The sequence below is a fragment of the Ramlibacter sp. 2FC genome (genome assembly GCF_005503345.1).
Taxonomy (GTDB): domain Bacteria; phylum Pseudomonadota; class Gammaproteobacteria; order Burkholderiales; family Burkholderiaceae_C; genus SCMQ01.
In genome coordinates this window covers 1-55,404 of the sequence record NZ_SCMM01000031.1, presented here as the reverse complement: position 1 = coordinate 55,404, position 55,404 = coordinate 1, and the positions used below count along the sequence as shown (strand labels likewise).

General features: G+C 68.7%; 49 protein-coding genes and 2 tRNA genes (1 of these 51 only partly in view). 20 read left to right on the top strand and 31 right to left on the bottom strand.

The features are described from left to right. Nucleotides 1–529, top strand: partial view of a vWA domain-containing protein gene (locus FFS10_RS14355; RefSeq protein WP_137895151.1) — the end only. The gene continues 659 nt to the left of window position 1, outside the view; 529 of the gene's 1,188 nt are visible here — the last part of the coding sequence; its start codon lies beyond the left edge, outside the window; its stop codon occupies nucleotides 527–529. 20 nt (nucleotides 530–549) lie between these two features. On the opposite strand, the gene FFS10_RS14350 is transcribed toward FFS10_RS14355, so the two are convergent. Next, nucleotides 550–1,098 carry a hemerythrin domain-containing protein gene (locus FFS10_RS14350; protein ID WP_249931306.1) on the bottom strand — a complete coding sequence of 183 codons (549 nt, stop codon included), beginning with the start codon at nucleotides 1,096–1,098 and terminating at the stop codon, nucleotides 550–552. Nucleotides 1,099–1,193: 95 nt separating this feature from the next. Here FFS10_RS14350 and FFS10_RS14345 point away from each other — a divergent pair. From FFS10_RS14345 to FFS10_RS14320, 6 genes are all read left to right on the top strand, one after another. Continuing rightward, a tRNA-Arg gene (locus tag FFS10_RS14345) sits at nucleotides 1,194–1,268 on the top strand. Nucleotides 1,269–1,490: 222 nt separating this feature from the next. Further along, nucleotides 1,491–3,890, top strand: coding sequence for a type I restriction-modification system subunit M (locus FFS10_RS14340; RefSeq protein WP_137895150.1), 2,400 nt, complete (start codon nucleotides 1,491–1,493; stop codon nucleotides 3,888–3,890). Further along, nucleotides 3,881–5,131 (top strand): restriction endonuclease subunit S, encoded by a 1,251-nt coding sequence (locus FFS10_RS14335; protein WP_137895149.1) that lies wholly within the window; start codon nucleotides 3,881–3,883, stop codon nucleotides 5,129–5,131. The genes FFS10_RS14340 and FFS10_RS14335 overlap by 10 nt, the downstream gene beginning before the upstream one ends. Before the next feature lie 217 nt (nucleotides 5,132–5,348). Beyond that, nucleotides 5,349–6,536, top strand: a complete 1,188-nt coding sequence (locus FFS10_RS14330; RefSeq protein WP_137895148.1) for a Fic family protein — start codon at nucleotides 5,349–5,351, stop codon at nucleotides 6,534–6,536. Next, entirely contained in the window at nucleotides 6,533–8,236 is a 1,704-nt protein-coding gene (locus FFS10_RS14325; RefSeq protein WP_137895147.1) for a type I restriction endonuclease subunit R, read from the top strand. The genes FFS10_RS14330 and FFS10_RS14325 overlap by 4 nt, the downstream gene beginning before the upstream one ends. Then, nucleotides 8,226–8,951: a M48 family metallopeptidase gene (locus FFS10_RS14320; protein WP_137895146.1), complete on the top strand. Its 726-nt coding sequence runs from the start codon at nucleotides 8,226–8,228 to the stop codon at nucleotides 8,949–8,951. Before FFS10_RS14325 ends, FFS10_RS14320 begins: the two co-directional genes overlap by 11 nt. A gap of 87 nt (nucleotides 8,952–9,038) precedes the next feature. Here the strand turns inward: FFS10_RS14320 and FFS10_RS14315 are convergent, their stop codons facing one another. The 3 genes from FFS10_RS14315 to FFS10_RS14305 form a co-directional block, all read right to left on the bottom strand. Next, entirely contained in the window at nucleotides 9,039–9,284 is a 246-nt protein-coding gene (locus FFS10_RS14315) for a hypothetical protein (RefSeq protein WP_137895145.1), read from the bottom strand. A 137-nt stretch (nucleotides 9,285–9,421) separates the two neighbouring features. Further along, nucleotides 9,422–9,703 (bottom strand): hypothetical protein, encoded by a 282-nt coding sequence (locus FFS10_RS14310; RefSeq protein ID WP_212744136.1) that lies wholly within the window; start codon nucleotides 9,701–9,703, stop codon nucleotides 9,422–9,424. Nucleotides 9,704–9,845: 142 nt separating this feature from the next. Continuing rightward, the gene (locus tag FFS10_RS14305; RefSeq protein WP_249931305.1) at nucleotides 9,846–11,426 is read right to left on the bottom strand and encodes an ABC transporter permease; all 1,581 of its coding nucleotides are present in this window, start codon (nucleotides 11,424–11,426) and stop codon (nucleotides 9,846–9,848) included. 100 nt (nucleotides 11,427–11,526) lie between these two features. Between FFS10_RS14305 and FFS10_RS14300 the strand changes: the two genes are divergently transcribed. Further along, nucleotides 11,527–12,672, top strand: a complete 1,146-nt coding sequence (locus FFS10_RS14300; RefSeq protein ID WP_137895143.1) for an ABC transporter ATP-binding protein — start codon at nucleotides 11,527–11,529, stop codon at nucleotides 12,670–12,672. Here the strand turns inward: FFS10_RS14300 and FFS10_RS14295 are convergent. From FFS10_RS14295 to FFS10_RS14270, 6 genes are all read right to left on the bottom strand, one after another. Beyond that, entirely contained in the window at nucleotides 12,669–13,421 is a 753-nt protein-coding gene (locus tag FFS10_RS14295) for a lysophospholipid acyltransferase family protein (protein ID WP_137895142.1), read from the bottom strand. The two genes, FFS10_RS14300 and FFS10_RS14295, sit on opposite strands and share 4 nt — an antisense overlap. 16 nt (nucleotides 13,422–13,437) lie before the next feature. Then, complete coding sequence (locus tag FFS10_RS14290; protein ID WP_137895141.1) at nucleotides 13,438–14,730, bottom strand: dihydroorotase; 1,293 nt, start codon at nucleotides 14,728–14,730, stop codon at nucleotides 13,438–13,440. A 14-nt stretch (nucleotides 14,731–14,744) separates the two neighbouring features. Beyond that, nucleotides 14,745–15,707 carry an aspartate carbamoyltransferase catalytic subunit gene (locus FFS10_RS14285; protein ID WP_137895140.1) on the bottom strand — a complete coding sequence of 321 codons (963 nt, stop codon included), beginning with the start codon at nucleotides 15,705–15,707 and terminating at the stop codon, nucleotides 14,745–14,747. Nucleotides 15,708–15,798: 91 nt separating this feature from the next. Beyond that, complete coding sequence (gene pyrR, locus FFS10_RS14280; RefSeq protein WP_249931307.1) at nucleotides 15,799–16,296, bottom strand: bifunctional pyr operon transcriptional regulator/uracil phosphoribosyltransferase PyrR; 498 nt, start codon at nucleotides 16,294–16,296, stop codon at nucleotides 15,799–15,801. An 80-nt stretch (nucleotides 16,297–16,376) separates the two neighbouring features. Further along, a complete protein-coding gene (ruvX, locus tag FFS10_RS14275; RefSeq protein WP_137895139.1) occupies nucleotides 16,377–16,796 on the bottom strand; it encodes a Holliday junction resolvase RuvX in 420 nt (139 codons plus the stop codon). Further along, complete coding sequence (locus FFS10_RS14270; RefSeq protein ID WP_137895138.1) at nucleotides 16,793–17,398, bottom strand: YqgE/AlgH family protein; 606 nt, start codon at nucleotides 17,396–17,398, stop codon at nucleotides 16,793–16,795. Before FFS10_RS14270 ends, ruvX begins: the two co-directional genes overlap by 4 nt. A 21-nt stretch (nucleotides 17,399–17,419) precedes the next feature. On the opposite strand from FFS10_RS14270, the gene FFS10_RS14265 reads away from it, so the two are divergent. Beyond that, the gene (locus FFS10_RS14265; RefSeq protein ID WP_137895137.1) at nucleotides 17,420–18,901 is read left to right on the top strand and encodes a cryptochrome/photolyase family protein; all 1,482 of its coding nucleotides are present in this window, start codon (nucleotides 17,420–17,422) and stop codon (nucleotides 18,899–18,901) included. On the opposite strand, the gene FFS10_RS14260 is transcribed toward FFS10_RS14265, so the two are convergent. The 6 genes from FFS10_RS14260 to FFS10_RS14235 form a co-directional block, all read right to left on the bottom strand. Further along, nucleotides 18,862–24,540, bottom strand: coding sequence for a hybrid sensor histidine kinase/response regulator (locus tag FFS10_RS14260; protein ID WP_137895136.1), 5,679 nt, complete (start codon nucleotides 24,538–24,540; stop codon nucleotides 18,862–18,864). The two genes, FFS10_RS14265 and FFS10_RS14260, sit on opposite strands and share 40 nt — an antisense overlap. Before the next feature lie 29 nt (nucleotides 24,541–24,569). Further along, entirely contained in the window at nucleotides 24,570–26,831 is a 2,262-nt protein-coding gene (locus FFS10_RS14255) for a methyl-accepting chemotaxis protein (RefSeq protein WP_137895135.1), read from the bottom strand. A gap of 21 nt (nucleotides 26,832–26,852) precedes the next feature. Continuing rightward, entirely contained in the window at nucleotides 26,853–27,383 is a 531-nt protein-coding gene (locus FFS10_RS14250) for a chemotaxis protein CheW (RefSeq protein WP_137895134.1), read from the bottom strand. Nucleotides 27,384–27,393: 10 nt separating this feature from the next. Beyond that, the gene (locus FFS10_RS14245) at nucleotides 27,394–27,759 is read right to left on the bottom strand and encodes a response regulator (RefSeq protein ID WP_137895133.1); all 366 of its coding nucleotides are present in this window, start codon (nucleotides 27,757–27,759) and stop codon (nucleotides 27,394–27,396) included. Next, complete coding sequence (locus tag FFS10_RS14240; protein WP_137895132.1) at nucleotides 27,759–28,166, bottom strand: response regulator; 408 nt, start codon at nucleotides 28,164–28,166, stop codon at nucleotides 27,759–27,761. Before FFS10_RS14240 ends, FFS10_RS14245 begins: the two co-directional genes overlap by 1 nt. A gap of 86 nt (nucleotides 28,167–28,252) precedes the next feature. After that, nucleotides 28,253–28,426 (bottom strand): rubredoxin, encoded by a 174-nt coding sequence (locus FFS10_RS14235; RefSeq protein ID WP_137895131.1) that lies wholly within the window; start codon nucleotides 28,424–28,426, stop codon nucleotides 28,253–28,255. A gap of 146 nt (nucleotides 28,427–28,572) precedes the next feature. On the opposite strand from FFS10_RS14235, the gene thiD reads away from it, so the two are divergent. From thiD to FFS10_RS14220, 3 genes are all read left to right on the top strand, one after another. Beyond that, nucleotides 28,573–29,508, top strand: a complete 936-nt coding sequence (gene thiD / locus FFS10_RS14230) for a bifunctional hydroxymethylpyrimidine kinase/phosphomethylpyrimidine kinase (RefSeq protein ID WP_137895130.1) — start codon at nucleotides 28,573–28,575, stop codon at nucleotides 29,506–29,508. After that, a complete protein-coding gene (gene hemL / locus FFS10_RS14225) occupies nucleotides 29,492–30,802 on the top strand; it encodes a glutamate-1-semialdehyde 2,1-aminomutase (protein ID WP_137895129.1) in 1,311 nt (436 codons plus the stop codon). The genes thiD and hemL overlap by 17 nt, the downstream gene beginning before the upstream one ends. Nucleotides 30,803–30,904: 102 nt before the next feature. Further along, a complete protein-coding gene (locus FFS10_RS14220) occupies nucleotides 30,905–33,511 on the top strand; it encodes an EAL domain-containing protein (protein WP_171016168.1) in 2,607 nt (868 codons plus the stop codon). Between the two features lie 15 nt (nucleotides 33,512–33,526). Here FFS10_RS14220 and purH read toward each other — a convergent pair whose 3' ends face one another. Genes purH through dusB form a run of 3 tightly spaced genes read right to left on the bottom strand, consistent with a single transcriptional unit; the run spans nucleotide 33,527 to nucleotide 36,502 of the window. Beyond that, nucleotides 33,527–35,203 carry a bifunctional phosphoribosylaminoimidazolecarboxamide formyltransferase/IMP cyclohydrolase gene (purH, locus tag FFS10_RS14215; RefSeq protein WP_137895127.1) on the bottom strand — a complete coding sequence of 559 codons (1,677 nt, stop codon included), beginning with the start codon at nucleotides 35,201–35,203 and terminating at the stop codon, nucleotides 33,527–33,529. 22 nt (nucleotides 35,204–35,225) lie between these two features. Further along, nucleotides 35,226–35,462: a Fis family transcriptional regulator gene (locus FFS10_RS14210; protein ID WP_137895126.1), complete on the bottom strand. Its 237-nt coding sequence runs from the start codon at nucleotides 35,460–35,462 to the stop codon at nucleotides 35,226–35,228. Continuing rightward, complete coding sequence (gene dusB / locus FFS10_RS14205; RefSeq protein ID WP_137895125.1) at nucleotides 35,459–36,502, bottom strand: tRNA dihydrouridine synthase DusB; 1,044 nt, start codon at nucleotides 36,500–36,502, stop codon at nucleotides 35,459–35,461. Before dusB ends, FFS10_RS14210 begins: the two co-directional genes overlap by 4 nt. A 199-nt stretch (nucleotides 36,503–36,701) precedes the next feature. On the opposite strand from dusB, the gene FFS10_RS14200 reads away from it, so the two are divergent. Next, a complete protein-coding gene (locus tag FFS10_RS14200) occupies nucleotides 36,702–37,190 on the top strand; it encodes a YqaA family protein (RefSeq protein WP_137895124.1) in 489 nt (162 codons plus the stop codon). A 7-nt stretch (nucleotides 37,191–37,197) separates the two neighbouring features. On the opposite strand, the gene FFS10_RS14195 is transcribed toward FFS10_RS14200, so the two are convergent. From FFS10_RS14195 to FFS10_RS14180, 4 genes are all read right to left on the bottom strand, one after another. Continuing rightward, the gene (locus FFS10_RS14195; protein WP_137895123.1) at nucleotides 37,198–38,796 is read right to left on the bottom strand and encodes a bifunctional aminoglycoside phosphotransferase/ATP-binding protein; all 1,599 of its coding nucleotides are present in this window, start codon (nucleotides 38,794–38,796) and stop codon (nucleotides 37,198–37,200) included. Between the two features lie 27 nt (nucleotides 38,797–38,823). Beyond that, complete coding sequence (locus FFS10_RS14190) at nucleotides 38,824–40,008, bottom strand: ATP-binding protein (RefSeq protein ID WP_137895122.1); 1,185 nt, start codon at nucleotides 40,006–40,008, stop codon at nucleotides 38,824–38,826. A gap of 145 nt (nucleotides 40,009–40,153) precedes the next feature. Beyond that, entirely contained in the window at nucleotides 40,154–41,248 is a 1,095-nt protein-coding gene (gene ychF / locus FFS10_RS14185) for a redox-regulated ATPase YchF (protein WP_137895121.1), read from the bottom strand. Nucleotides 41,249–41,316: 68 nt separating this feature from the next. Continuing rightward, nucleotides 41,317–42,195, bottom strand: a complete 879-nt coding sequence (locus FFS10_RS14180; RefSeq protein WP_249931304.1) for an MOSC domain-containing protein — start codon at nucleotides 42,193–42,195, stop codon at nucleotides 41,317–41,319. Between the two features lie 100 nt (nucleotides 42,196–42,295). On the opposite strand from FFS10_RS14180, the gene FFS10_RS14175 reads away from it, so the two are divergent. The 4 genes from FFS10_RS14175 to FFS10_RS14160 are packed head-to-tail and all read left to right on the top strand — an operon-like array spanning nucleotide 42,296 to nucleotide 46,444. Beyond that, nucleotides 42,296–43,420, top strand: coding sequence for an FAD-dependent monooxygenase (locus FFS10_RS14175; RefSeq protein WP_137895119.1), 1,125 nt, complete (start codon nucleotides 42,296–42,298; stop codon nucleotides 43,418–43,420). 23 nt (nucleotides 43,421–43,443) lie between these two features. After that, a complete protein-coding gene (locus FFS10_RS14170; RefSeq protein WP_137895118.1) occupies nucleotides 43,444–44,157 on the top strand; it encodes a DsbC family protein in 714 nt (237 codons plus the stop codon). After that, the gene (locus FFS10_RS14165) at nucleotides 44,154–44,627 is read left to right on the top strand and encodes a DUF3429 domain-containing protein (RefSeq protein ID WP_137895117.1); all 474 of its coding nucleotides are present in this window, start codon (nucleotides 44,154–44,156) and stop codon (nucleotides 44,625–44,627) included. Before FFS10_RS14170 ends, FFS10_RS14165 begins: the two co-directional genes overlap by 4 nt. Nucleotides 44,628–44,665: 38 nt before the next feature. Continuing rightward, complete coding sequence (locus FFS10_RS14160) at nucleotides 44,666–46,444, top strand: M61 family metallopeptidase (RefSeq protein WP_137895116.1); 1,779 nt, start codon at nucleotides 44,666–44,668, stop codon at nucleotides 46,442–46,444. A 6-nt stretch (nucleotides 46,445–46,450) separates the two neighbouring features. On the opposite strand, the gene paaK is transcribed toward FFS10_RS14160, so the two are convergent. From paaK to FFS10_RS14145, 3 genes are all read right to left on the bottom strand, one after another. Beyond that, a complete protein-coding gene (gene paaK / locus FFS10_RS14155) occupies nucleotides 46,451–47,749 on the bottom strand; it encodes a phenylacetate--CoA ligase PaaK (RefSeq protein WP_137895115.1) in 1,299 nt (432 codons plus the stop codon). A 61-nt stretch (nucleotides 47,750–47,810) separates the two neighbouring features. Then, a complete protein-coding gene (paaI, locus tag FFS10_RS14150) occupies nucleotides 47,811–48,272 on the bottom strand; it encodes a hydroxyphenylacetyl-CoA thioesterase PaaI (RefSeq protein ID WP_137895114.1) in 462 nt (153 codons plus the stop codon). Beyond that, nucleotides 48,269–49,063, bottom strand: coding sequence for an enoyl-CoA hydratase-related protein (locus FFS10_RS14145; protein WP_137895113.1), 795 nt, complete (start codon nucleotides 49,061–49,063; stop codon nucleotides 48,269–48,271). Before FFS10_RS14145 ends, paaI begins: the two co-directional genes overlap by 4 nt. Nucleotides 49,064–49,185: 122 nt before the next feature. On the opposite strand from FFS10_RS14145, the gene FFS10_RS14140 reads away from it, so the two are divergent. The 3 genes from FFS10_RS14140 (at nucleotide 49,186) to FFS10_RS14130 (ending at nucleotide 51,120) form a co-directional block, all read left to right on the top strand. After that, on the top strand, nucleotides 49,186–49,965 hold the full coding sequence (locus FFS10_RS14140; protein ID WP_137895112.1) for an enoyl-CoA hydratase: 780 nt from the start codon (nucleotides 49,186–49,188) through the stop codon (nucleotides 49,963–49,965). A 37-nt stretch (nucleotides 49,966–50,002) separates the two neighbouring features. After that, nucleotides 50,003–50,079 (top strand) — tRNA-Met (locus tag FFS10_RS14135). Nucleotides 50,080–50,754: 675 nt separating this feature from the next. Continuing rightward, complete coding sequence (locus FFS10_RS14130) at nucleotides 50,755–51,120, top strand: HU family DNA-binding protein (RefSeq protein WP_137895111.1); 366 nt, start codon at nucleotides 50,755–50,757, stop codon at nucleotides 51,118–51,120. Nucleotides 51,121–51,180: 60 nt separating this feature from the next. On the opposite strand, the gene FFS10_RS23785 is transcribed toward FFS10_RS14130, so the two are convergent. From FFS10_RS23785 to FFS10_RS14105, 5 genes are all read right to left on the bottom strand, one after another. After that, nucleotides 51,181–51,597, bottom strand: a complete 417-nt coding sequence (locus FFS10_RS23785; protein ID WP_349654588.1) for a helix-turn-helix domain-containing protein — start codon at nucleotides 51,595–51,597, stop codon at nucleotides 51,181–51,183. Between the two features lie 107 nt (nucleotides 51,598–51,704). Continuing rightward, nucleotides 51,705–51,887, bottom strand: a complete 183-nt coding sequence (locus FFS10_RS14120) for a hypothetical protein (protein WP_137895110.1) — start codon at nucleotides 51,885–51,887, stop codon at nucleotides 51,705–51,707. Nucleotides 51,888–52,055: 168 nt separating this feature from the next. Further along, nucleotides 52,056–52,616, bottom strand: coding sequence for a DUF6036 family nucleotidyltransferase (locus tag FFS10_RS14115; protein WP_137895109.1), 561 nt, complete (start codon nucleotides 52,614–52,616; stop codon nucleotides 52,056–52,058). Further along, nucleotides 52,613–53,305, bottom strand: coding sequence for a helix-turn-helix transcriptional regulator (locus FFS10_RS14110; protein ID WP_137895108.1), 693 nt, complete (start codon nucleotides 53,303–53,305; stop codon nucleotides 52,613–52,615). The genes FFS10_RS14115 and FFS10_RS14110 overlap by 4 nt, the downstream gene beginning before the upstream one ends. A gap of 508 nt (nucleotides 53,306–53,813) precedes the next feature. Next, nucleotides 53,814–54,380, bottom strand: coding sequence for a hypothetical protein (locus FFS10_RS14105; RefSeq protein ID WP_212744135.1), 567 nt, complete (start codon nucleotides 54,378–54,380; stop codon nucleotides 53,814–53,816). Between the last annotated feature and the right edge of the window lie 1,024 nt (nucleotides 54,381–55,404).

Here is a 55,404-nt window from a genome sequence, read left to right as displayed (position 1 = left end):
CGGCTACCTGGACATCAAGATGGTGCCCGAGCGGCACAACAACGTGAAGGTGCTGCTGCTGATGGACGTGGGCGGCACCATGGACGAGCATGTGCAGCGCGTGGAGGAGCTGTTCTCGGCAGTGAAGAACGAGTTCAAGCACCTGGAGTTCTACTACTTCCACAACTGCGTCTACGACTTCATGTGGAAGCACAACCGCCGCCGCTACGCGGAGAAATTCCCGACCTGGGACATCATCCGCAAGTACAACAAGGACTACAAGCTGGTCTTCATCGGCGACGCGACCATGAGTCCGTACGAGATCCTGCAGCCCGGCGGCAGCGTGGAATACAACAACGAGGAGGCCGGCGCCGAATGGCTGCAGCGCCTGACTCACGCCTTCCCGCGCTTCGCCTGGATCAACCCCGAGCCGCCCGGCATCTGGCAGTACCGCCAGAGCATCGCCATCGTCCAGCAGCTGATGGGCCAGCGCATGTACCCGCTCACGCTCAGGGGGCTGGAAGAAGCCATGCGCATGCTGAGCAAGTAGGCGCCGAAGAGGCCGGGCGTTCAGCCGCCGCGCCGGCGCGCCTGCATCTCGGCGCCTATGCGCGCCAGGCCCGCGGCGTCGTAGCGCAGCCGGGCCGCGGGATAGACGCGCTGCTCCTCGGTCGCGATGTGGGCGTCGTAGCAGGCCATGAATTCACGCGCCAGGGCGCGCGCGGCCGCATCGATGGCCGGCGGCTGCGCCGCATCGCGCCACTGCAGCAGCACTTCGCGCAGGCGTTGCCAGAGCGCCGCCATGCGCTCGTGATCGCGCTGCAGCGTCGCAATCGCCGCCAGCAGGTCCTCGTCGGTGCTGTCCCACAAGGCCGGGAACACATGCTTCTCCTCGTCCTCGTGGTGCAGCGGCGCGGCGATATCGAAATAGCGCAGCACGTCGGCCGCGGCCGAGCGCGACGCGCCGTCATGCCCCTGGGCCTCGATGTGCGCCATCAGGCGCTCGAGCAGTCCCAGGCTGCGCTGCACCCGCTCGTGGCAAGCCTGCAGCATCTCGAACGGCTGCTCGAACCCGACCGCCGGCGCCTCGAAGCCCGGCAACGACGCTGAAGATCCCATGTTCATCCTCGAAAAGCCCCATTGTGCGGCGCGCCGCAAGACGCTTGCTTGATCCAGGAAAAGGAAAGCGGCGCGGCCATTACAATCCAGGGCACGCCGCCATAGTTCAATGGATAGAACGAGCGCCTCCTAAGCGCTAGATGCAGGTTCGATTCCTGCTGGGGGCGCCACAGACTCGCATCCTCCAGTCTCATGGCATATCAGAAACCCGCACGTTTCCCGGCGTGGCGGGTTTTTTTGTGGTCTGGCGCCGTGCCCTCGTCCCATGAGCTGCCGCCAAACAGCCGCGCCATGGACCGGTACCCAGCCATGCGTGCCGCTGGCCAGGTGGAGGGACTTCCAGGGCGGGCCGTACCCACGAAATTCGACCGACCGGCGCACTGAAATCACCGATGGCCCTCAAGAAATCCGAACTCTATTCCTCCCTCTGGAAGTCCTGCGACGAGCTGCGCGGCGGCATGGACGCCAGCCAGTACAAGGACTACGTACTGGTCCTGCTGTTCGTCAAATACGTCTCCGACAAGTACGCCGGCGACCCGAATGCCCTGATCGAGGTGCCGCCCGGCGGCAGCTTTGCCGACATGGTGAAGCTCAAGAACGACAAGGAGATCGGCGACAGGATCAACAAGCTGATCGGCCGGCTGGCCGATGCCAACGAGTCGCTCAAGGGCGCCATCAACGTGGCCGACTTCAACGACGAGGAAAAGCTCGGCAAAGGCAAGGAGATGGTGGACCGGCTCACCCGACTGGTCGCCATCTTCGAAAGCCTGGACTTCGGCCGCAACCGCGCGGAGGGCGACGACCTGCTGGGCGACGCGTACGAATACCTGATGCGCCACTTCGCCACCGAGTCCGGCAAGAGCAAGGGCCAGTTCTACACCCCGGCCGAAGTCTCGCGGGTCATGGCGCAGGTCATCGGCCTGGGCCAGGCTCACCACGCCAGCCAGAGCATTTACGACCCGACATGCGGGTCGGGCTCGCTGCTGCTCAAGGCGCACGACGAAGCGAAAAGCCGCACCGGCCTGGACCTGGCCCTGTATGGCCAGGAAATGGACAACGCCACCAGCGCCCTGGCACGCATGAACATGGTGCTGCACGACTGCCCCACCGCCGAGATCTGGCAGGCCAACACCCTGTCCAGCCCGCACTTCCTCCACATGGGCGCGCTGCAGACGTTCGACTACGTGGTCGCCAACCCGCCGTTCTCCACCAAGGCCTGGAGCAACGGCATCGACCCGGTCAACGACCTGTTCAGCCGCTTCGAGTACGGCGTGCCGCCGGCCAAGAACGGCGACTACGCCTTCCTGCTGCACATCCTCAAGAGCCTCAAGAGCACAGGCAAGGGCGCGGTCATCCTGCCGCATGGCGTGCTGTTCCGCGGCGGCGCCGAGGGCGGCATACGCCGCAACATCGTCCAGCGCGGCTTCATCCAGGCCATCATCGGCCTGCCGGCCAACCTGTTCTACGGCACCGGCATCCCGGCCTGCATCGTCGTGCTCGACAAGGAAGGCGCCGCCGGCCGCAAGGGCATCTTCATGATCGATGCCAGCCGGGGCTTCATCAAGGACGGCAACAAGAACCGCCTGCGCGCGCAGGACATCCACAAGATCGTCGACACCTTCACACGGCAGCTGGACGACGACCCGCGCTACGCGCGCCTGGTGCCGCTGGCCGAGATCGAGGCCAACGACTTCAACCTCAACCTGCCGCGCTACATCGACAGCAGCGAACCCGAGGACCTGCAGGACATAGCGGCCCACCTGAAAGGCGGCATCCCCCACCGCGATCTGGACGGCCTCGCCGCCTACTGGCAGGTGCTGCCCTCGGTGCGCGCCGCCCTTTTCGCCGACGCCGACCGCCCCGGCTACAGCCGCCTGCGCGTCGAGCCCGGCCAGATCAAGGCCGGCATCTTCGGCCATCCCGAGTTCACTGCCTTCCAGCAGCAGGCCCGCCAGCGCTTCGATGCCTGGAAGCAGCAGCATCGCCCGCTGCTGGCCGGCATCCAGACCGGCGACCGGCCCAAGGTCCTGATCGAGACCCTGTCCGAGCGCCTGCTCGCCGCCTTCCAGGCCGCCCCGCTGATCGACGCCTACGACGTCTACCAGCACCTGATGGACTACTGGGCCGACACGATGCAGGACGACGCCTGGCAGATCGCGCTGGACGGCTGGCGCGCCGTGGACGACAAGGGCCAGCCCAACACCGACTTGATCCCGCCGCGCCTGATCGTGGCGCGCTACTTCAGCGCCGAACAGCAGGCCATCGAAACGCTGGAGGCCGCCCGCGACGCCCTCGCCCGCCAGATCGAGGAGCTGGACGAGGAACACAGCGGTGAGGACAGCCTGCTGTTTGAGGCGAGAACCGAGAAGGGCAAACTCACGAAAGCCAGCGTCAAGACACGCCTTCAGGCTGCTGAAGAAGGTGGCATCGACGTTGCAGAGCCTGGTGAGATCGCTTTGCTACGGCAATGTCTGACCCTGATCGACCAGGAAGCCGCCGCCGGCCGAAAGGTGAAGGACGCGCAGAAGGCGCTCGACGCCCGGGTGGCCGTGCGCTACGCCGAGCTCACCCCCACAGAGATCCAGACCCTGGTGGTGGACGACAAATGGCTGGCCGCCCTCACCGCCGCCGTGCAAGGCGAGCTGGACCGCGTGAGCCAGGCGCTGACCGCGCGCATCCGCCAGCTGGCCGAGCGCTACGCCACGCCGCTGCCGGCGCTGCTGGACGAGGTGGAGACGCTGGCGGCGCGGGTGGACGAGCACCTGAAGAGCATGGGGTTCGCATGGAACTGAGGCCTGCCTACAAGAAAACCGATGTGGGCGTGATTCCGGAGGATTGGGAGATCAAAGCCGTCGGCGACCTTGGTCAAATCAGAACAGGCCCATTCGGCACGTTGCTCAAAGCAGAGGAATATTCGGGATCGAATGGGGTCCCGCTCATCTCCGTGGGAGAGATTGGACACGGCACATTTCGGATCACGAACAAGACGCCACTCGTCCCCGAGGTTGTCGTGAACCGGCTCCCGCAATATGTGCTGCGAGTCGGCGACATAGTTTTTGGAAGAAAAGGGGCAGTTGATCGGTCGGTCTTGGTCGACGCCCCTCAAGACGGCTGGTTTCTCGGCTCTGACGGGATCAGTCTGCGCCCCAGCCAATCATGTCACGCCCCCTACTTGGCCTGGCAATTCCGCCGACATCAGGTGCAGTCATGGCTTCTTCAAAATGCTGTTGGAACTACGATGGCATCGCTTAATCAGGCTGTTCTGAGCGGTGTCAGAGTTCCTATCGCGCCAGAACCCGAACAACGCGCCATCGCCTCCGCACTTTCGGACGTGGACGCCCTGCTCGCCAAGCTCGACCAACTCATCGCCAAGAAGCGCGACCTCAAGCAGGCCGCCATGCAGCAACTTCTCACCGGCCAGACCCGGCTGCCGGGGTTTGATGAGCCATGGGAATCGAAGTGCATCGGAGAGTTCACAGATTGCACAGCGGGCGGAACACCGAGCACGACCGTCGCGGCATACTGGGGCGGCTCCATTCGCTGGATGAGCTCCGGTGAGTTGAACATGAAGCGTGTAAATGATGTTGCAGGACGAATTTCGGAGCAGGGACTGAAAAACTCAAGCACGAAAATTATCCCATCGTACTGCGTCTTGGTCGGTTTAGCCGGCCAAGGAAAGACGAGAGGAACAGTGGCGATTAACTACGTCGAGCTTTGCACCAATCAGTCGATTGCAGCCATATTTCCGAATGCGTCATTCGACCCAACTTATCTTTATTACAACCTGGACGCCCGATACGACGAGTTGCGGTCTTTGTCTACAGGCGACGGTGGTCGAGGCGGACTGAATCTAAGAATAATTAGATCAATATCAGTACCCTTTCCGCCAATTGCAGAACAAACCGCCATCGCCACCGTCCTGTCCGACATGGACGCCGAGATCGCCGCCCTCGAAGCCCGCCGCGACAAGACCCACGCGCTCAAGCAGGGCATGATGCAGGCGCTGCTGACCGGCCGCATCCGGCTGGTCTGAGCGCGGAACGCGCCGGGCGCCCCCAGCCGGCGATCGGCCGGGCGACGGGTGCCCGATGCGGCACTGCCTGCAGATGCACGGGCCGGTGCTTGCAGATCGGCAAACCGCATGATTCCAGTTGTCATCGGCGACTGGCGTCCGCAAGCCATTGTTCTTGTTTGCATTTTTCATGGCGATTGAACTTCGCCAGGACAGAGTTTCAAGATATCCTGTCCGCATGGCTGCATTTGTCCACTTCGATCTGAAGCTGCTGAACCCGGCGTTCGACTCGCCGCTGGTGGACGTGCTGACCGAACTGGAACACCTGCGCCGCCTGCAGCTGGCGGGCACCACGCCGGCGCCGGTGTTCTATCAGCTCAAGCATGTCTTCCACATGCTGGAGAGCCTGGGCTCGGCCCGCATCGAGGGCAACCACACCACGCTGGCCGACTATGTGGAGAGTGCCGTGGGCGGCGGCGGCCCGGGCGCCGACCCGCTGCGCGAGATCGCCAACATCGAGCAGGCCATGGCCTACGTGGAAGAGGCCATGCAGCCCGGCGCCACCTTGTCTGAGCACTTCATCCGCGAGCTGCACGCGATGACGGTGAACGACCTGCAACGCGAAGGCGACAAGACCCCCGGCGCCTACCGCAGAGGTGCCGTGTCGATCGCCCAGTCGGACCACCAGCCGCCCGAGGCGGTGCAGGTGCCCGCCTACATGCAGGAGCTGGTGGCCTTCATCAACCAGGATGACGCGCCGAAATACGACCTGATCAAGGTGGCACTGGCCCACCACCGCTTTGGCTGGGTTCACCCCTTTGGCAATGGCAACGGGCGCGTGGTGCGGTTGCTGACCTATGCGCTGCTGATCAAGTACGGCTTCAAGGTGACGGCCGGCGGCCGGGTGCTGAACCCCACGGCGGTGTTCTGCAACGACCGGGAAAAGTACTACGAGATGCTGTCCTGCGCCGACAGCGGCCGGCCCGACCAACTGGAACGCTGGTGCACCTACGTGCTGCAGGGGGTGCTGGTGGAACTGAAGAAGGTGGACCAGCTCACCCGCTACGACTACCTGAGCGGCAGGATTCTGGTGCCGGCCCTGGCTTACGCCCGCGCGCGCGGCCTGATCACGCCGCAGGAAGAGGCCGTGCTGAAGGCCACCGTGGACGCTGGCGTGGCCAAAGCAGGCGACTTGGCGCCGGCCATGCCCGGCCTCAACGCGACGCAGCGCACCTACCAGCTGCGCAAGCTGGTCGAGCGCAGGATGCTGCAGCCGGTACAGCCGAACGCGCGGCAGTACACGCTAGGCTTTGACAACAACTACCTGATGCGCGGCGTGATACACGCGCTGTCGCGCGAGGGCTTTATTTCCGCGCCGCTGGCGGGCGCGGCGCCCCCGCACCAGGCACCCCAGGGAGAAGCATGAGCGGCGTTGGACAGATCGAAAAGACAACCCAGGCCCGCGTGCTGGCCCTGCTGCGCGAGCGGCTGGGCTACCGCCCGCTCGGCAACTGGCTCGACCGCCCGGACAACCGGAACATCGAAGCTAATGTGCTGCGGCCCTGGCTGCACCAGCGCGGCGTGCCGGACGGCCTGATCAAGCGCGCCCTGCACGAGCTGCAGAAGACGGCGGAAGACATGAGCAAGAGCCTGTACGACCGCAACAAGGCGGTCTACACGCTGCTGCGCTATGGGGTGAAGCTGCGGCCCGAGATCGGCGAGAACACCGTCACCGTCTGGCTGATCGACTGGCAGCACCCCGCGGCGAACGACTTCGCGGTGGCCGAGGAGGTGACCGTCAAGGGTGCCGATGCCAAGGCGGCCGGCAAGCGGCCGGACGTCGTGCTCTACGTGAACGGCATCGCGCTGGGCGTGCTGGAGCTCAAGCGTTCCACGGTGTCCGTGTCGGAGGGCATCCGCCAGAACCTGGACAATCAGAAGAAAGAATTCATCCAGCCGTTCTTCTCGACCCTGCAATGGGTGATGGCCGGCAATGACAGCGAGGGCCTTCGCTACGGCACCATCGAAACCCCGGAAAAGTACTACCTGCAGTGGGTCGAGGACACCGGGCCCGATGCAGCCGAGGCGAACCTGCTGGACCGCCACCTGCTGCAGGTCTGCCGCCCGGCCCGGCTGCTGGAACTGATCCACAACTTCGTGGTGTTCGACGCGGGCACCAAGAAGGTTTGCCGGCAGAACCAGTATTTCGGCGTCAAGGCGGCGCAGGACTTCATTCGCCGGCGCGAGGGCGGTATCCTCTGGCACACCCAGGGCAGCGGCAAGAGCCTGACCATGGTCTGGCTGGCCAAGTGGATCCTGGCCAACCGCACCGGGTCGCGGGTGCTGATCATCACCGACCGCACGGAGCTGGACGAGCAGATCGAGAAGGTCTTCGTCGGCGTCCAGGAAAGCATCTACCGCACCAGGAGCGGCGCAGACCTGATCGAAAAGCTGAACCACGCGGACATCTCCCTGCTCTGCTCGCTGGTGCACAAGTTCGGCGGCAAGGGTGGGGACGAGGATGACAACGGGGAAGGCACCCGGGAATTCATCCAGTCCCTGCGGAACCTGCCACCGGACTTCTCGCCCAAGGGCGATCTGTACGTGTTCGTGGACGAATGCCACCGTACCCAGAGCGGCGATCTGCACAAGGCGATGAAGGCGCTGATGCCGAACGCCCTACTGATCGGCTTCACGGGCACGCCGCTGCTCAAGGCCGACAAGCAAAAGAGCATCGAGGTCTTCGGCCGCTACATCCACACCTACAAGTTCGACCAGGCGGTGCGCGAGGGTGTGGTGCTCGACCTGCGTTACGAGGCGCGCGACATCGACCAGTCGATCACCTCCCAGAAGAAGATCGACGAATGGTTTGACGCCAAGACCAAGGGCCTGAACGACCTGGCCAAGGCCCAGCTCAAGCAGAAGTGGGGCACGATGCAGCGGGTGCTGTCGAGCCAGGACCGGCTGAAGAAGATCGTGGCGGACATCCGCTTCGTGCTGGCCAAGGCGATCCCTGAAGACCGCGGCCTGGCGGCGCAGGAAACAGGGGCCGCAGCAGCACCGGCCGGGCTGGAGTCCGAGACCGACCGCATCCTGGACTTGGTGAAGAACCAGAATGACTACTAGCCAGCGGCACCTGAGCGTCAGCGGCATTGCGGTGGAGGTGGTGCGCAAGGACATCAAGAACCTGCACCTGGGTGTTTATCCGCCCAACGGACGCGTGCGCGTGGCGGCGCCCTTGGTGGTGAGCGACGAGGCGGTTCGGCTGGCCGTGATCGACAAGCTGTCATGGATCAAGCGCCAGCGCGCCCGGTTCGCCGCGCAGCCGCGCCAATCCGAGCGCGAGATGGTCAACGGAGAAAGTCACTACTTCCTTGGCCGGCGCTATCGCCTGCGCGTGCACGAGCAGGAGGCGCCGGCCCGGGTGGCGCTGCGCGGCGTGGCCAGTCTCGATCTGTTCGTGCGCCCCGGCAGCCCGACCGAAGCACGGGAAACCGTGCTACTGAACTGGTACCGGGAGCAACTCAAGGCACTCATTCCGCCGCTATTGGACAAGTGGCAGGCAGTCGTCGGCGTTCGGGTGAGCGCCTGGGGCGTGAAGAAGATGAAGACCAAGTGGGGAAGCTGTACCCCATCGGCCGGTCGGATCTGGCTGAACCTGGAGCTCGCCAAGAAGCCCGCGCCATGCCTGGAGTACATCGTCGTGCATGAGCTGGTGCACCTGCTGGAGCGCCATCACTCGGAACGGTTCACGGCGCTGATGGATCGGCATCTGCCGGACTGGCGAAGCCGCCGGGACAGGCTGAATGCCGGCACCCTGGGACATGAGCGTTGGGAATAGCGGTGCCCGGCTGAACAAAACCGCAAAGACGACTTATGCGGAGCTCAGGCTGATCGTCGCAGCCAGCCGGCCGGCTCGAATCGCCTGTCAAGCCTTCTTCAGGCCCGCCGGGCCCGCGGCCCCTGGCGACTTCATGCAGGAGCGGCCTGGATAGGCAACCCCGGATCCACCCGCGAACAAGAGGCTCTTGACCCGCCGAGCGTTGAAATGCGTCTGCAAGGGACAGGGATCGTCGCTGAAGCACTGGTTTTCGATGATGCAGCGCGTCAGGGACTGGTCGGCGCGGACCTCGATGTCCAGCACACCACAGTGCAATCGATTGGAATCGCTCATTTGATGCTCCAGGACGGACGGGCTGCCGCTGGTTCACTGTAGGCGAGAGCTTGCACTGGCGAGTTGATGCACATCATCCAAATCGCTCTCACGGACTCGGCGGAGACCAGCGCGCTGCCCGCGCGCGGCCGGCCCGCTCAGCTGCGCGCCGCCCGGGCCGCAGGCACCGGAAACAGCGCCGGCTCGGCGCTCGCGCGCGCTTCTTCCGGGGGGCGTGGCGCGTTGAACGGCAGGGGCTGCAGGGCGTTGCTGATTTCGACCTCCAGGCGCGCCACCCGTTCGGAGTACATGCGCGCCAGCGCCAGGTGGTGCTCGGCCGCGACCTGGTGCTCGATGCGCGCCAGATGGGCCTCGTTCAGGTACTCGCGTGCCTTGCGGATGTGCGCGTCGCTGCGCGGTTCGAACAGCTGAAATTTCATGACATCCCTCCTCGGACGACGAACGGCCAAAAACTGTTAACCAAAGTTTTTATTTTTTCCCATTCAGCTTGCGAACATCATCCTCCCGAATCTCCGCGGATGTCAACAAATGTAAGAACGGCCGCGCGCAGGCGGCGGCGCCTCAGCGCGGGCTGGCGCGCAGCGTGCGGCTGAGCAAAATCACCGGCACCAGGCCCACCAGCACCAGGGCCAGCGAGGGCAGCGCCGCTTCGCCCAGGCGCTCGTCGCGCGCCAGCTGGTAGGCCACCACCGCCAGGGTGTCGGTATCGAAGGGGCGCAACACCATGGTGGCGGGCAACTCCTTCATCACGTCGACGAACACCAGCAGGGCCGCCGCCGCGGTGGAGCGCCTGAGCAGCGGCCAGTGCACGCCCCACATCAGGCGCCAGCCGCCCGCGCCCAGCATGCGCGCAGAGTCGTCGAGGCTGGGCGGGATGCGCGCATAGCCGCTTTGCACCGACTGCAGGGCCACGGCGCAAAAACGGACCAGGTAGGCCCAGACCAAGCCGAGCACCGTGGCCGTCACCAGATAGCCCACGCGCGTCTGCGGCGCCAGCGCCTGCAGCCAGCCCACGGGCAGCAGCAGGCCGACCACGATCACGGCACCCGGGATCGCATAGCCCAGGCCCGTGAGCTGGACCACGCCGCGCGTGAGCCCGCGCGGCGAGCGGCGCAGGCTGAACGCCAGGGCCAGGGCCAGCAGCACGGCCAGGGCCGCCGTCAGCGCGCCCAGCCGCACGCTGTTGAAGGACCAGGCGACGAAGCGGTCCCAGGGCAGCACCGACCAGTCGGCCGTCAACGGCCGCAGCATGAACAGCACGGGCAGCACGAAGCCCAGCAGCACGGGCAGGCCGCAGACCGCCCAGGCCGCCACGCGCCGCCCCCCGGCCAGCCGCACGGGCTGCGCCTCGGCCGAGCCGGCGCGCGCGCCGCGCCCGGCCGCAAAGCGCATGCGCCGCTGCGCGCGGTGCTCCAGCTGCAGCAGCAGCACCACGAAGGCCAGCAGCACGGTGGCCAGCTGCGCCGCGGCGATGCGGTTGTCCATGGCCAGCCAGGCCTTGTAGATGCCGGCGGTGAAGGTCTGGATGCCGAAATAGCTGGACACGCCGAAGTCGGCCAGGGTCTCCATCAGCGCCAGGGCCACGCCGGCCGCCACGGCCGGACGCGCCAGCGGCAGGGCCACCTCGCGGATGCGGCGGGGCAGCGGCGCGCCGAGCAGGCGCGCCGCCTCCATGAGCTGGGCGCCGCGCTCGCTCAGGGCGGTGCGCGCCAGCAGGTAGACATAGGGGTAGAGCGAGAAGGTGAAGACCCAGGCCGCGCCGCCCAGGCTGCGCACCTCGGGCAGGACCCGGCCCTCGAGGCCGAAGGCGGCGCGCAGCCAGGTCTGCAGCGGCCCGCTGAACTGCAGGAAATCGGTGTAGGCATAGGCCACCACGTAGGCCGGCATGGCCAGCGGCAGCAGCAGGGCCCACTCGAACAGCCTGCGCCCCGGAAACTCGAACAGGGTCACGGCCGCGGCGCTGCTCAGGCCCACGAGCACCACCCCCAGCGCCACCAGCAGGCACAGGCCCACCGAGGTGCCCACGTAGTCCGGCAACACGGTCTGCGCCATCTCGCGCAGGATCGCCGCCGTGGCCTCGTCCCACTGCAGCCAGGAACCCAGCACGGCCAGCACCGGCACGCAGAGCCAGAAGGCCAGCATGAGCAGCAGGAATTGGCGGAGCCGGTGCGACGGCATGGAAAGGGGGCGCGACAAGGATGGGCAAAAGGAATGAGAATTGTAAGCATCTACAATCCACACCATGTTCCTGGAGGTCTCCCAGCTCGATGTCAGTTACGCCGGCCACGCCCAGGCGGCGGTGCAGGGCGTGTCCTTCGGCCTGCATGCCGGCGAGATCGGCGTGCTGATCGGCCCCTCGGGCTGCGGCAAGACCACATTGCTGCGCGCCGTGGCCGGCCTCGAGCCCGTGAGCGGCGGCGAGATCCGCCTGGGCGGCGAGCTCGTGAGCAGCAGCGCCCACCAAGTGGCGCCCGAGGCGCGGCGCATCGGCATGGTGTTCCAGGACTACGCCCTGTTTCCGCACCTGGACGTGGGCCAGAACGTGGGCTTCGGCATCCACACGCTGCCGCGCGCCGAGCGTGCCGCGCGCGTGGCCGAGGTGCTGGCCCTGGTCGGCCTTGCGGGCGCCGAGCGGCGCTTTCCGCACGAGCTCTCGGGCGGCCAGCAGCAGCGCGTGGCCCTGGCGCGGGCTCTAGCACCGCGCCCGCGCCTGCTGCTGCTCGACGAGCCCTTCTCCAACCTCGACGTGGACCTGCGCGAGCGCCTGGCGCACGAGGTGCGCGCCATCCTCAAGGCGGCGCAGGCCACGGCCCTGTTCGTCACGCACGACCAGCTCGAGGCCTTCGCCATCGGCGACGTGATCGGCGTGATGTGCGAGGGCCAACTGCACCAGTGGGACGACGCCTACACGCTCTACCACCGCCCGGCCACGCGCTTCGTCGCCGATTTCATCGGCCACGGGGTGTTCACGCCGGCCACGCTGCGCTCGGTCGGCAACCAGGTGGTGGTGCAGACGCCGCTGGGCGAGCTGACCGACATGGCGGAATGCCCCCTGCCCGGCGCGTTCGTGGACGGCAAGTGCGACGTGCTGCTGCGCGCCGACGACATCGTGCACGACGACGACGCGCCGGTGAAGGCCGAGATCCTGCGCAAGGCCTTCCGCGGCTCCGAGTTCCTCTACACCCTGCGCCTGAAAACCGGCGAGACCGTGCTGGCCCATGTGCCCAGCCACCACGACCACAAGATCGGCGAGTGGATAGGCATCAGGCCGCAGGTCGACCACGTGGTCACCTTCGACCGCGCCTGCCCGCTGGACGAGCGCCGGATGTGCCAGATGCCCTGCGAACGCGTGGTGGACGAGCGCTGCCCTGCCCTTCCCCCCGTTTAGACCTTGCGCTGCGCAGGCTCGCGCAGCTCAGCGATGCGATGGCGCAAGGCGTTGGCCCAGGCACGCCGGTCGCGCCCATCGGCCCGCTGCGGCTCGCCGAAGCTCACCACGGCCTGGATGCCGTGCGTGGTCAGGGTGCGCCAGATCGAACCGACCAGGGTGTCGTCGCCGATGTAGCAGGGCGCCAGGCTGAGCTGGCCCGTGGCGCGGTCGACGAACTGCAGCGCCACCGGCTGCGCCGGCACCTCGGCCGCGATCGCGGCCTGGATCAGGTTGGCATGGAACGGCAGCAGCGTGAGGCCGTCGCTGGTCGTACCTTCTGGAAACACCGCCAGCACGTCACCCTCGCGCAAGGCCTCGGCCATGTGTTGCACCACGCGCATGGCATCGCGGCGCGAGCTGCGCTCCAGGTAGAGCGTGCCGGCGGCCCCGGCCAGGGTGCCGACCAGGGGCCAGTGCTTGACGTCGGACTTGGAGACGAAGCGGCAGTGGCGCGCGGCATGCATGACCACGATGTCCAGCCAGGAGATGTGGTTGGCCACCAGCAGCACGGGCCCGCCATGCGGCGGCTGGCCGCGCACCACCAGCTCGATGCCCCACAGGGCCAGCAGGCGCTGCGCCCAGGCCTGCACGCGCGCCTCGCGGTGCGTGGGCGCCAGCTGCGGGAAATGCGCGTAGATGGTCCACAGGCCGACCGCGATGTGCAGCAGGCCGCGCCACAGTTTGGCCAGGGCTCCGAACAGCTTCATGCGCAGCGCATGGGGCTCAGGCCTCGTAGGCCACGTGGCCACCCACCAGGGTGCAGCGCACGCGGCCGGGCAGCTCGTAGCCCGAGAACGGCGTGTGCTTGCCCTGGCTGCGCAGCGCCTCGGGCAGCACCTGCCAGTGCGCCTCGGGGTCGAACACGCAGACATCGGCCACGCCGCCCTCGACCAGCTGGCCGGCACTCGCCTGCAGCGTGCCCAGGGCCTGGCCCAGCACGCGCGCCGGCGCCTGGGTCAGTACCTCGATGGCGCGCGTCAGGCCGGCGCCGCTGTCTTGGCCCCACTTGAGCGCCAGGCTCAAGAGCAGCTCCAGGCCGGTCGCGCCGGGCTCGCTTTCGGCGAAGGGCAGGGTCTTGGCATCCTCGTCGACCGGGGTGTGGTCCGACACCAGGGCGTCTATGGTGCCGTCGGCCAGCGCCGCGCGCAGCGCGTCGCGGTCCTTCTGCTGGCGCAGCGGTGGGTTCAGGCGCGCGCGGCTGTCGAAGTAACCGATGTCGGTGTCGGTCAGGTGCAGCGAGTTGATGCTCACATCGCAGCTGACGGCCAGGCCCTCTTCCTTGGCACGGCGCACCAGGGCCACGCCGGCCGCGCTGCTGAGGCGGCACAGGTGCACGCGCGCGCCGGTGGCGCGCATCAGCTCGAAGATGCTGTGCAGGGCGATGGTCTCGGCCGCCACCGGCACGCCGGACAGGCCCATGCGCGTGGCCAGCGGCCCGCTGGCCGCCACGCCCTTGCCCAGGTACAGCTCCTGCGGTCGCAGCCAGACCGGGTAGCCCAAGGTGCTGGCGTACTGGAGGGCGCGCTGCAGCACCTGGGTGTTGGCCAGCGCCACCTCGGCCTGGCTGAAGCCCACGCAGCCGGCCTCGGTCAGCTGGACCATCTCGGTCAGCACCTCGCCCTGCAGGTTGCGCGTGAGCGCCCCGAGCGGAAACACGCGCGAGCGGTGCAGCTTCTCGGCGCGAAACTTGAGCATTTCCACCAGGCCCGGCTCGTCGAGCACCGGCTCGGTGTCGGGCGGGCAGACCACGCTGGTCACGCCGCCGGCCACGGCGGCCGCCATCTCGCTGTCCAGCATGCCCTCGTGCTCGTGGCCGGGCTCGCGCAGGCGCACGGCCAGGTCCACCAGGCCCGGCGCGACGATGCAGCCGCTGGCGTCGATCACGCGGTTGGGCACGAAGTCGGCGGCCACGCGCTTGACGGCGATGATGCGGCCGGCCGCGATGGCCAGGTCGCAGACTTCGTCGAGCTTGGAGGCGGGGTCGATGACGCGGCCGCCCTTGATCAGGATCTTCATTGTTCTTGTCTTCCTCAGGCTTCGTTGCCGGCCACGATGCTCATCACCGCCATGCGCACGGCAATGCCGAAGGTCACCTGCGGCAGGATCACGCTCTGGCGGCCGTCGACCACGGCCGAGTCGATCTCCACGCCGCGGTTGATCGGGCCCGGGTGCATGACGATGGCGTCGGGCTTGGCCAACTGCAGCTTCTCGGGCGTGAGGCCGTAGCTCTTGAAGAATTCCTGGCTCGAGGGCAGCAGGGCGCCGCTCATGCGCTCGTTCTGCAGGCGCAGCATGATCACCACGTCGCAGCCCTTGATGCCCTCCTCCAGCTTGTGGCAGACGCGCACGCCCATCTGCGCCATGTCGCCAGGCACCAGGGTCTTGGGGCCGACCACGCGCACCTCGGCGCAGCCCAGGGTGGTCAGGGCGTGGATGTCCGAGCGCGCCACGCGCGAGTGCAGCACGTCGCCGACGATGGCCACCGTGAGGTTGGAGAAGTCCTTCTTGTAGTGCCGGATGGTGTACATGTCCAGCAGGCCCTGGGTCGGGTGGGCGTGGCGGCCGTCGCCGGCGTTGACCACGTGCACATGCGGGGCCACATGCTGGGCGATCAGGTAGGGCGCGCCCGACTCGCTGTGGCGCACCACGAAGAGGTCGGCTGCCATGGCGCTGAGGTTGGCGATGGTGTCGAGCAGCGACTCGCCCTTGGACGCCGAGGAGCGCGCGATGTCCAGGTTGATCACGTCGGCCGACAGGCGCGTGGCAGCGATCTCGAAGGTGGTGCGCGTGCGCGTGCTGTTCTCGAAGAACAGGTTGAACACGCTCTTGCCGCGCAAGAGTGGCACCTTCTTGACCTCGCGGTCGCTGACGCTGACGAAGTTGGCCGCCGTGTCCAGGATGTGGGTGAGGATCTCGCGCGACAAGCCCTCGGTGGACAGCAGGTGAATCAGCTCGCCGTGCTTGTTGAGTTGGGGATTGCGTTTGTAAAGCATGGGGTCAGGCCTCTCGACGGGCCGCCCCTAGGGAGGCCTGGGCCCCCTCGGGGGGCAGAGCAGCGGCGCAGCCGCAAACGTGGGGGCTCATTTACTGCCCTTCCACGTGGAAGCTGAACCGGCCGGCCGCGTCGCGCGCGAGCTCCAGCGACTGCGCGGCCGGCAGCGCCACGCGCGCGGCGGCGAAGTCGGGCTGCACCGGCAGCTCGCGCCCGCCGCGGTCCACCAGAACGGCCAGCCGCACGCTGGCCGGACGGCCGTAGTCGAACAGCTCGTTGATCACGGCGCGTATGGTGCGGCCGGTGTAGAGCACGTCGTCGAGCAGCACGATCTCGGCGCCGTTGACTTCGAACGGCAGCTGGGTCTGGCCGCCGGCGGCCAGGCCGCGCTGGGCGAAGTCGTCGCGGTGCATGGCCGAGGAGATCACGCCGGGCGCGCCGGCCAGGCCCAGGTCCTGCTGCAGCCGCTCGGCCAGCCAGGCCCCGCCCGAGGTGATGCCGACCAGCCGGGTCTGCGGGCCGCAGAGGCTGCGCACGCCGCGCAGCAGTTCGCGGTACAGGGCCTCGGCATCGAGCAACAAGGCCCCCACGCTCGGCACTGCGTGTCCTTCGCTGCCCCCCGAGGGGGCCTTCGCGCCTTGGGACGGCCCGGCGGCGCTCATCGGATTCGTCATGGGAGGCTCCTCAGAAACTGTTCAAGAATGATGCAGGCCGCCGCCGCGTCGGCGTCGCGCGCGCCGCCCTGCAGCGCCTCGGTGGTGCTGTAGCGCTCGTCCACGGGGTACACCGTCAGGCCGAAGCGGCCGTGCAGCTGGCGCGCGAAGCGCTGTGCCAGGCGGGTATTCTCGTGCGGCGCGCCGTCGGGATGGAAGGGCACGCCGACCACCAGCGCGTCGGGCTGCCATTCGCGGATGCGCGCGGCGATCTGCACGAAGCGCGCGTCGCCCTCGGCCCTGATCGTGCCCTGCGGCGTGGCGCTGCGCATCAGCCGGTTGCCCACCGCCACGCCGGTGCGCTTGAGGCCGAAGTCGAACGCGAGAAAGGTCTGGAACTGGGGCGGTACTTCGGGCGCAGCAACCGGCTGGTTCATGCGTGCCCCGCGCCCGGCGACAGCATCCAGGACTGCAATCCGAGCAGGCCCAGCGCGCGCTCGTAGCGCTGCTCGACCGGCGTGTCGAAGATGACCGCCGGGTCGGCGCCCACGGTCAGCCAGCTGTTCTCCGCGAGCTCGGACTCGAGCTGGCCCTCGCCCCAGGCCGAGTAGCCGAGCGAGACCAGCACGCGGCGCGGGCCGGCGCCGGTGGACAGGGCCTCCAGCACGTCCTTGGAGGTGGTCATCTCCAGCCCGCCCGGAATGGCCATGGTGGAGGCGTACACGGATTCGTCGGCCGGCGCGCCGCTGGCCGTCATGGGCTCGTGCAGCACGAAGCCGCGCTCGGTCTGCACCGGCCCGCCCTGGAACACCGGCGCGTCGATCAGGTCGCTGCGGCGCAACGGCAGGTCGACCTTGTCGAACAGGTTCTTGAGGCTGATGTCGCTGGGCTTGTTGATGATCAGCCCGAGCGCGCCGCGCTCGCTGTGCTCGCACAGGTAGACCACGCTGCGGGCAAACGCCTCGTCCTCCAGCCCCGGCATCGCGATCAGGAAATGATGCGTGAGGTTGGTGAGTGGAGAATCGGGGGCAGAAGGCATTTTTTGATTTTAACGGCGAACATGGACAAGCCCTTCTCCACCGGACTGATGTGGTTCCGGCGCGACCTGCGCGCCCACGACAACGCCGCGCTCTACCACGCGCTCAAGGCCTGCCGCCAGGTTCATTGCGTGTTCGTGCTGGACCGCGAGATCCTGGACGCGCTGCCGCGCGCCGACCGCCGCGTCGAATTCATACGCGAGAGCCTGGTCGAGCTCGACCAGGCGCTGCGCCGCCTGTCGGGCCAGGCCGGCGCCGGCCTGATCGTTCGCCATGCCCTGGCGCGCGAGGCCGTCCCGGCCCTGGCCCGCCAGCTGGGCGCACAGGCGGTGTTCGCCAACCATGACGACGAGCCCCAGGCCCTGGCACGCGACGCCCAGGTGCGCGGCGCCCTGGCCGAGGCCGGCATCGCCCTGCACACCGGCAAGGACCATGTGGTGTTCGAGCGCCAGGAGCTGCTGACCCAGGGCGGCCGGCCCTATGCGGTGTTCACGCCCTACAAGAACGCCTGGCTCAGAAAGCTCGACGCCTTCTACCTGCGCGCCTACCCGGTCGAGCGCCATGCCGAGGCCCTGGCCGCGCGGCCCGAGGCCCTGCGCCAGCCCGTGCCCACGCTGGCCGAATTCGGCTTCCAGACGAGCAACCTGGCCGCGCTGCGCCTGCCGGCCGGCACCCAGGGCGGCCGGGCCCTGCTGGCCGACTTCCTCACGCGCATCGCCCGCTACCAGGCCACGCGCGACTTCCCGGCCCTCAAGGGGCCCAGCTACCTCAGCACGCACCTGCGCTTCGGCACCCTGTCGATACGCGAGCTGGCGGCCCAGGCGCACGGGCGCATGGCCGAGGGCTGCGCCGGGGCCGGCACCTGGCTCAGCGAGCTGATCTGGCGCGACTTCTACGCCCAGATCCTGGCCAACTTCCCCCATGTGGTCACGGCCAGCTTCAAGCCCGAGTACGACGCGATCCACTGGGAGCAAGGCGCGCACGCGCAGCAGCTGTTCCAGGCCTGGTGCGAGGGCCGCACCGGCTATCCGCTGGTCGACGCGGCCATGGCGCAGATCAACCAGAGCGGCTACATGCACAACCGGCTGCGCATGGTGGTGGCGAGCTTCCTGGTCAAGGACCTGGGGCTAGACTGGCGCTGGGGCGAGCGCTATTTCGCCCAGCATCTCAACGACTACGAGCTCGCGTCCAACAACGGCGGCTGGCAGTGGGCCAGCTCCAGCGGCTGCGACGCCCAGCCCTGGTTCCGCATCTTCAACCCGGTCACGCAGAGCCAGAAGTTCGACGCCCAGGGCCGCTTCATCCGGCGCTACCTGCCGCAGCTGGCCAAGCTGCCAGACGCTGCCCTGCACGCGCCCTGGACCGCGCGGCCGGTGGACCTGGCCGCCGCCGGGCTGGTGCTGGGCCGCGACTATCCACAGCCGCTGGTGCAGCACGAGGCGGCGCGCGAGCGCACGCTGGCGCGCTACGCCGTGGTCAGGCGATCGGTCTCCAGCGGGGCGTAGCGGCGCACCAGGCCCAGCAGCTCCTCCTCGGAATAGGGCTTGCCGAGGTAGTGGTCGACGCCGAGCTCGCGGGCGTGCTCGCGGTGCTTGGCCGCGATGCGCGAAGTGATCATGATCACCGGCAGCTCGGCCAGGCGCGGATCGTGGCGGATGTTGCGCACCAGGTCGAAGCCATCCATGCGCGGCATCTCGATATCGGACAGCACCACGGCCGGGCGCTCCTCCTGCAGCCGCTCCAGCGCCTGCAGCCCGTCCACCGCCAGCGCCACGCGCCAGCCCTCGCGCTGCAGCATGCGCTGCATCACGCGGCGCACCGTGATCGAGTCGTCGACCACCAGCACCAGCGGCGCCTGCGCGCGCGCCTCGGCCGCCACGGCGGGCGCTGCGCCGAGCTGCTCCAGCACCTCGGGCTGGGCCTGGTCGGCGCTGAGCGCTCGCACCTGCTCGCCGTACACCGAGGCCAGGGCCACCGGGTTGTAGATCAGCGCCACGGTGCCCGAGGGCAGCACCGTCATGCCGGCCAGGCCCGGCAGGCGTGACAGCTGCGGGCCGAGGTTCTTGACCACCACTTCCTGGTTGCCTATCACCTGGTCCACGTGCATGGCCAGGCGCTGCGCCGCGCTGCGCAGGACCACCACCGGCGGCGACTTGGTCTGCGCCTCGTGGCTGCGCACCGAGGACTGCAGCAGCGCACCGGCCCAGAAGAAGGGCAGCGACTCGCCGTCGTGCGCCAGCTGGCCGCTGTTGTAGGCCTGCTGCAGCTCGCGCAGCGAGCTGCGGCGCACCAGTTCGACCACGTTGGCCGGCAGGCCCACGGTCAGCTCGCCGGCGCGCACCAGCAGCACCTGGGTCACGGCCGTGGTCAGCGGCAGCACCAGCCTGAAGGCCGTGCCCTGGCCGGGCTGGGAATGCGTCTCGATGCGCCCGCCCAGACCCTGCACCTCGGCGCGCACCACGTCCATGCCTATGCCGCGCCCCGCCAGCTCGCTCAGCGCATCGGCGGTCGAGAAGCCGGGCCGGTAGATCAGCTCGGTGGTCTCGGCCTCGCCCAGTTCCTGGTCGGCGGTGATCAGGCCCAGCAGCTGGGCCTTGGCACGGATGCGGCCGAGGTCCAGGCCGGCGCCATCGTCGCGGAACACCACCGCCACGTCGTTGCCCTCCTGGTGCAGCGCTATCGTCACGGTGCCGGCCGGCGCCTTGCCGGCCGCCTGGCGCGCTTCGGGCGACTCGATGCCGTGCGCCACGCAGTTGCGCAGCAGGTGCTCGAAGGCCGGCGTCATGCGCTCCAGCACGCCGCGGTCCATCTCGATCGCCCCGCCCGTGATGTCGAGCTTGACCTGCTTGCCGGTGTCCTTGGCGGCCTGGCGCACCACACGGTACAGGCGCTCCGAGATGCCCTCGAACTCGACCATGCGGGTGCGCAGCAGGCCGCGCTGCAGTTCGCGCGTCTGGCGCGCCTGGGCCTGCAGGTCGTCCTCGGTGGCCTGCACGGTGCGCTGCAGGGCGCGCTGCACGGTGGCCACGTCGTTGACCGACTCGGCCATCATGCGCGTGAGCTCCTGCACGCGGGTGAAGCGGTCGAACTCCAGCGGGTCGAAATTCTGCTGCTCGCCCTGCGCCTGGGCCAGGCGCGACTGCATCTGGGTCTCGGCCTGCAGCTCGACGTCGCGCAGTTGCTGGCGCAGGCGCTCGAGGTTGCCGGTCAGATCCTGCAGCGAGCCGCGCAGCTGGCCCAGCTCGGCCTCCAGCCGCGAGCGCGTGATCATGACCTCGCCGGCCTGCACCACCAGGCGGTCCAGCAGCTGGGCGCGCACGCGCACCGCCTGGCCGGCGGCGACCGAGGCCGGTACCGGCTGCAGGGCCGCCGGCAGCGCCACCGCCGAGGCAGCCAAGGCCGCCGGCGCGGCAGGCAAGGGCACGGCGGCCTGCGGCGCCGGCTCGGGGGCCGCGACCGGCGCGGGCACCGCATGGCGCAGCTGCTCGACGCTGGCCTCCATGGCGTCGAAGCGGCCCAGCAGCGGCTCGATCTGCTCGCTGGTCAGCGCCTGGCTGCCCAGGGCCTCGATCGCGGACTCCATGCGGTGGGCCTGCTCGCCCAGGCGGAAGGCGCCGGCCAGGCGGGCGCTGCCCTTGAGCGTGTGCAGGGCGCGCAGCACCTCGGCGCGCGCGCCGCTGTTGTCGGGCCGCGCCACCCACTGGCGCAGGGCGCTGCCCAGCTGCGGCATCAGCTCGCCCGCCTCTTCCTCGAAGATGGCCAGCAGCTCGGGATCGACGGCGTCGACCAGGTCGAAGTCCTCCTCGTCGACCAGGGTCACCGCCGCCGGCGATGGCTCGACCGGCGCCGCCTGGAATGCCGGCTCGACGGGCGCGGCTTCGGCCGCCGCCGGCAGCTCGCCGGTGGCCTCGAAGCGCTCCAGGGCCTCGATCAGGGCCGGGTTGGGCTCCTTGAGGAAGCCCGCGGCGAACTGGTGCAGCAGGCGCCGCAGGTCCTCCGCCACGTCGAGGAACAGCAGCGCCGGCGCCGGGCTGCCGCCGGCCTGGCCCTGCAGCCGCTCGAGCGCATGCTCGAGCCGGCGCGCCAGGCCCGACAGCGCCTCGAAACCCACGGTGGCGGAGCTGCCAGCCAGCGAATGCGCCAGTGCAACGGCCGACTCGGGCGCCGGCCGGTGCGGCTCCATGCTCCATTCGCTGAGCTCGGTCGACAGCCGGCGCGACCATTCGTCGGCCTCGTTGAGGTAGACGTTGTAGAGCGGGATGCCGATGCGCAGCGCGCCTATGCGCTTGTACTGCTCGTCCGACTCGGCTTCCGGCACCAGGGCCTCGCCGCCCGCGGCGGTGTCGGAGTCACCCAGGTCCAGCGAGAAGTCCGGCAGCGCCGAAGCCACCGGCTCGGCCGCTGCGGGCGCCTCGAACACCAGCTCGACGCCCTCCAGATCGGGCGGCAGTTCGGCCGCTGCCGGCTCGGGCATGGGCAGCGCCTCGGGCACGGGCGGCTGGGTCGCCTGAACAAAGGCCTCGAAGTCGATGTCCGAGACTTCCAGCGAAGCGGCCGGCGCCGTCTCCACCGCCTCGGGCTGCGGGGCCGGCTCGGCCGGGGGCGCTGCCGGCTCGGGCAGGCCGAGCTCCAGAGGCGGGAGCTCGAACGCGCTCGGTTCGGGCACCGCCGGGGCGGCCTCCTGCGGCGCGGGCGACGGGGGCCACACCAGGGTCTCGGCCAGCAGCGGCTCGATGGGCTGGGGCGCCAGCGCGAAGTCCAGCGTCTCCTCGTCCGGTTCGGGCAGCTGCGTGTCCGCCCAGCCCAGGGCCTCCTCCTCGTCTTCTTCGACCAGGGGCTGGGCCGCGGCCGGCGCCGTCGGCACCGGCGCGCCGGCCGGCAGGTCCAGCGGCACGCGCTTGCGCTCCAGGCGGAACAAGTCGGCGGCGCGGCTGAACATGGCGGGCTGCCAGGCCGCGTCGCGCCCGTCGGCAATGTCCTCGACCCAGCGGCCGAAGCCCTGCAGCGCCTCCTCGCACAGGCCGCCGAGCTCGGGGCTGACCGGCTTCTGCTCGGCCAGCCAGGCGTTGAGCAGCTGCTCGAGCGACCAGGCGGCTTCGCCGAAGGCGGCCAGGCCGACCATGCGCGAGCTGCCCTTGAGGGTGTGGAAGGCGCGCCTGAGCGTGGTCTGCTGCTCCAGGTCGCCCGGCGCCTGGGCCAGCGCCTGCACCGCGTCCAGCCCGGCGCTGACCACCTCGCGCGCCTCGTCCAGGAAGATCTCGCGCAGCTCGTCGTCGGCCGCGGGCGGCTCGAAGCGCGCCGGCGCCGGTTCGGGCGCAACCGGCGCGGCCTGGGGGACGGGTGCCAGCTCGGCCACCGTCGGTGCGGCGGCCGGGGATGGCTGCGCCTGGCGCCCCATCAGCGGGCGCAGCTCGCCGCGCTGGGCGTCGTAAACGAACAGCTTCTTGGCCAGCGCGGGCTGGTAGCCCAGCATATCGATCAGGAAGCCCAGCGCGCCCAGGCTGTTGCCCAGGCGTTCGTAGAGTGCCGCCGGCGGCTCGCCGGCCGCCGGCTCGACCCCCATCAGCAGCTGCTCGACGCTGTCGCGCATGCGCAGCACGGCCTGTGAGGCCTGCTCCAGCCCCAGCACGGACAGCACGCCGCGCATCTGCGACAGCAGGCCCGGCACCGCGTGCAGCGGCTGGGCCTCGGCCGGCTGGCGGAAGTACTGGTCGAGCAGTTTCTCCGCCTCGCCCAGCGTCAGGTGCAGTTCGCCCACCACCGTGCCCATGGTCTGGCGGTCGCTGACCTGGCGGTACAGCGCCTCCATCCAGGGCTCGAGCGGCGGCGCGCCGCCGCCTTCGCAGACGCGGTCCAGCCGCGCCGCGAGCCGATTGCAACGCTCGGCCAGCTCGGCGTCGCTCGGATCCAGGTCGGCCAGCATGGCCTCGAGGTAGAGCACCGAGGTGGCGACCTCCATGCCGAGCTCGGCCGAAGGCGGCCGGCCCGAGCGCAGCGTGGTCGCGCCGGCCTGGTTCAGGGCCCGGGCCAGCCCGGCGCCGCCCGGCACCAGGCGCTGCAGCGAATCGGCCACCAGGCCGAGCTGGTCCACCGCCTGCTGCAGGCGTGCGAGGTCGCCGCCGGCCAGTGCCGACCAGAGGTCCTTGAGCGCGTCGACGCGTTTGCGCGCCTGCACGCGCAGCGCGGGGTCGTATTGGCCGTAGCGCCGCTGCTCGTAGTCGCCGGGCAGGCAGCGGCCCAGGGCCCAGGCGCGGTCCAGGGCCGGCAGCAGGGCGGAGTCCGGCGCAGGCAGGGCCTGGGCGCAGAAGAACAGCAGGTCCTGCGCCAGCCGGTCCGAGACCACCGGATCGCCCTGGGCCAGGGTCGCATACTGCAGCAGGATGCGCGAGGCCGAGCGCTTGACATAGGCGTCGGCGCGCAGGGCGCCGCGGCTCAGGGCCTCGAAGAAGCCGGCGCAGATCTGCCAGAACACGCGCGGCTGCAGCGCCTGCTGGCCGCGCGCCAGGCCCAGGCTGATCTGGCCCAGCTCGGCCGCGGCCTGCAGGTCGCCGCTCTTCATGAGCTTCAGGATGCCCTGGTCCAGGCGCGCGCGCAGCGCCGGTGCGCTGGCCAGGGCCGGCTCGGACAGCGGCAGGGCCGGATCGGTCCAGCGCCAGGCCAGGGGCCAGAGGTCGGCCGGGTGGATGCGTTCGGCGCCGGCCAGCTCCTGCACCTCGCGGTAGGGCGGGAACAGGCCCACGGGCGCCACCGGCTTGCCGGCCAACACGCCTTCCAGGTACTCGATCAGGGCAAAGCCCGCCCGCTCGACGCGGCCGGCGGCGGCCTCGCTGCACTGGGCGGGCTGCTGGACGAAGCGCTGGGCTGCGGCCTCCATGGCGCGCAGCAGCCGGGCCGGCACGGCCTGGTCGGCCATCTCCAGGGCGCCGGCGGCCTGGTGCAGTTGCTGGCGCGCCAGACGCAGGGGGCCGGCGTCGACTTCCATCAGGTCGGCGCCGGCGGCGTCCGTGGTGTCGCGCACGAAGCGCCGCAGGGACTTGGTGGCGCCCTCGAGCGACTTGCGCAGCTCGTCCAGCACCCAGGCCAGGGGCCCGAGGTCGCTGGCGGCAGGGGATTCGGCGGTTTCGGCGAGGGCTTGGACGGACATGACCGTAGGGCTCCGCGGTGAAGGGGCGGCTAGGCGATCTTGAAGCGCGCCACCGACTGGCGCAGCTCCTCGGCCATGCGCGACAGCGCACGCACCTGCTCCGCGGTCGAGCGCGTGCCCTCCCCGGTCTGCTCGGTCACGGCGAAGATGTGCTGGATGTTGCCGGCCACCACGTTGGCCGAGTCCGCCTCCTGCAGGGCGGCCCTGGAGATCTGCTCGATCAGCTCGGCCAGACGGCGCGACACGCTGTCGATCTCGGACAGCGCCGTGCCGGCGTTGTCGGACAGCCTGGCGCCCTCGACCACGCCCTGGGTCGAGCGCTCCATGGCGGCCACGGCGTCCTGGGTGTCGGTCTGGATCGCCTTCACCAGGGCCGAGATCTGGCGCGTGGCGTCGGCCGAGCGTTCGGCCAGGCGCTGCACCTCTTCGGCCACCACGGAAAAGCCGCGCCCGGCCTCGCCGGCCGAGGCGGCCTGGATGGCCGCGTTCAGCGCCAGCACGTTGGTCTGCTCGGTGATGTCGGAGATCAGGTCGGTGATCTCGCCGATCTCCTGCGAGGACTCGCCCAGGCGCTTGATGCGCTTGGAGGTCTCCTGGATCTGGTCGCGGATCGCGTTCATGCCGCCGATCGCGTTCTGCACCGCATGCAGGCCCGACTCGGCGGCCTGCAGCGACTGGCGCGCCACGCGTGCCGACTCCTGGGCCTGGGAGGACACGCCGTTGATGCGCGAGGCCATGTCCAGCACCGACTGGCCGGTCTCGCGGATCTCGCGCAGCTGCTCGGTGGACACGGCCAGCAGCTCGGTCGAGGTGCTCTCCACCTGGGCCGTGGTCTGGGCCACGCGGGTCGCAGTGTTCTGCACGTTGCCGACCAGGGAGCGCAGCTCCTCCACCGTGTAGTTGACCGAGTCGGCGATGGCGCCGGTGATGTCCTCCGTCACCGTGGCCTGGTGCGTGAGGTCGCCCTCGGCCACGGTCTGCAGCTCGTTCATCAGGCGCAGGATGGCGGCCTGGTTGGCGTCGTTCACGCGCTTGGCCTCCTGCTCCTGGCGCTCGGCCTCCTGGCGCTGCTGTTCGGCGACGCCCTGGCGCTGGCGGCTGTCCTGCAGCTGTACATAGGCCACGCCGGCCGCGCACAGCAGCGCGAACAGGGCCGACAGCAGCAGCGCGGCCAGCCCCACCGGGCCCAGGCCGGTCTGCGAGGACAGGCGGCCCTGCAGTTCCTGCAGCTGGCGGCGTAGCGGCTCGCTGTCGGCAATGATGGCCGACTGGGCCTCGCGCGCCGAGACCAGGCCCTGCAGGTTGCCCAGGATGGCGCCGGCCTGGCTGCGCGTGTCCTCGTACAGCTTGATCAGTGCGTCCAGCCGCTCGCGCGCCTGGGGCTCGCGCGTGGGCGCCAGGCGCAGCTCGGCGCTGCCCTCCTTCAGGCCCAGGGCGATCTCCTTGAAGGTGTTCAGGTCCTTGCCGAGCAGGAACACGGCCTCGGGGCTCACGCCCTCCATGGTCAGGAACTCGTTGGCGGACTTGCCGATGCGCTGGGTCAGCATCACCAGCTGGCCGGCGGCCGAGATGTCGGCCGGGGCGGCGCCCTGCTGGAGCTTGAGCGCGGCCACGGTCTCGGCGATCTCGAGCAGGTCGGAGGACTGGCGGTTGATGGTGCGCAGCGCGGTGCCGACCTGGGTCAGGATCTTCTGCTGGGCCATCACAGCGTTGGCGTTCTTCTCGGCCCGCTCGACCAGCGGCGCGATGCGGGCCAGCTCCTCCTGGTCCGCGGCCGGCACGGGCTTGAGGCCCAGATCCGCGCTGCCGCCCTGCAGGCCGCGCACCGTGCGCGCCAGCACGTCGGCGCTCTCGCGCACCTCGGGGAAGGCCTGGGGGCTGCCGATCAGGGCCTGCGACACCGACTTGGCCAGGCGTTGGGACTGCATCAGCGACTGGCCGGTCGCGGCCACCTGCTGGGCCACCTGGTTGGAGCGGTTGAGCACCACGAGGGTCACCGCCGCCAGCACCAGCAGCGCCACGCCCAGCATCACCGCGAGGATGCGCTGGTGTTGGGCCACGGTGCGGCTGCCCAGCCAGGGCAGGTTCAGGCGCTGCTCGAACTCGGGCGCCTCGGGGGCCTCGGGGGCGGCGCCAGGGCGCTTGGCGGCCTCGCCGCCCTGCTCGGAAGACAGCAGCAGATCGGTGCGCGCCTGCGTGTCGGCGGCGCGGCCGCGTGCCGGACGCCCCGGCGAGCCCGCCGCGCGCGGCCGTTGACGGAACAGTTTCTTGAGAGGAGCGACGACGGACATGGGACAGCTCTTTCCGGAAAGTCAGGAACCGATGTTCAGGAACAACGGATCGCGGGACAGCGTCTGCAGGTTGATCTCCTGCCAGTGCAGGCCACCGGTGTCGGTGTAGCCGTGGCCGAAATAGGTCGGCGAGCCGGCCGGCGGCTCCCCGGAGGCGCTGAAGGCGCCGACGCCGCGCAGGCCGACCAGGCGGTCGACCAGCAGCGCACAGTTCAGGCCCAGCACGGGGTTGAGCGCGATCAGCCGGCACTGGGCCAGCGCGGCCTCGCCACGCGGCGACGCGGCGCCCTGGCGCACGAAGGCGCCGAGGTCGATCACCCCGCTGAGCGCGCCGCGCAGGTTGGCAACCCCCAGGAACCAGGGCTGGGTATAGGGCACGCGCTGCGGCGGCGTCCAGGCGAAGATCTCGCCGGCGTGGCTCAGGGGGAACAGCAGCGGCCCGCCGCCCACCTCGACCCCCAGCCACGACGCGGCCTGGCCCGAGACCCGTGCCTCCTGCAGACGGCTCGCCAGATGGCTCTGGAAGGCGCGTAGCGTGTCGCGGCTGGACATGGCCTGAGGCCTATCCCAGGGCTTTGATCTTGGCCATCAGCTCGGCCACGTCGACCGGCTTGGTGATGTAGTCCCGCGCGCCCTGGCGCATGGCCCAGACGCGGTCGGTCTCCTGGTTCTTGCTGGTGCACATGATGATGGGCACGTCGGCGTACTGCGGGTCGCGCGAGAGCGTGCGCGTGAGCTGAAAGCCGTTCTGCCCCGGCATCACCACGTCCATCAGGATCAGGTCCGGCTTCTCGTCGACGATGCGGCGCATCGCGTCCTCGGCGTTCTCCGCCGTCCTGACCGACAGTCCGTGCTTTTGCAGCGCGCCGGACAGGAACATCAACTCGGTCTTGGAATCATCCACGACCAACACCTTGTGGATCGGCATCAGACCCCTCCTTCCTGGGCATCATGCTTGGCACCGAACTGCCGCACGGCCTGCAGCAGCTGGTCCTTGGTAAACGGCTTGGTCAGGTAGTGCTCGGAGCCGACCATGCGGCCGCGCGCCTTGTCGAAAACACCGTCCTTGGAGGACAGCATGATCACGGGCACCGCGGCGAAGGAGGCGTTGCGCTTGATGATGGCGCAGGTCTGGTAACCGTCCAGACGCGGCATCAGGATGTCGCAGAAGATCAGATGCGGCTTGCAGTCGTTGACCTTGGCCAGGGCGTCGAAGCCGTCCTCGGCCAGGAACACCTGGTACCCCCCCTGCTTGAGGAAGATCTCGGCGCTGCGCCGGATGGTGTTGCTGTCGTCGACGACCAGCACCCTCAAATCCGATCCCGTAGCATCCACTTGCCGCCACTCCCTGTTCTACGCCAGCGGGCCAGGCCCGGCCGGCGTTCTGTTTGCTTATTCTGTTCGGGCCATCTGCTCTGGCGTCAGATTTGGACCATCTCGAAATCTTCCTTGCGCGCGCCGCACTCGGGGCAGGTCCAGTTCATCGGCACCTGGACCCAGGGCGTTCCGGGTTCGATGCCATGGTCTGGTGCGCCTTCGGCCTCATCGTAAATCCAGCCGCAGATCAGGCACATCCAGGTTTTCGTTTCAGTCACAGCAGTCACAGCTAAAAAGACCTTCGCATAGAATGCAGCGATTGTATCCAGGGTGTGTCACGCGCTGAACGGGCAAGCGCACGAGGTAGCCAAGGCGCAGGACCTGAGGCCGTCATCATGCCCCAACCGATGTCTCTGACTGGCCTATGACAAACCCCAAGCTTGCCACACAGGATGCCGACGTAGCCGGGGATGCCGACCCCGGCGAGGCCAACCCGCCCTGCGTGCTGGTGTTCAACGCGTCCGACCCTAGCGGCGCCGGCGGCCTGGCGGCCGACACCCTGGCCATCGCCTCGGTGGGCGCCCACGCCCTGCCCGTGGTCACGGGCGCCTACGTGCGCGACACCGCGGAGATCTTCGATTTCGTCGTGTTCGAGGAAGACAGCGTGTCCGAGCAGGCGCGCGCCATCCTCGAGGACGTGCCGGTGCAGGTGATCAAGGTCGGCTTCGTCGGCAGCCCGGAGAGCCTGGGCACCATCGCCGAGCTGGCCAGCGACTACGCCGACCTGCCCCTGATCGCCTACATGCCCGACCTGTCCTGGTGGACCGAGGACCAGATCGACCTGTATCTCGACGCGTTCCGCGAACTGCTGCTGCCGCAGGCCACGGTGTTGGTCGGAAACCACAGTACCCTGTGGCGCTGGCTGCTGCCGGACTGGTCCGGCGAGAAAAGCCCCGGCCCGCGCGACCTGGCCAAGGCCGCGGCCGAGATGGGCGTGCCCTACACCCTGGTGACCGGCATCCCGCTGCCCGACCAGCATGTGGACAACGTGCTGGCCACGCCGCAGACGGTGCTGGGCAGCGAGAAGTTCGAGCGCATCGAGGCCACCTTCACCGGCGCCGGCGACACCTTGTCGGCCGCCCTCGCCGCCCTGATCGCCACCGGCAACGACCTGACGGCGGCCAGCGGCGAAGCCCTGCACTACATGGACCGCTGCCTGGACGCGGGCTTTCGCCCCGGCATGGGCCACGCCTTGCCGGACCGCCTGTTCTGGGCCCTGCCCGAGGCCGACGAGGACGCCCCCGACGAGCCGCCGGTGCCCGACCTGTTTCCCCCGCCTTTCAATGAAACCAAACACTGACCTGAACGAAGCCCTGTTCGAGCGCGCACGCCGCGTGATCCCCGGCGGCGTGAACTCCCCCGTGCGCGCCTTCCGCGCCGTCGGCGGCACCCCGCGCTTCGTGCGACGCGCCCAGGGCGCCTACTTCTGGGACGCCAACGACCAGCGCTTCATCGACTACATCGGCTCCTGGGGCCCGATGATCCTGGGCCACGGCCATCCGGCCGTGCTCGAGGCGGTGCAGAAAGCGGCGGTCGACGGTTTCTCCTTCGGCGCGCCGACCGAGCGCGAGATCGAGCTGGCCGAGGCCATCCTCGCGCTGGTGCCGTCCATGGACATGGTGCGCCTGGTCAGCTCGGGCACCGAGGCCGGCATGAGCGCGATACGCCTGGCGCGCGGCGCCACCGGGCGCAACAAGATCGTCAAGTTCGAGGGCTGCTACCACGGCCACGCCGACGCCCTGCTGGTTAAGGCCGGCTCGGGCCTGGCGACCTTCGGCAACCCGACCAGCGCCGGCGTGCCGGCCGAGGTGGTGCAGCACACCCTGGTGCTCGAATACAACAACATCGCCCAGCTCGAGCAAGCCTTCGCGCTGCACGGCGCCGACATCGCGGGCCTGATGATCGAGCCGATCGCCGGCAACATGAACTTCGTGCGCGCCAGCCTGCCCTTCATGCAGCGCTGCCGCGAGCTGTGCACGCAGCACGGCGCGCTGCTGGTGTTCGACGAGGTCATGACCGGCTGCCGCGTCGCGCTGGGCAGCGCGCAAAGCGTCTACGCCCGGGACCTGCCCGGCTTCGCGCCCGACCTCACGGTGCTGGGCAAGGTGATAGGCGGCGGCATGCCGCTGGCGGCCTTCGGCGGCCGGCGCGCCGTGATGGAGCAGCTCGCGCCGCTGGGGCCCGTCTACCAGGCCGGCACCCTGTCGGGCAACCCGGTGGCTACGGCCTGCGGCCTGGCGACGCTGCGCGAGATCGGCCGGCCCGGCTTCTTCGAGGCCTTGTCGCGCAAGACCCGTTCGCTGGTCGACGGCCTGGCCGCCGCCGCCGCGGCCGAGGGCGTGGCCTTCAGCGGCGACTGCGAGGGCGGCATGTTCGGCTTCTTCCTGCTGCCCGAGCTGCCGCAGAACTACGCCCAGGTGATGAAGACCGAGGGCGCGAGGTTCAACACCCTGTTCCACGGCCTGCTGGCACGCGGCGTCTACATCGCGCCAGCGCTCTACGAGGCCGGCTTCGTCAGCGCGGCGCACAGCGAGGAGGACATCGCAGCCACGGTGGCGGCGGCGCGCGAGGTGTTCCAGACGCTGAGGGGCTGAACGCTGCCAAGGGGCCCCTGCGGCCGTGGCAGCATGTCCGCCGTCAGCAGGGATTTCGGGACACCGGCGTCCGATCCAGGCTGGGCGCAGACGGGGGCGGGGATGAGTCTGAACGACGCATACGGGGTTCGGCGGCGCGATCGGTCGACGCGGCCTGGGCGGCGGCCGCGCTGGCCAGGCCTGGCCGCGTTCTGCCTGCTGGCCAGTCTGGCCGGCACGGGCGCGGCGCGCGAGGTGCGTGTCGGCGTCTATCAGAACCCGCCCAAGATCTTCAGCGACGAGCGCCAGCGGCCGGCCGGCATCCTGGTCGACCTGCTGCGCGAGATGGCCACGCGCGAGTCCTGGGAGCTGGTCTTCGTGCGCTGCGAATGGCAGGCCTGCCTGGAGCAGCTGAGCCAGGGCCGCATCGACCTGATGCCGGACCTGGCCTACACCGAGGAGCGCAGCCGGCGCTACGACTTCCACCGCACCCCCGCGCTGCACAGCTGGTCGCAGATCTACCACCGCGCGGGCGTGCCGATCGACTCCATCCTCGACCTGCGGGGCAAGCGCATCGCCCTGCTGGCCGGCAGCGTGCAAGAGCAGAGCCTGCGGGCCATGCTGCTGGGCTTCGACATTTCCTTCGAGGTCGTGCCCGTGGCTTCGCTGGATGCCGCGTTCCAGCTCGCCGCCTCGGGCCAGGCGGACGCGGCCGTCGCAAACTACCATTTCGGCGCCTTCCGGGCGGCGGCCCACCAGCTGGTCGAGACCGCCATCGTGTTCCAGCCCTCGCGCCTGTTCTACGTCACCGCGCCGGGGAGCAACCCGGACCTGCTGGCGCGCATCGACGCCCATCTCTCGGCCTGGCAACAGGATGCCGGCTCGCCCTACTACGCCACGCTCAAGCGCTGGGGCACGCAGGCGCCGCAGGCCCTGGTGCCGGCCGGGCTGCGCAACGCCCTGGCGGCCCTGGCCGTGCTGGGCCTGTTGCTGGCCGGCGGCGTGCTGTTGCTGCGGCGCCAGGTCCGCACCAAGACGCGCGAGCTCCAGGCGGTGAACCGCCAGCTGGAGGCCACGCTGAACGCCGTGCCCGACCTGCTGTTCGAGGTCGACCTCGAGGGGCGCTACCTCGACGTGCGCGCGACGCGCCCCGAGCATCTGGCCGCGCCCGCCGAGACCCTGCTGGGCCGCACCATGCGCGAGGTGCTGCCCGAGGAGGCGGCCAACACCTGCCTCGAGGCGCTGCGCGAGGCCAACGAGACCGGCCATTCGGCCGGCCGGCAGGTCGAGTTGCCTCTCGCGCCGGGGCCGGCCTGGTTCGAGCTCTCGGTCACGAAGAAGCCCGTCGAGGCCGGCCATGCGCCGCGCTTCATCGTGCTCTCGCGCGACGTGACCGACCGCCACCAGGCCGAGCAGCGCATTCGCCAGCTCGCCCATTTCGACCCGCTGACCGGCCTGCCCAACCGCACGCTGTACCAGGACCGCTTTCGCCAGGCGCTCAGCCGCGCACAGCGCCATGGCGAACCGCTGGCCGTGATGTTCCTCGACCTCGACGATTTCAGGAACATCAACAACAGTTTCGGCCACGAGGTCGGCGACCAGCTGCTGCGCGAAGTCGGCCACCGCCTGCAAGGACAGCTGCGCGCCGAGGATTCGGCGGTGCGCGTCGGCGGCGACGAGTTCGTCATGGTGCTGCCGAACACCGATGCCGACGGCGCCGCGCGCACCGCGAGCAAGCTGCTAGAGGCCGTCGCCCGGCCCTACGCGATCGGGCCGCACGAAATCAGCGAGTCCGCATCGATCGGCATCGCCATGTACCCGCAGGACGGCACCGACATGGACACCCTGTCCCGCCATGCCGATGCGGCGATGTACCAGGTCAAGCATGCCGGGCGCAATGGACTGCGCTTCTTCACGCTCGAGCTTCAGGCACGCTCGGCGCGCACGCTGCGGCTGGCGAACGCCTTGCGCCCGGCCCTGCAAGGCCGGCAGCTCGCGCTGCACTATCTGCCGCAGCTGTCGCTGGTCGACCAGCACGTGTGCGGAGCCGAGGCCCTGCTGCGCTGGGACCACCCCGAGCTCGGTGCGATCGGGCCGCTCGAGCTCGTCGCGGTCGCCGAAGCCAGCGGCCTGATGCTCGAGCTCGCCGAATCGGTGCTGCGCCAGGCGATCGCGCAGGCACAGCACTGGATCGGCCTGGGCCTGTGCCCGGCGCAGGTCTCGGTCAACCTGTCGGCGGCTCAGTTCGCCCACCCGGAGCTGCCCGAACTCGCGGCGCGCCTGCTCGCCAAGTCCGGTCTGCCGGCGGCCTGCCTGACGCTCGAGATCACCGAGTCGGCCCTGCTGGCCGACGCGCAGGCGGCGATCAAACGCATGGAGCGGCTGGCCGAGCACGGCATCCGCGTCGCGATCGACGACTTCGGCACCGGTTATTCGTCGGTGGGCGAGCTCAAGCGGCTGCGGCTGGACAGTCTGAAGATCGCCCCGTCCTTCGTGCGTGGCGTCGGCGACAACCCGGACGCAAGGGCCGTCGTCTGCGCCATCGTCAACCTGGCGCGCGGCCTGGGCCTGCGCACCGTGGCCGAGGGCGTGGAAAGCGCCGAGCAGCTCGACTTCCTGCGCCGCCAGGGCTGCGACGAGGCCCAGGGCTACCACATCAGTCCGCCGCTGCCGCCCCAGGCCTTCGAGGCCTATCTGCGGCGCATGGCCGGCAGCCCGAACCCGGCCTGAGGCGCGCGCGGGCGCTCAGTGGCGGAAATGCCGCACGCCGCTGAACACCATGGCCACGCCGCGCTCGTCGGCCGCGTCGATGACCTCCTGGTCGCGCATCGAGCCGCCGGGCTGGATCACGCAGCTCGCGCCAGCGTCGACCACCACGTCCAGGCCGTCGCGGAACGGGAAGAAGGCGTCGCTCGCCACCGCCGTGCCCGCCAGCGACAGCCTGGCGTGCTCGGCCTTGATGCTGGCGATGCGCGCCGAGTCGAGGCGGCTCATCTGGCCGGCGCCCACGCCCATGGTCATGCCGTTCTTGCAGAACACGATGGCGTTGCTCTTGACGTACTTGGCCACCTTCCAGGCGAACAGCAGGTCCTGCAGCTGCTCGGGCGTGGGCTGCTTGCGGGTCACGACCTTGAGCTCGGCCATGGTCAGCTCGCGGTTGTCGGCCGTCTGCAGCAGCAGGCCCGAGCCGACGCGCTTGGCGTCCATGGCGTTGCGGCCGTTCTCCCAGTCGGTCCTGCCGCCCACGCCGGATGCCCCTGCGCCAGCGCCGGATGCCCCTGCGGTAGCGGGCAGCGCGATCTTGAGCAGGCGCACGTTGACCTTGCCCTTGAACACCTCGAGCGCCTCGGCCGTGAAGTCGGGCGCCATCAGCACCTCGACGAACTGCTTGCTGACCTGCTGCGCGGCCGCGCCGTCGAGCGGGCGGTTGAAGGCGATGATGCCGCCGAAGGCCGAGGTCGGGTCGGTCTGGAAGGCCTTGCCGTAGGCCTCGAGCGGGTCCTTGCCCACCGCCACGCCGCAGGGGTTGGCGTGCTTGACGATGACGCAGGCCGCGGCCTGGGAAGGGTCGCCATTCGCTCCCGTGTCGAAGCTCTTGACGCATTCCCAGGCCGCGTCGGCGTCGGCGATGTTGTTGTAGGACAGCTCCTTGCCCTGCAACTGCTGCGCCGTCACCAGCGAACCGGGCGCCGGATAGAGGTCGCGGTAGAAGGCGGCCTGCTGGTGCGGGTTCTCGCCGTAGCGCAGGTCCTGCAGCTTGACGAAACGGCCGTTGCTCTGCGCCGGGAACAGCGAGCGCAGCGGCGCCGGCTGGCCCTGGCTGGCCTCGAAGTCGATCGCCGACAGGTAGTCGCTGATCGCGCCGTCGTACTGGCTGATGCGGTTGAAGGCGGCCACCGAGAGCGCGAAGCGCAGCTTGTCGGACAGCTTGCAAGAACCGGTCGCATGCGTTGCCTTGAGCTCGGCCAGCACGGCCGGGTACTGCGAGGCGTCGGTCAGCACGCCCACGTCCTTCCAGTTCTTGGCCGCGCTGCGCACCATGGCCGGGCCGCCGATGTCGATGTTCTCGATCGCGTCCTCCAGCGTGCAGCCGGGCTTGGCCACCGTGGCCTCGAAGGGGTAGAGGTTGACCACCAGCAGGTCGATGGTGTCAATGCCGTGCGCCTTCAGCGCCGCCATGTGCTCGGGCAGCTCGCGGCGCGCCAGCAGGCCGCCGTGCACCTTGGGATGCAGGGTCTTGACGCGGCCGTCCAGCATCTCGGGGAAGGCCGTGACTTCGGCCACCTCGGTCACGGGCAGGCCCTGTTCGGCCAGCAGTTTGGCGGTGCCGCCGGTGGAGATCAGCTTGATGCCCAGGGCGTGCAGCGCCTGCGCGAATTCAACGATGCCGGTTTTGTCGGAGACGGAGATCAGTGCGTTCATGAAAAGAGGTGACCTCTGACGGTCACTTGAGGAGTTTGTGTTCCAGGAGTTTCTTGCGCAGGGTGTTGCGGTTCAGGCCCAGCCATTCGGCGGCCTTGGACTGGTTGTGGTCGGCCTGAGACATGACCACTTCAAGCAGCGGCTTCTCGACCACCTTGACCAGCATCTCGTACATGCCGTCGGGCTCGGTTCCCCGCAGGTCCTTGAAATAGCCCTCCAGGCTGTGGCGCACGCATTCTTCAATGTGCTTCTTGCTCATACGGTCGCATCCATAGGTTCTTGTTCTGTGTTCGTGCAGGGGCTCGCGGGCAGGCGGTCCATCAGCTGCGCCAGGCCGTCCAGGTAGTCGGCCACCGCCTGCAGCTGCTGGCCGGCTTCGTCCAGCGCATTCATGCGCGTGCGGAAGGCCTCGCCGCCGGGCAGCTCGCGCAGGTACCAGCCAATGTGCTTGCGCGCCGAGCGCACGCCGGTGAACTCGCCGTACAGGCGGTAATGGTCCTGCAGGTGATCGAGCAGGGCGCGGCGCAGCTCGGCCACCAGCGGCGGTGCCAGCAGCTCGCCGGTGGCCAGGAAATGGCCGATCTCGCGGAAGATCCAGGGCCGGCCCTGGGCCGCGCGGCCAACCATCAGCGCGTCGGCCCCGGTCGCCGCCAGCACCTCGCGCGCCTTGTGCGGCGAGTCTATGTCGCCATTGGCCACCACCGGCACGCGCACCGCGGCCTTGACCGCGGCGATGGTCTCGTACTCGGCCTGGCCACGATAGCCCTGCTCGCGCGTGCGGCCGTGCACCGTGATCATCTGCACGCCGGCGCTCTCGGCCGCACGCGCCAGCGCCACGGCATTGCGCTGTGCCTGGCACCAGCCGGTGCGCATCTTCAAGGTGACCGGCACGCCGCGCGGCGCGCAGGCCGCCACCACGGCCTCGACGATGGACAGCGCCAGCGCCTCGTCCTGCATCAGCGCCGAGCCGGCCCATTTGTTGCAGACCTTCTTGGCCGGGCAGCCCATGTTGATGTCGATGATCTGCGCGCCGCGGTCCATGTTGTAGGCCGCGGCCTCGGCCATCATGGGCGCGTCGGTGCCGGCGATCTGCACCGCGATCGGCCCCGGCTCGCCCTCGTGGTTGGCACGGCGCGAGGTCTTGAGGCTGTTCCACAGATCGCGCCGCGAGGTCACCATCTCGCTCACCGCGTAGCCCGCGCCGAACTGGCGGCACAGCTGGCGAAACGGCCGGTCGGTCACGCCGGCCATGGGCGCGACGAACAAGGCGTTCGGCAGTGAATAGGGGCCGATCTGCATGAAGCTGGGGAACGGGGTGGCTTGGTTTGGCGCGACGCCGGGACAGAAGGGTTGCGATTGTACCTGCTCAAAATTTCAGCAAATGAAAGACGTTGCCCTGGCGGCACAAGGGGAAAACCGGAGGGGGCTTGCAAGCCTGGTGCAAGAAAAGCGTCGCAAGCCCTGGCTGACGGGGCCTGCCGCTACACTTGTTGCATCCATGGACACTTGGCTGCAGCCCCTGCTCTCTCTCCTGGCCCTGCCCCAGTATGGCCTGAGCACCCTGTTCCTGGTCGCCTTCGTCTCGGCCACGCTGCTGCCCATGGGCTCGGAGCCGGCGCTGTTCGGCCTGGTCAAGCTCAACCCTGAGCTGTTCTGGCCCGGCGTTCTGGTCGCCACCGCCGGCAACACCCTGGGCGGGGCCGTGAGCTGGTGGATGGGCTTGGGCGCGCACCGCATGGTGGACCGCGTGCGCCATTCGCCCACCCACCTGAGGGCGCTGGACTGGCTGGAGCGGCTGGGCCCCAAGGCCTGCCTGCTGTCCTGGCTGCCCGCGGTCGGCGATCCGCTGTGCGCCGTGGCCGGCTGGCTCAAGCTGCCGTTCTGGCCCTGCATGGTCTACATGGCCATCGGCAAGTTCATGCGCTACCTGGTCATGACGGCCGGCCTGCTGTGGGCCTTTCCCGGCGTCATAGGCCACGGCGGCTGAAGCCGCCTCAACCAGTCTTCTCCGGCGGCAGCAGGGCCGCCCAGTCCACCGCCTCGCGCGTGTCCACGAACACGGCCTGCGCGCGCTCTTCCTCGTCCAACGGCTCGCGATGGGCCAGCTGCGACTGCAGCACGGCCTCGTCGGCCTCGGAGGCATCGCCACCCGCCAGGGCGCGGCTGCGCACGCGCTCGCGCAGCAGCGCCTCGGGCGCCTCGAAGGCCAGGATCAGGCAGGACACTCCGAGCTCGCGGGCCTGGGCCCGGAACGCGGAACGCTGCGCGCGGTGCAGGAAGCTCGCGTCCACCAGCACCGGCCAGCCGGCGGCCAGCAATTCGCGCGCAAGCAGCGCCAGGCGCGCGTAGGTGCGGCGCGAGGCCTCGGCGGTGTAGATGCCCGGCCCGGCCAGGCCGGCGCTAGAGGCCTCGGGCGGCAGGCCGAACAGGCGCTTGCGCTCCACGTCGGCACGCAGGCGCACCAGGCCGCGTGACTCGACCAGGGCCTGGCTCTGGCTGCTCTTGCCCGAGCCCGAGACGCCGCAGGTCAGCCACAGCCGCGGCTCGCGTTCGCGCGTGAACTGCGCGGCCAGGCCCAGGTAAGCCCCAAGCTCCTGCGCCGCCGCCTGGCGCGCCTGGCCAGTCAGCTGCGCCAGACGCAAGCCCGCCACCCGTGCGCGCACCAGGGCGCGGTAGACCAGGTAGTAGGGCAGCAGGCGCAGGCCCGCGTAGTCGCCGGTCTGCTCGAGCCAGGCGTTGAGCAGGCGCCAGGCCAGATCCGCGCGGCCGCGCGCCTGCAGGTCCATCAGCACGAAGGCCAGGTCGGCCATCACGTCGATCCAGCGAAAGCGCGGGTTGAACTCGATCGCGTCGAACAGCTGCGGCTCGCCGTCGACCAGCACCAGGTTGCCCAAGTGCAGGTCGCCATGGCATTCGCGCACCCGGCCCTGCGCCAGGCGCTGCGCGAACAGCCCCTCCAGGGCCTGGCCCTGGGCCTCGGTCCAGCGCGCCACCTGGTCCAGCGTGGCCGCGAGCGCCGGGTCCGCCAGTTGATGGACCGGCTCGCCGAGCGGGGCCACGACCTGCCGGACCACGCTGCGCACCGTCTCGGGCTTGCCGAACTCGCCATCGGCCGGCGCCACGGCCGCCGCGGCATGAAAGTGCGCGAGCTGCCTGGCCAGCCGGTCGACCTGCTCCGGCCGCAGGCGGCCCTGCTCGATCAGCCGGCTCAGCAGCGCTTCCTGGTCGAAGCGCCGCATCTGCACCGCCCAGTCCAGCACCGGCCCATCGCCACCCATGCGCGGCGCCCGGGCCTGGCCGGTGACCGGCACCACGCCGAGGTAGAGTCCGGGCGCGGCGCGGCGGTTGATGCGCAGCTCCTCCTCGCAGGCCGCGCGGCGCAGGGCCTGCGTGCTGTAGTCGAGGAAGTCGAGCTTGAGCGGCTTCTTGAGCTTGTAGGCGTAGTCGCCAGCCAGCAGCACCCAGGAGATATGGGTCTCGATGCGTTGCACATCGGACGCGGGATGGGGGAAGGCCTGCGGGCTGCGCTGCAGGCGCTCGATCAGGCACTGGCTGCTGGCCAGTGGGTCGATGGCCGTCGCGCGCTTTTTCATGGGTCAGGCGCCTTGGCTGACAGTCCTTCAACGGTAGAACTGAGGTATCGCGCGAACCATGAATGCGTCGAACAGCGGGACCGTGAATGCCATGTCGCCGTGCGCAGGGCTGTAGATCATTCCCTTCTTGATCAGCTTTGCCCGTACCGGCCCAAGGCTGTTCACCTTGACGCCCAGGGTTTCCGCGATATCGCCGGTGCGATGGTCGCACGGCCCCAGTTCGGCCATCGCGCGCAGGAAGTTTTTTTCGCTTGGCGTCAACCGCTCATAGCGGACACGAAAGAAATTCGCATCGAGCCGGCGGATGACGGTGGCGGTCGCGGTGTTCACGATGTCCAGTGTGATCGGGCTGGATGGCGCCATATTCCACGCCTGATAGCCCCACTCTTGCAGGAAGTAGGGGTATCCCTTGGTCAACCGGAATATTTCGTGCAGCGCATCTTCCTCGAAGCTGACGCCGGCGTCGCGGGCGGGATCCTGCAGGGCCTTCGCCGCATCCGCTTCTGAAAGCGCGCCGATGTCGGGGAAGCTGAACAGTCGCTCGGCGTAGGACTTCGACTCGCCCGCCAGTCCCGGGAGAATCGGCAGGCCGGCGCCCACCAGCACCATCGGGAGCTGACGCTGCTGCACCTTGTGCATGGCCATGATCAAGGCGCCCAGTTCCTTGTGGTTGAAGTACTGGATTTCATCGATCAGCAGCGCCACCGAACTGTTGCGCTCCGCCGCCGCCTCGGCCACTGCGACGAACAGATTGGGAAGGTCGATTTCGAGATCGCCGCTGTCGGCCGCCCCTTTTTCCGGCTCGATATCCAGCCCGATGTCGACATCACCAAAGCTCAGCTTGATCGAGCCGATGAAGCTGCGCAAAACAGCCAAGCCCCGCTTGACCTTGTCGCCCGCCCCGGCGGCCCGATCGAGATCGAACAGCAGCCGTCGCAGATAGGGCGCAAGCAGCGGTCCCAGCCGCTTGTCTTCATGCGCCTCGACGGCAATCGTGCGGTAGCCTCCGGCATCGGCGAGACGCTCGATCTCGTTCAGCAGCACCGTCTTGCCGACGCCGCGCAGTCCGGTCAGCAGCATGCTTTTCTCCGACCGTCCTATCTTGATGCGGCCAAGCAGTACGCGTGCCTGGTCAAGCACCGGCTCACGCCCCACGAGTTCGGGCGGGGGCGACCCGGCACCGGGCGAGAAAGGGTTCTTGATCTGGTCCACGGGCGAATTCTAGTCATTTATACCCATGTATATCCAATTCTTTTTATAGATTGATATACACAGGTAGAAAGCCCTCACCTCACCCTGGGATGCAGGACTGGGTCATCGAGCCCAATCCCATGTCCATTCACGCCCATTTCGGGCGTCACACGTTGAACAGGAAGTTCATCACGTCGCCGTCCTTGACGACGTACTCCTTGCCTTCGCTGCGCATCTTGCCGGCGTCCTTGGCGCCCTGCTCGCCCTTGCAGGCGATGAAGTCATCGTAGGCGATGGTCTGGGCGCGGATGAAGCCGCGCTCGAAGTCGCCGTGGATCACGCCGGCCGCCTGCGGCGCGGTGTCGCCGATGTGGATGGTCCAGGCGCGCACTTCCTTGACGCCGGCGGTGAAGTAGGTCTGCAGGCCCAGCAGCTTGAAGGCGGCGCGGATCAGGCGGTTCAGGCCGGGCTCGTCCTGGCCCATCTCGGCCAGGAACAGGGCGCGGTCCTCGTCGCTCATGTCGGCCATGTCGGCCTCGATCTTGGCGCAGATCGCGACCACGGGCGCGTTCTGCGTGGCGGCGTACTCCTTCAGGCGGTCGAGGAAGGGGTTGTTCTCGAAGCCGTCTTCGCTGACGTTGCCGACGAACATGGCCGGCTTGGCCGTGATCAGACACAGGGGCTTGAGCAGCACCTGTTCTTCCTTGGACAGCTCCACGGTGCGCACCGGCCTGCCCTGGTCGAGCGCGGCCTGTACCTTGCCCAGCACCTGCACCAGCTTGGCGGCCTCCTTGTCGTTGCCCGACTTGGCGGCCTTGGTGTAGCGCTGCAGGCTCTTTTCAACGGTGGCCAGGTCGGCCAGGCAGAGCTCGGTCTGGATCACCTCGATGTCGGCAATCGGGTCCACCTTGCCGGCCACGTGGATCACGTTCTCATCCTCGAAGCAGCGCACCACGTTGACGATGGCGTCGGTCTCGCGGATATGGGCCAGGAACTGGTTGCCCAGGCCCTCGCCCTGGCTGGCGCCCGCCACCAGGCCGGCGATGTCGACGAACTCCACGATGGCCGGCACGATGCGCTCGGGGTGGATGATCTCGGCCAGCTTGCCCAGGCGCGGGTCGGGCACCTCGACCACGCCGACGTTGGGCTCGATGGTGCAGAACGGGTAGTTCTCGGCGGCGATGCCGGCCTTGGTCAGGGCGTTGAAGAGGGTGGACTTGCCGACGTTGGGCAGGCCCACGATGCCGCATTGGAGGCTCATGGCGGGGCTTTCAGGAAATCTGAGGGTAACCGGTCATTTTACTGGCGCCCACGCTGGGCGCCGAACCGTCAGTCGAAGCGGAAGTCCGCCGCCACGGCCTGGCCCACGCGCAGCAACTGGCCGTCGCCCTGCAGCACGATGGCGTTCATGCCGAAGCTGATGGCGCCATCGAGGCGCGGGTCCTGGCGGTAGGCCTGCAGCGCGTCGCCCACGGCCGGGTTGGAAAGCGCCGTGGCCGGGTCGATGTTGGGAATGGGGCAGCGCGCGCAGGGCTTGACGGGCTTGAGCCGCGCCTCGCCCGCCTCGGTGGCGATGCGCAGCAGGTCCACGCGGTCCTCGTCGTGCGCCTCGACGCCGGCCAGCACCAGGTTGGGCCTGAAGCGCTCTATGCCGACCGGGGCTTCCCCGGCGGCGGCCAGGCGCTGGTTGAGGCCCTCCAGCGAGGCCTCGCTGGCCACCAGCAGGGGGAAGCCGTCGCTGAACTGGTTCGGCGCCTCCAGGCCGCCGGTCCATTTCAAGCTGGACAGGCGGCGGTGCTCGGGATCGAAGCGCACCAGGCGCAGCTTCTGACCGAGGAAATCGCTGAACCACTGCGCGGCCACCTCGCCCATGTCGTAGGCGGCGACCTCGTCGTCCCACACCCGCGCACGGGCAGGCTGCTCGACGGCGTCTATGGCCAGGTGCAGCGCCAGCATGCCGGGCGCGCGCAGCACGATCTCCAGGGTCTTGAGCTGGGGGCGTATCAGCGCCATGCGCGGCAGCTCGCGCTGGCTGACGAAGCGGCCCTGGGCGTCGACCACCATCCAGGCGCGGTCCAGGTCCAGGCCGGCGTCGGTCAGCACGGCCTCGTGCAGCTCCACGCCGGCGCAGGACTTGACGGGGTAGACGAACAGGCGCGACAGGGTGGCCTGGACTTCGGCCGCGGCGGGGATGGCTGTGGAACTCACGGTGGCAGTCCTTTGCATGGGTCGGAACGGACAGCGGGCCGGCGTGACGCAGCACGGAGCCGCCGAGGCCCGATTGTGCCCGCCTCCTACAATCCCCCGCATGGCACACCACCATGACATCTGTATTCGCGGGGCCGGCATCGTGGGCCGGGCCCTGGCCCTGCTGCTCGCGCGCGAGCGCCTGCACGTGGGCCTGCTCGGCGCCGGCCAGCCCACGGCCGAGGGCCACGGCGACGTGCGCGCCTACGCGCTCAACGCCAGCGCGCGCGCCCTGCTCCAGGCGCTGCGCTGCTGGCCCGAAGGCGATGCCGCCACGCCCGTGCTCGAGATGCAGGTGCACGGCGACCGCGGCGGCCAGGTCGCGTTCAGCGCCGCCGCCCAGGGCGTGGAAGCCCTGGCCTGGATCGTCGACGTGCCGGCGCTGGAGGCGCGGCTGGCCGAGGCCGTGCGCTACCAGCCGCTGATCGAGAGCCTGGACGCGCCCGTTCCTGCGGCGCTGACCGTGGTCTGCGAGGGCCGCGCCAGCCGCACGCGCGCCGAGCTCGGCGTGGACTTCGAGATCACGCCTTACCCGCAGCACGCGATCGCCACGCGCCTGGCCTGCGAGCGCCCGCACGGCCAAGTGGCCCGGCAATGGTTCAGCGAGCGTGGCGAGATCCTGGCCTTGCTGCCGCTGGGCGGGCCGGCCGGGAACTCCGTGGCCGTGGTCTGGTCTGTCCTGCAGGAGCGCGTGCCCGAGTTGATGGCGCTCGCGCCCGAAGAATTTGCCATGCAGCTCGAAACCGCCAGCCAGCACAGCCTGGGTGCCCTGAAACTGATCGCCGAGCGCGCCGCCTGGCCGCTGCAGCTGGCGCGCGCGACGCGCTGGGTCGGCCGCAGCGCCGAAGCTCAGGCCTGGGCGCTGGCCGGCGACGCGGCCCATGCGGTGCACCCGCTGGCCGGCCAGGGCCTGAATCTGGGGCTGGGCGACGCCGCGGCGCTGGCCGAGGTGCTGCGCGGGCGCGAATACTGGCGCAGCGTAGGCGACCTCAAGCTGCTGCGCCGCTACGAGCGCGCGCGCCAGGCCGAAGTGCTCGGCATGGGCCTGGCCACCGACGGGCTGCAGCAGCTGTTCTCGCTCGCCGGCGACCCCTGGGCCGCGCTGCGCAACTGGGGCATGAGCGGCTTCGAGCGCAGCGGGCCCCTCAAGGCCTGGGTGGCGCGCCGCGCCATGGGCCTCAATTGAACACAGGAAAGAAGCCAAGCACCATGAAACCCGTCAAGACCGCCTTGGCCGCCCTGGCCCTGTGGCTCGCCTTCGGCGCGTCGGCCCAGGAAGCCGCGATCCGCAAGAACCTGGCCGAGCGCCTGCCCAACCTGCCCAAGATCGACGAGGTCAGCAAGACGCCCATGGCCGGCCTCTACGAGGTGCGCATCAACGGCAGCGAGCTGTTCTACACCGACGCCGAGGGCAACTTCCTGATCCAGGGCCAGCTGATGGACACGCGCCAGCGCCGCAACCTGACCGAGGAGCGCGTCGACAAGCTCACGGCCGTGGCCTTCGACGCCCTGCCGCTGAAGAACGCCTTCACCATCGTGCGCGGCAACGGCAAGCGCCGCCTGGCCGTGTTCGAGGACCCCAACTGCACCTACTGCAAGCGCTTCGAGCGCGACCTGCAGAAGGTCGACAACGTGACCATCCACCTGTTCCTCTACCCCATCCTGGGGCCCGATTCGCAGGAAAAGTCGCGCCACATCTGGTGCGCCAAGGACAAGGCCAAGGCCTGGACCGACTGGATGCTGCGCGAGCAGCTGCCCCCCGCCGCCAACTGCGACGCGGCGGCCCTGGCCAGCAACGTCGAGTTCGGCCGCAAGCACCGCATCACCGGCACGCCCACGCTGATCTTCGCCGACGGCACGCGCGTGCCCGGCGCCATCGGCACCCAGGAAATCGAGAAACAACTCGCCAGCGCCGCCAAATGAGCAGCCCCACCCTGCCCGCCGCGCCGCTGAGCCGCGACCAAGACGCCACCGCCAGGCTGGTCCAGCGCCTGGGCCATGCGGGCCTGGCCCCCTTCGTGCTGCTGGCGCTGCTGATCTGGCTGGTCGACGCCTCGCTCCATCCCTTCGTGGCCCTGGCGCTGGCCGCCTGGGGCGCGGCCATCGTCTCGTTCCTGGGCGGCGTCCACTGGGGCATCGCGCTGCGCGACGCCGGCGCGAGCGCGGCGCGCTTTCACCTGGCCTGGGGCGCCGTGCCCGCGCTGCTGGCCTGGCTGGCCATCGTGATGCCGGCCTACGCGGGCCTGCCGCTGCTGGGGCTGATCCTGGTGGTCTGCTACCTGGCGGACCGCAGGTCCTGGCCCGCCGCCGGCCTGGCCGAGTGGTTGCCGCTGCGCCTCAGGCTCACCGCCGTAGCCACCCTGAGCTGCCTGCTGGGCGCCGCAGGGACCTGAACCGGCGCAGCGAACGGCTCGGGTATTCTCGGGCCACCATGCCCGCAAGCCGCAAAGCCCCCTCTCCCGCCCCGGCCGCCATCCACTACCTGGTGGAGCCGGCCGAGCTGCACGCCCACCTGTTCCGCGTCACGCTGCAGATCGCCCAGCCCGCCGCCGTGCAGCGCCTGTCGCTGCCGGTATGGATTCCGGGCAGCTACCTGGTGCGCGAGTTCTCGCGCCACCTGCAGGGCCTGCAGGCGCGCCAGGGCCGGCGCGCCGTACCGCTGCAGCAGCTCGACAAATGCAGCTGGGAGGTGCTGTGCGACCCCGCGAAGCCGCTGACCCTGGTCTACGAGGCCTACGCCTTCGAGAGCTCGGTGCGCGCCGCCTGGCTGGACACTGCGCGCGCCTTCTTCAACGGCACCAGCCTGTGCCTGCGCGCGCATGGCCACGAGCAGCTGCCGCATGCGCTGACGCTGCAGGCCACGCCGGCCACGGCGCACTGGTCGGTGGCCACGGCGCTGGCGCCGGTCGAGACCACCCGGCGCGGCTTCGGCCGCTACCAGGCCGCCGACTACGACGAGCTGGTCGACAGCCCGGTGGAGATGGGCGAGTTCTGGCAGCGCGAATTCCAGGCCGGCGGCGTGCCGCACCGGCTGGTGGTGGCTGGCGCGCCAGCCTCGTTCGACGGCGAGCGCCTGCTGGCCGACACGCAGAAGATCTGCGAGACGGCGATCCGCTTCTGGCACGGCAGCAAGAAGCCGCCGATGCCGCGCTATGTGTTCCTGCTCAACGTGGTCGACGAGGGCTATGGCGGCCTGGAGCACCGCCACTCGACGGCGCTGATCTGCGGCCGGCGCGACCTGCCGCGCCAGGGCGAGGCCAAGCGCGGCGAGGGCTACACCACGCTGCTGGGCCTGATCAGCCACGAGTACTTCCACACCTGGAACGTCAAGCGCCTGCGCCCGGCCGAGTTCGCGCGCTACGACTACGCTCAGGAGAACTACACCCAGCTGCTCTGGTTCTTCGAGGGCTTCACCAGCTACTACGACGACCTGCTGCTGCGCCGCGCCGGCCTGCTCGACGACGCGGCCTACCTCAAGCTGCTGAACAAGGGCATCAACCAGGTGCTGCAGGCGCCGGGGCGCGCCCTGCAGTCGGTGGCCCAGGCCAGCTTCGACGCCTGGGTGAAGTTCTACCGCCCCGACGAGAACACGCCCAACGCCACCGTGAGCTACTACAGCAAGGGCGCGCTGGTGGCGCTGTGCCTGGACCTCACGCTGCGCCACGAAGGGCGGACCACGCTGGACGAGGTGATGCGCGCGCTGTGGTCGCGCTGCGCCGGCGGCCCCATGGGCGAGGCCGACCTGGCCGCCGTGCTGGCCGAACTGGGCGGGCGCTCCTTCGCCAAGGAACTCGGGGCCTGGGTGCACGGCACGGGCGAGCTGCCGCTCAAGACCCTGCTGCAGCAGCAGGGCATCGCGGTGCTCGAGGAGCCCTCGCAGATGGCGCAGCGCCTGGGCCTGCGCGTGAGCGAAGGCCCAGGCCTGCAGATCAAGACCGTGCTGCGCGGCGGCGCGGCCGAGCGCGCCGGCCTGGCCGCGGGCGACGAATGGCTGGGGGTGGAGGTCGGCCCCAAGGCCATCGGCGGCAGCTGGCGCCTGAGCAAGCTCGACGACCTCGCGCTCTACGCCGGCGAGCATCGCCGCCTCACGGCCCTGGTGGCACGCGACCAGCGCCTGCTGCGCCTGCCGCTCACGCTGCCTGCCGCCGCCACGACCTGGCGTCTCGCGCTGCGCGAGGCAAGTCAGCCGCGCAGCTGGCCCGCGCCTTAAGCGCCTTCAGCCACGCAGGTCGACCACCCGCTTGGCCTTGCCCACGCTGCGCTCGACCCCGCCCTCGGGGCGCAGCTCGATGTCCACGCTGCTGCCCACGTAGACCTTGATCTCGTGCTGCAGCAGCTTGGCCGCGGCGCGCGCCTCCAGGCTGTCGGGGGCCACGCCGTGGCGCGTCTCCACTGCCACCTTGAGGCTGTCCATCGGACCCTCGCGCGTGAGGATGCACTGGTAATGCGGCGCGAGCTCGGAGCGCTTGAGGATCAGCTCCTCGATCTGGGTCGGGAACACGTTGACGCCGCGGATGATCATCATGTCGTCGCTGCGGCCGGTGATCTTGGCCATGCGCCGCATGCTGCGCGCCGTGCCGGGCAAGAGGCGCGTGAGGTCGCGCGTGCGGTAGCGGATGATGGGCAGGGCCTCCTTGGTCAGGCTGGTGAACACCAGCTCGCCGGGCTCGCCGTCGGCCACCGGCTCGCCGGTCTCGGGGTTGATGATCTCGGGGTAGAAATGGTCTTCCCAGATCGTGGGGCCGTCCTTGGTCTCGGCGCATTCGCTGGCCACGCCGGGGCCCATGACCTCGCTCAAGCCGTAGATGTCGACCGCGCTGATGCCCATGCGCTGCTCGATGGCCAGGCGCATGTCGTTGGTCCAGGGCTCGGCGCCGAAGATGCCTATGCGCAGCGAGCAGCTCCTGGGGTCCAGCCCCAGGCGCTCGAACTCGTCGGCGATGGCCAGCATGTAGCTGGGCGTGACCATGATGATGTCGGGCCGGAAGTCCTGGATCAGCTGCACCTGGCGCTCGGTCTGGCCGCCGCCGAAGGGCACGACGGTCAGGCCCAGCTTTTCCGCGCCGTAGTGCGCGCCCATGCCGCCGGTGAACAGGCCGTAGCCGTAGCTCACGTGCACCATGTCGCCCGGCCGCGCGCCGGCCGCGCGTATGCTGCGCGCCACCACGCCGGCCCAGGTGTCTATGTCCTTGAGCGTGTAGCCCACCACCGTGGGCTTGCCGGTGGTGCCGCTGGAGGCGTGGATGCGCGCGCAGCGCTCGCGCGGCACGGCGAACATGCCGAAGGGGTAGCTGTCGCGCAGGTCCTTCTTGGTCGTGAAGGGGAACTTCGCGAGGTCGGCCAGGCTGCGGCAGTCGTCGGGATGCACACCCGCGGCGTCGAACTTGGCGCGGTAGACCGGCGAGTTGGCGTAGGCGTGGCGCAGGGTGGCCTGCAGGCGCTTGAGCTGCAGTGCGCGCAGCTCGTCGATGCTGGCGGTTTCTATGGGTTCGAGGGCGAAGGCGGTGTGGCTCACTGAAAGTCTCCGGGTCTGGCGTCGTCTGGCGGGCTGGGGGGCGATAAGGAAAATCGAGGGCTCAGGCAGGGATCACCGTGCCGGGAATCTGTGCGCTCTTGCCACGGAACAGGGCGACGACCTCGCCGCGCTGGTTGGTGACCTTCATGTCGTAGATGCCGTGCCGGCCGCTGAGCGTCTGCTCCACGCCCTCGCAGGTCAACAGGTCGCCCTGCTGGCCGGGCTTGAGGAACTCGATGCTGCAGCCCGCCGCCACCGTGTTGCGGTTGCGGCTGTTGCAGGCAAAGGCGAAGGTCGAGTCGGCCAGCGTGAAGATGAAGCCGCCGTGACAGATCTGGTGGCCGTTCAGGTGCAGCGGGCGCACCCGCATGCGCATCACGGCGCGGCCGGGCTCGCAGCTCAGCAGCTCCATGCCCATGGTGTCCTTGGAGGCGGTGTCGACCGCGAACATGGCTTCGCCGACCTGGCGCGCGAGCTCGCGCGCCTGCTCGGGCGTGGGGTGGTGTGCCGAGGTCATGCTCATTCGCCCTTGAACTGCGGGGCGCGCTTCTCGAGAAAAGCCGTCACGCCCTCGATGTAGTCGTGCGTGCGGCCCAGGGCCGACTGCAGGTCGCGCTCGGCGTCGAGCTGCTGCTCCAGGCTGCGCGTGGCAGCGCCCTGCAGCAGCTGGCGCGTGGCCAGCAAGGCCCGGGTCGGCATGGCGGCCAGACGCTCGGCCAAGGCCAGGGCGGCGGCCAGGCTGTCCTCGGCCAGGTCCCAGATCATGCCCCAGTCCTTGGCCTGGGCCGCGGGCAGCTTGTCGCCGGTCATGGCCAGCGCCATGGCGCGCGCCAGGCCCAGGCGCTCGACCAGCAGCCAGCTGCCGCCGGTATCGGGGATCAGGCCGATCTTGCTGAAGGCCTGGACGAAGCTCGCGCCCGGCGCGGCGATCGCGATGTCGCAGCACAGGGCCAGCGAGGCACCGGCGCCCGCCGCCACGCCGTTGACCGCGGCGATCGTGGGCACGCGCAGCGCCTGCAGGCGGCGCGCCGTGGGGTTGAAAAACTGCTCGACCAGGGGCCCGGGGTCGGCGCGCTCGGCCTGGCCGGGGCCGGGCGTGAAGTCCAGCTCAGACAGGTCCAGGCCGGCGCAGAAACCGCGCCCGGCCCCCGTGATCACCAGGGCGCGCAGGCCGCGGTCGGCCTCGACCTGATCCAGCGCGGCCCAGAGCTCGCGGTGCATCTGGCGCGTGAAGCTGTTCAGCGCCTGGGGACGGTTCAGCGTGGCCAGCGCCACGCTGCCGCGCTTCTCAAACAAAATGGTCGGTTCGCTCATGAGGGTCTCCTGGAGGCGGAAATGTAGCATTAACCGACCGATCGGTTGGTTAATGTTTTCCCGAGGTTCTTTATAGTTGACGTTCACGTCAACCATTGCAACAGTAACCGAGGAGATCGCAAATGGCCTATGAACTGGTCGAAGTCCGCACCGAAGGCGGACAGGTCGGCATCGTCACGCTCAACCGTCCCAAGCAGCTCAATGCGCTGAACAGCCAGCTCATGGACGAGCTGGGCGCCGCGCTCAAGGCCTTCGACGCCGACGAGGCGATAGGCTGCATCATCGTCACCGGCAGCGAGAAGGCCTTCGCCGCCGGCGCCGACATCGCTGCCATGGCCAAGTACGACTTCCACGAGGTCTACAAGAACGACTTCATCACGCGCAACTGGGAGACCATACGCTCGGTGCGCAAGCCCGTGATCGCGGCCGTGGCCGGCTTCGCCCTGGGCGGCGGCTGCGAGCTGGCCATGATGTGCGACTTCATCATCGCGGCCGACAACGCGCGCTTCGGCCAGCCCGAGATCAAGATCGGCATCATCCCCGGCGCCGGCGGCACGCAGCGCCTGCCGCGCGCCGTGGGCAAGTCCAAGGCCATGGACATGGCGCTCACCGGCCGCATGATGGACGCGACCGAAGCCGAGCGCGCCGGCCTGGTCAGCCGCGTGGTGCCGCTGGACAAGCTGATGGACGAGGCCCTGGGCGCGGCGCTGCTGATCTGCGGCCACGGCCAACTGGCCACCATGGCGGCCAAGGAATGCGTGAACCGCGCCTTCGAGGGCGGCCTGTCCGACGGCGTGATGTACGAGCGCCGCCTGTTCCACGCCCTGTTCGCCACCGCCGACCAGAAGGAGGGCATGGACGCCTTCCTGGCCAAGCGCGCCCCGAATTTCACGCACAGCTGACGCAAGCGGCAAAAATCAGGCTATAATTTTTGGCTCAGGCGCTTTAGCTCAGTCGGTTAGAGCGATGGAATCATAATCCACAGGTCCGCGGTTCGAATCCGTGAAGCGCCACCAATAAAATCAAGGACTTAGCAGCGAAAGCGGCTAAGTCCTTTTTCTTTGCGACGGTCGATGTAAGGGCAGATGTAAGTCGATTTTTCGCGTCCAGCGAGCAATCGCCGGACGGTGGCGACTCCTCGCCAGGAGGCTTTGGTTTGCTACCCCTCTGTGAGCGGCTGCAGACGCCTAGTCAGTTGCGGCCGCATGTCGGCAGCACCCTGCTCGTTACCCAGGTACTTGATGTAGGGGATGTGCGTCACGTCGAAGGGAACGTCTGCGCATCGCGGATGCGCCGCACTTTCGTGAAGTGATCGTGAATTCAAGTGGTCGGGCCGAGCTGCATGTCAGTGAGCAAATGACATAGCTGCGGCAGTACAGCTCAAGGTCCAGCGCCACTACGCGTCGAGGGTCGCGTCAAGTGCTGTCCGCGGACGGCTCGGCGTGATCCTGATGCCCGCCCTCCCTGCCAGCTATGAGCAGTTGTGGATTACCCTGATCAAGCTCACGCACTGCGCCTCACCTTGGCCGGCTGCATCGCCGATGGCCTTTCCCCGCACTGATGCCCGCCAGGCAGTCGGTGATGCGCCGGGCCTTGATCTCCACGGTCCTCTTAAACTATCGCCGCGGGGCTCAGATTTGCGAGCTCCGTTCCTTTAGCAACTGCAACCCTCACTCACAGAACCCTCACAAATGAACCGTGTTGAACTGATCGAAAAACTGGCGACCACCCACGACCTGAGCAAGGCAGAGGCGGGCCGTATTCTGGAGACCCTGACCAGCACCATCATCGCCGCCGTGAAGAAGGACGAGCCAGTCCAGCTGGTCGGCTTCGGCACGTTCAAGCAGGTCGCACGGGCAGCCCGCACTGGCTTCAACCCCCAGGCCGGCACCAAGATCAAGATTGCCGCGGCCAAGGTGCCGAAGTTCATTGCCGGCTCCGCATTCAAGGCCGCCGTGGACCCCAAGGTGGCCAAGCGTAAAGCCGCCCAGTCAGAGGCCAAGGCGGCTGCCAAGCCGGTGAAGAAGGCTGCTGCCAAGAAGCCGGCCAAGAAGTAAGACAGACACCCAGGAGTAGGACCGCCCGACAGTCCGGCAAGCGGGACAACGCCTGGGCCCTCAGTGTGCGGGCGCCAGCGTCGACGGCTGATCCACGTGCAGGTAGCGCCGAATGTCGGCCAACGGCCAGCCAAGCCGACCATGCAGGCGAACCGGTCGGATCGGCCCGCATTCCTTGCAGGCCCAGATTCGCAGCGTTTGCGGCCTGAGGTTGAGGTAAAAAGCGGCCTCGGCAGTGGTCAGCATCGGGCGCACCACCTGCTCCAGTGGAAGATGATGCGGCCCGTGCTGTTGCCGCGAAGGCTCCGGCAACGGCCTGTGCCGCACGACGGGGAGAGAGAACGAGAACAACTGAACCATGGGGAACTCCAGAATTGAGGCGGAACGGAACCGGCCACGGCTTTTTGGCGTGGCGACCGAACGGAGCGCGACGCGGCGCGTCGCGGGATTGACGGGTTTCTGGTTTGGCTGGCGCATTCGGCCAGCCAGTTGATGAATGACACCACCGCGGTGTCCGTTGATGGAAGGCCCGGGGGAACCTTCGCCTCCATGGAGGCAGCTGCGCCAATATAGATCCTCGTCGATCACGTGGCAAACGGCCAGGGCCTGCTGTCGAGGATTCCCTGGTCTCGGCCCATCACCAGTTCGGTGGCCAGCAAGACGTCCTGCCTTGTGACAATCACTGGCGTATGACCTCGGCCGATGGCGAGGTTCACGGCCGCCTGGATCACCGCTTCGGCGTCGGCGACACTGACTTCTCCGAGCATGTCCACTACGCCGGCCGCCTCGAAACTGGGTTCGAGGCGGACGCTCCGGGTTCGCAGCCAGGCCGCGAGATGGGCCAGCCGTACGACGTGTTGCCGCGCGTCCGCTCACTTCGCTCAACGCCCAGGATTTGAACGCCGCGTTGTTGCGCACAAACCGCTCTCGTCCACTTACGTGTCTGGGATGTCGTGACCGGCCTCCCGCAGGGCCTTGGCCCAGCGCCGTATCGCCGCTCGCAGCCTGCGTCGACTCTGGTCGTCGATCGGCATGGTTGGCACCAGCGCCAGCACTTGCGCCATCGTGACGTAGCCGTGCTCGAGCAACGCCATGCAGAACTTGCGGTCCTTTTCACGCCCGGCAGCCGCCTTCGACAGGAAGAGATCTATCACGTCCAGGCAGTAGCCGACCCGGCCATTGGTGTTGGTATTCTGTACCCTATGAACACGGCTCTGCCAGCCTTCTGGCAAGGTGGCGGTTTCTGGACCAACGCCCTGGGCATAGTAGCCATGGGTCGCCTGGAATTGCGAGCCTTCGCCGATCGCACCGTCGATCTTGTCCGCCAGCTCTGGGGCTTCTTTCGGGTAGATGTCGACCTCCATCGACACCGTGAACACCTCTGCGGGCCTGGGCACAGAGCCGAGAATGGACTGGCTGCCGACGATGACAAATTCGTACTGGCCGGTGATTTCGGCGCTGGCGCGGATGACGTGCTCCAGCTCTTCGCGGGTCATGGCGCTCCCTCGGAAACCGGCACACGCGGCGGCTGTCCGCTGAGCACAATCCCCTTCTTGAGTTCGCCAACTTGGGCGAGGATGCCCTGGCGCACATCTTCCGGCAGCACTGTGACAAGCGGCGAGGCCTGCCGCAGCTGCTGGGCACGCCGACTGCGGCCGAGCACCTTTCGCCAGGCACAGTCTTCCAGGATTTGCACCCACTCGCGCCAAAGGGTAGCCGAGCGTGAATCGCCTGTTGCAAGCCAGCGCTGAGCGGTCGCCTTGGCCTGCTGCACCAGGGCGGGGTTTGCCTTGGCCATCCGCACGGCTTCCTCGTGAAGCAACATGCTCTGCAGGTCCTGCAGGAGATGCCGGCCATCATCCACGGACACCTGCACCTGAACCACAGGTGCCGCGCGCCGCGATCGTGCTGCCGCAGAGCCCGCTGGCGGCGGAACGAGGCTGTCTCCGGCGAGCAGTGCCAATTCACCACTGACGCCCAGCACCGACATCACGCGCAAGTAGGTACCGATGGCGGTTGCCGGGTCTCCGGCCTCGACGGCCCGAAGGGTGGTGCGGGTGATCCCGACGCGCGCGGCCATCTCGACCGTGCCCAGCCCCTGCGATTGACGCAGCCGCTTGAGCCGGTCGCCCAACTGCAGCAGCAGTTGACGGTCCAGCGCGGAAGTAATTTCGGCGGCACTCATTTGGACAATATACTAGCCAAAAATTGACAAATTGGCTACTATGATGACCAAATCATCGGCCTGCGAGTGAGTTTGCTCATGCTCTGGCCGAGCCGCGCGCGCGGGTCGGCCAGAGATTTCAAGAAATCGAGGCGTCGGTGCAATTCAACATCCGGAAGCACCAAGTTGGCCCAGTCGGGATCGACTGCATTGCCTGCATGCTCGCCTCGTTGGCGCCAAGGATCGCCGGAGCGAAGATTCAATGACGACACGCGGCGAACCAGGCGTCGAGCTGCCGGCTGGCTCACCGCGTTCCAAGCCGGGTGATAGCGCCCCTCTCTATTGCTGTGACGTGGTCGCCATCAGGAAACTCGCATCAAACGTCGACGCGGCATGCTCCGCCGTCCTGATCGGAGAGATCAACGGTCGCGGCCGCGACCGGCGCTGCCATGGGGCCGGCGCAGGGCAGATCACAGCTGTCCCAGCGGTGGGCAGGAGGGCCAAGGAGCGTATCATGAAGAAAAGCAGTTCACTGAAGGCCAGATCGCTTTCGCGCTGAAGCAGGCATCCCCACTTTCGCTGCCAAGTGCGCTTCACGAAGCGCTTTCGCATCTTCGAGCGCGTTGTGCGGGATTGCTGATTCGGGTTTGAGAAATTCCACGAGCTCCATGGACAGAGGAGGGGCGACCAGCCGGTAGCCCGGCCTGGTCAGCAGGAAGCCGCAGAAGTGGACAAAATCTGCAGGCCAATCTGCAATGATGTGGACTTGGTCATGCTTCCCCAGCCACCGGACTAGCGACTTCTGCATCCGCTCTTTGGTAGTTTGGCGCTTCTTCAGCACCGGAATCACATTGGCCGCGACCCATGGTTCCGGATCCTCGCACCCGAGAACTTCATACCATTCTCGACCGGCTTCATCTACAAGGGCCATGCTGATCAGCGGCCCGTGGAAACCATTGAATTCCGTGTCCAGCCACAGGCGCATGTCGGGCTCCTTCTCTTCAAGATTCGAAATATTCATGTACGGTGCTGCAGATGTCCGACGCCCTGCGGTGAGCGCTTTGGGCAATCGATCGAACGGGACGATGCGGGCCAAGTGGTCCGGCGGCAACAGCTCCCCCGGCACAGCCGAGGCATCGCGCGCGCTTGCAGGTTCGGCATAACCGCTCCAAAGCCAGCGCAGGTGCTGCTCTCGGCTTCCACGAGCTCGGTCACGATCCGGTCAATCGCGCGCTTCAACTGCTCGCGTGTACCTGCCCACTCGAAGCTGCCGCGTTCTGAAAGCACCAAAACTCCGTTGGTTCTGCCCTCGTCATGCCGCACCTCCTCGAGGAGGAGAGTCCACCAATCCGGTTGCCGGGGAAGGCACCTACTATCCCGGCGAAAAATAGCGATTCCGATCCTGGCGGCACCCGCCGCTGACTCGGGATGATGCCGAATTTCCTTTCCCAATTCCATGCTCTTGCGCTCCTATTGAGACCATCGAAAGGTCTTGTGGGAGACTAAGGCACAAGTGCGATGGCACGTGGCGCTCTTTCAAGGGGTTAGGGCATCGTTGGAGCGATTTCATGGGATTTTTCGCGCATGGTTGCTCCCGCCGAAGCGGGTATCCGTGATATGCACATTCCCTGCTGCATTCGCGACACCGGACATGGTAGCCGGCGGTGGACGGCCAGCAGCGACCCTTCGGGCACCGCTGGCTGCTTGACCGTTTCAAGCTGGGTGCGGCCCGTCGGCGTCGCCGAGCCAAGCGGAGCGATCGTGCCCTCAGCGGTCGCTTGCCATCTGTCAGGCCGTGCTGGCCGATGCCGGCTACGGGGTGGACAACGCCTTTCGTCAGGCAAGATGGGATGGCCAGCCGGTTACTGTCGTGCGCCTCGATGAGGGGGAAATGTGCTCCTACTTGCCCGTCCGGCGCTGAACCACTGTCTTGTTCAGGACGGAGGGTCGGATGTCTCTTCAAGGCTGACAGCGGTCCGTCGCTGCGAGTCAACCAACGTGTCCGACCGGCCATTATGAGAAGGCCCCAGTTATGAGAAGTTCTGGGATGGGGTAGGCCGGCAGGCCGCGTAAACGCTTGCGATCTGGGGCGTGGCGGCGCGTTGCACTGGACATAAATC

What these genes read in the sequence shown, in the direction of transcription:
- FFS10_RS14165 (WP_137895117.1), top strand. Translation starts at nt 44,154, where the DNA reads ATGAGCAGCCCCACCCTGCCCGCCGCGCCGCTGAGCCGCGACCAAGAC.
- FFS10_RS14330 (WP_137895148.1), top strand. Translation starts at nt 5,349, where the DNA reads ATGGCTGCATTTGTCCACTTCGATCTGAAGCTGCTGAACCCGGCGTTC.
- FFS10_RS14315 (WP_137895145.1), bottom strand. Translation starts at nt 9,284, where the DNA reads ATGAGCGATTCCAATCGATTGCACTGTGGTGTGCTGGACATCGAGGTC.
- FFS10_RS14220 (WP_171016168.1), top strand. Translation starts at nt 30,905, where the DNA reads ATGAGTCTGAACGACGCATACGGGGTTCGGCGGCGCGATCGGTCGACG.
- FFS10_RS14200 (WP_137895124.1), top strand. Translation starts at nt 36,702, where the DNA reads ATGGACACTTGGCTGCAGCCCCTGCTCTCTCTCCTGGCCCTGCCCCAG.
- hemL (WP_137895129.1), top strand. Translation starts at nt 29,492, where the DNA reads ATGAAACCAAACACTGACCTGAACGAAGCCCTGTTCGAGCGCGCACGC.
- FFS10_RS14250 (WP_137895134.1), bottom strand. Translation starts at nt 27,383, where the DNA reads ATGTCCAGCCGCGACACGCTACGCGCCTTCCAGAGCCATCTGGCGAGC.
- FFS10_RS14255 (WP_137895135.1), bottom strand. Translation starts at nt 26,831, where the DNA reads ATGTCCGTCGTCGCTCCTCTCAAGAAACTGTTCCGTCAACGGCCGCGC.
- FFS10_RS14115 (WP_137895109.1), bottom strand. Translation starts at nt 52,616, where the DNA reads ATGACCCGCGAAGAGCTGGAGCACGTCATCCGCGCCAGCGCCGAAATC.
- FFS10_RS14270 (WP_137895138.1), bottom strand. Translation starts at nt 17,398, where the DNA reads ATGCCTTCTGCCCCCGATTCTCCACTCACCAACCTCACGCATCATTTC.
- FFS10_RS14305 (WP_249931305.1), bottom strand. Translation starts at nt 11,426, where the DNA reads ATGCTGGCCTTCTGGCTCTGCGTGCCGGTGCTGGCCGTGCTGGGTTCC.
- FFS10_RS14310 (WP_212744136.1), bottom strand. Translation starts at nt 9,703, where the DNA reads ATGAAATTTCAGCTGTTCGAACCGCGCAGCGACGCGCACATCCGCAAG.
- FFS10_RS14145 (WP_137895113.1), bottom strand. Translation starts at nt 49,063, where the DNA reads ATGAGCGAACCGACCATTTTGTTTGAGAAGCGCGGCAGCGTGGCGCTG.
- FFS10_RS14295 (WP_137895142.1), bottom strand. Translation starts at nt 13,421, where the DNA reads ATGAAGCTGTTCGGAGCCCTGGCCAAACTGTGGCGCGGCCTGCTGCAC.
- FFS10_RS14300 (WP_137895143.1), top strand. Translation starts at nt 11,527, where the DNA reads ATGTTCCTGGAGGTCTCCCAGCTCGATGTCAGTTACGCCGGCCACGCC.
- FFS10_RS14325 (WP_137895147.1), top strand. Translation starts at nt 6,533, where the DNA reads ATGAGCGGCGTTGGACAGATCGAAAAGACAACCCAGGCCCGCGTGCTG.
- FFS10_RS14290 (WP_137895141.1), bottom strand. Translation starts at nt 14,730, where the DNA reads ATGAAGATCCTGATCAAGGGCGGCCGCGTCATCGACCCCGCCTCCAAG.
- FFS10_RS14335 (WP_137895149.1), top strand. Translation starts at nt 3,881, where the DNA reads ATGGAACTGAGGCCTGCCTACAAGAAAACCGATGTGGGCGTGATTCCG.
- FFS10_RS14170 (WP_137895118.1), top strand. Translation starts at nt 43,444, where the DNA reads ATGAAACCCGTCAAGACCGCCTTGGCCGCCCTGGCCCTGTGGCTCGCC.
- dusB (WP_137895125.1), bottom strand. Translation starts at nt 36,502, where the DNA reads ATGCAGATCGGCCCCTATTCACTGCCGAACGCCTTGTTCGTCGCGCCC.
- paaI (WP_137895114.1), bottom strand. Translation starts at nt 48,272, where the DNA reads ATGAGCATGACCTCGGCACACCACCCCACGCCCGAGCAGGCGCGCGAG.
- FFS10_RS14265 (WP_137895137.1), top strand. Translation starts at nt 17,420, where the DNA reads ATGGACAAGCCCTTCTCCACCGGACTGATGTGGTTCCGGCGCGACCTG.
- FFS10_RS14140 (WP_137895112.1), top strand. Translation starts at nt 49,186, where the DNA reads ATGGCCTATGAACTGGTCGAAGTCCGCACCGAAGGCGGACAGGTCGGC.
- thiD (WP_137895130.1), top strand. Translation starts at nt 28,573, where the DNA reads ATGACAAACCCCAAGCTTGCCACACAGGATGCCGACGTAGCCGGGGAT.
- FFS10_RS14285 (WP_137895140.1), bottom strand. Translation starts at nt 15,707, where the DNA reads ATGCTTTACAAACGCAATCCCCAACTCAACAAGCACGGCGAGCTGATT.
- FFS10_RS14130 (WP_137895111.1), top strand. Translation starts at nt 50,755, where the DNA reads ATGAACCGTGTTGAACTGATCGAAAAACTGGCGACCACCCACGACCTG.
- FFS10_RS14120 (WP_137895110.1), bottom strand. Translation starts at nt 51,887, where the DNA reads ATGCTCGGAGAAGTCAGTGTCGCCGACGCCGAAGCGGTGATCCAGGCG.
- FFS10_RS14320 (WP_137895146.1), top strand. Translation starts at nt 8,226, where the DNA reads ATGACTACTAGCCAGCGGCACCTGAGCGTCAGCGGCATTGCGGTGGAG.
- FFS10_RS14260 (WP_137895136.1), bottom strand. Translation starts at nt 24,540, where the DNA reads ATGTCCGTCCAAGCCCTCGCCGAAACCGCCGAATCCCCTGCCGCCAGC.
- FFS10_RS14160 (WP_137895116.1), top strand. Translation starts at nt 44,666, where the DNA reads ATGCCCGCAAGCCGCAAAGCCCCCTCTCCCGCCCCGGCCGCCATCCAC.
- FFS10_RS14340 (WP_137895150.1), top strand. Translation starts at nt 1,491, where the DNA reads ATGGCCCTCAAGAAATCCGAACTCTATTCCTCCCTCTGGAAGTCCTGC.
- FFS10_RS14210 (WP_137895126.1), bottom strand. Translation starts at nt 35,462, where the DNA reads ATGAGCAAGAAGCACATTGAAGAATGCGTGCGCCACAGCCTGGAGGGC.
- FFS10_RS14110 (WP_137895108.1), bottom strand. Translation starts at nt 53,305, where the DNA reads ATGAGTGCCGCCGAAATTACTTCCGCGCTGGACCGTCAACTGCTGCTG.
- purH (WP_137895127.1), bottom strand. Translation starts at nt 35,203, where the DNA reads ATGAACGCACTGATCTCCGTCTCCGACAAAACCGGCATCGTTGAATTC.
- FFS10_RS14175 (WP_137895119.1), top strand. Translation starts at nt 42,296, where the DNA reads ATGGCACACCACCATGACATCTGTATTCGCGGGGCCGGCATCGTGGGC.
- FFS10_RS14245 (WP_137895133.1), bottom strand. Translation starts at nt 27,759, where the DNA reads ATGCCGATCCACAAGGTGTTGGTCGTGGATGATTCCAAGACCGAGTTG.
- ruvX (WP_137895139.1), bottom strand. Translation starts at nt 16,796, where the DNA reads ATGAACCAGCCGGTTGCTGCGCCCGAAGTACCGCCCCAGTTCCAGACC.
- FFS10_RS14195 (WP_137895123.1), bottom strand. Translation starts at nt 38,796, where the DNA reads ATGAAAAAGCGCGCGACGGCCATCGACCCACTGGCCAGCAGCCAGTGC.
- FFS10_RS14350 (WP_249931306.1), bottom strand. Translation starts at nt 1,098, where the DNA reads ATGGGATCTTCAGCGTCGTTGCCGGGCTTCGAGGCGCCGGCGGTCGGG.
- ychF (WP_137895121.1), bottom strand. Translation starts at nt 41,248, where the DNA reads ATGAGCCTCCAATGCGGCATCGTGGGCCTGCCCAACGTCGGCAAGTCC.
- FFS10_RS23785 (WP_349654588.1), bottom strand. Translation starts at nt 51,597, where the DNA reads ATGCGCCAGCCAAACCAGAAACCCGTCAATCCCGCGACGCGCCGCGTC.